This is a genomic window from Burkholderia sp. JPY481, from assembly GCF_038900515.1.
GTDB lineage: Bacteria > Pseudomonadota > Gammaproteobacteria > Burkholderiales > Burkholderiaceae > Paraburkholderia > Paraburkholderia youngii.
This window is the reverse complement of sequence record NZ_JAYMRT010000032.1, coordinates 1-46,004: the sequence shown is the minus strand read 5'-3', so window position 1 is coordinate 46,004 and position 46,004 is coordinate 1. Positions and strand designations below refer to the sequence as shown.

General features: G+C 57.7%; 32 protein-coding genes and 13 pseudogenes. 18 read left to right on the top strand and 27 right to left on the bottom strand.

Annotated features, from left to right (window positions below; all coding sequences use genetic code 11):
• A partial coding sequence (locus VSR82_RS36440) for a transposase (protein WP_498858591.1) occupies positions 1–325 on the bottom strand: 325 nt, incomplete at its 3' end.
• Between the two features lie 173 nt (positions 326–498).
• Here VSR82_RS36440 and tnpA point away from each other — a divergent pair.
• The 5 genes and pseudogenes from tnpA to VSR82_RS36415 all read left to right on the top strand — a co-directional run.
• On the top strand, positions 499–927 hold the full coding sequence (gene tnpA / locus VSR82_RS36435; RefSeq protein ID WP_227717802.1) for an IS66-like element accessory protein TnpA: 429 nt from the start codon (positions 499–501) through the stop codon (positions 925–927).
• The gene (gene tnpB, locus VSR82_RS36430) at positions 924–1,229 is read left to right on the top strand and encodes an IS66 family insertion sequence element accessory protein TnpB (protein ID WP_498858590.1); all 306 of its coding nucleotides are present in this window, start codon (positions 924–926) and stop codon (positions 1,227–1,229) included. Before tnpA ends, tnpB begins: the two co-directional genes overlap by 4 nt.
• Before the next feature lie 69 nt (positions 1,230–1,298).
• Positions 1,299–2,287: pseudogene (gene tnpC / locus VSR82_RS36425) on the top strand (IS66 family transposase); the annotation flags it as partial.
• Positions 2,288–2,454, top strand: a pseudogene (locus VSR82_RS36420) (IS110 family transposase); the annotation flags it as partial.
• A 440-nt stretch (positions 2,455–2,894) separates the two neighbouring features.
• Positions 2,895–3,125 (top strand): annotated as a pseudogene (locus VSR82_RS36415) (IS5/IS1182 family transposase); the annotation flags it as partial.
• Positions 3,126–3,606: 481 nt separating this feature from the next.
• Here the strand turns inward: VSR82_RS36415 and VSR82_RS36410 are convergent.
• Positions 3,607–4,233 (bottom strand): H-NS family nucleoid-associated regulatory protein, encoded by a 627-nt coding sequence (locus tag VSR82_RS36410; RefSeq protein WP_184228781.1) that lies wholly within the window; start codon positions 4,231–4,233, stop codon positions 3,607–3,609.
• A gap of 781 nt (positions 4,234–5,014) precedes the next feature.
• On the opposite strand from VSR82_RS36410, the gene VSR82_RS36405 reads away from it, so the two are divergent.
• The 3 genes and pseudogenes from VSR82_RS36405 (at position 5,015) to VSR82_RS36395 (ending at position 8,496) form a co-directional block, all read left to right on the top strand.
• Positions 5,015–6,031 carry a 1-aminocyclopropane-1-carboxylate deaminase gene (locus tag VSR82_RS36405; protein ID WP_410852995.1) on the top strand — a complete coding sequence of 339 codons (1,017 nt, stop codon included), beginning with the start codon at positions 5,015–5,017 and terminating at the stop codon, positions 6,029–6,031.
• A 342-nt stretch (positions 6,032–6,373) separates the two neighbouring features.
• Positions 6,374–6,499: pseudogene (locus VSR82_RS36400) on the top strand (IS110 family transposase); the annotation flags it as partial.
• A gap of 1,184 nt (positions 6,500–7,683) precedes the next feature.
• Positions 7,684–8,496: an IS5 family transposase gene (locus tag VSR82_RS36395; RefSeq protein ID WP_410852996.1), complete on the top strand. Its 813-nt coding sequence runs from the start codon at positions 7,684–7,686 to the stop codon at positions 8,494–8,496.
• 56 nt (positions 8,497–8,552) lie between these two features.
• Here the strand turns inward: VSR82_RS36395 and VSR82_RS36390 are convergent.
• Positions 8,553–8,870: pseudogene (locus tag VSR82_RS36390) on the bottom strand (porin); the annotation flags it as partial.
• 224 nt (positions 8,871–9,094) lie between these two features.
• Positions 9,095–9,665 (bottom strand): annotated as a pseudogene (locus VSR82_RS36385) (DDE-type integrase/transposase/recombinase); the annotation flags it as partial.
• 152 nt (positions 9,666–9,817) lie between these two features.
• Here VSR82_RS36385 and VSR82_RS36380 point away from each other — a divergent pair.
• Positions 9,818–10,168, top strand: a pseudogene (locus tag VSR82_RS36380) (transposase family protein); the annotation flags it as partial.
• A 24-nt stretch (positions 10,169–10,192) separates the two neighbouring features.
• Here VSR82_RS36380 and VSR82_RS36375 read toward each other — a convergent pair.
• Positions 10,193–10,307, bottom strand: a pseudogene (locus VSR82_RS36375) (IS6 family transposase); the annotation flags it as partial.
• A gap of 941 nt (positions 10,308–11,248) precedes the next feature.
• Here VSR82_RS36375 and VSR82_RS36370 point away from each other — a divergent pair.
• Together VSR82_RS36370 and VSR82_RS36365 are read left to right on the top strand one after the other, a co-directional pair.
• Complete coding sequence (locus VSR82_RS36370; protein WP_026229228.1) at positions 11,249–11,869, top strand: carbonic anhydrase; 621 nt, start codon at positions 11,249–11,251, stop codon at positions 11,867–11,869.
• Between the two features lie 102 nt (positions 11,870–11,971).
• Complete coding sequence (locus VSR82_RS36365; RefSeq protein WP_498858589.1) at positions 11,972–13,501, top strand: SulP family inorganic anion transporter; 1,530 nt, start codon at positions 11,972–11,974, stop codon at positions 13,499–13,501.
• A 191-nt stretch (positions 13,502–13,692) separates the two neighbouring features.
• Here the strand turns inward: VSR82_RS36365 and VSR82_RS36360 are convergent.
• The 4 genes and pseudogenes from VSR82_RS36360 to mdeB form a co-directional block, all read right to left on the bottom strand.
• Positions 13,693–13,914 (bottom strand): annotated as a pseudogene (locus VSR82_RS36360) (biotin/lipoyl-containing protein); the annotation flags it as partial.
• 43 nt (positions 13,915–13,957) lie between these two features.
• Positions 13,958–15,267: pseudogene (aceF, locus tag VSR82_RS36355) on the bottom strand (dihydrolipoyllysine-residue acetyltransferase); the annotation flags it as partial.
• Positions 15,268–15,404: 137 nt separating this feature from the next.
• Complete coding sequence (ilvB, locus tag VSR82_RS36350; RefSeq protein WP_498858588.1) at positions 15,405–17,183, bottom strand: biosynthetic-type acetolactate synthase large subunit; 1,779 nt, start codon at positions 17,181–17,183, stop codon at positions 15,405–15,407.
• Positions 17,184–17,210: 27 nt separating this feature from the next.
• Entirely contained in the window at positions 17,211–19,925 is a 2,715-nt protein-coding gene (gene mdeB / locus VSR82_RS36345; protein ID WP_498858587.1) for an alpha-ketoglutarate dehydrogenase, read from the bottom strand.
• Positions 19,926–20,135: 210 nt separating this feature from the next.
• On the opposite strand from mdeB, the gene VSR82_RS36340 reads away from it, so the two are divergent.
• The 3 genes from VSR82_RS36340 to VSR82_RS36330 all read left to right on the top strand — a co-directional run bounded on the left by VSR82_RS36340 (position 20,136) and on the right by VSR82_RS36330 (position 22,007).
• Positions 20,136–20,651, top strand: a complete 516-nt coding sequence (locus VSR82_RS36340) for an Lrp/AsnC family transcriptional regulator (RefSeq protein WP_498858594.1) — start codon at positions 20,136–20,138, stop codon at positions 20,649–20,651.
• An 88-nt stretch (positions 20,652–20,739) separates the two neighbouring features.
• Positions 20,740–21,846, top strand: coding sequence for an IS5 family transposase (locus tag VSR82_RS36335; protein ID WP_498858593.1), 1,107 nt, complete (start codon positions 20,740–20,742; stop codon positions 21,844–21,846).
• Entirely contained in the window at positions 21,843–22,007 is a 165-nt protein-coding gene (locus tag VSR82_RS36330) for a hypothetical protein (protein WP_410852599.1), read from the top strand. Before VSR82_RS36335 ends, VSR82_RS36330 begins: the two co-directional genes overlap by 4 nt.
• 441 nt (positions 22,008–22,448) lie before the next feature.
• Here the strand turns inward: VSR82_RS36330 and VSR82_RS36325 are convergent, their stop codons facing one another.
• From VSR82_RS36325 to VSR82_RS36260, 14 genes are all read right to left on the bottom strand, one after another.
• Positions 22,449–23,261, bottom strand: coding sequence for a maleate cis-trans isomerase family protein (locus VSR82_RS36325; protein ID WP_410852600.1), 813 nt, complete (start codon positions 23,259–23,261; stop codon positions 22,449–22,451).
• A 61-nt stretch (positions 23,262–23,322) separates the two neighbouring features.
• On the bottom strand, positions 23,323–24,207 hold the full coding sequence (gene ehuB, locus VSR82_RS36320; RefSeq protein WP_498858586.1) for an ectoine/hydroxyectoine ABC transporter substrate-binding protein EhuB: 885 nt from the start codon (positions 24,205–24,207) through the stop codon (positions 23,323–23,325).
• A gap of 82 nt (positions 24,208–24,289) precedes the next feature.
• Positions 24,290–25,297, bottom strand: coding sequence for a succinylglutamate desuccinylase/aspartoacylase family protein (locus tag VSR82_RS36315; RefSeq protein WP_498858585.1), 1,008 nt, complete (start codon positions 25,295–25,297; stop codon positions 24,290–24,292).
• A gap of 13 nt (positions 25,298–25,310) precedes the next feature.
• A complete protein-coding gene (locus tag VSR82_RS36310; RefSeq protein WP_498858584.1) occupies positions 25,311–26,519 on the bottom strand; it encodes a M24 family metallopeptidase in 1,209 nt (402 codons plus the stop codon).
• Complete coding sequence (locus tag VSR82_RS36305; RefSeq protein WP_498858583.1) at positions 26,516–27,289, bottom strand: GntR family transcriptional regulator; 774 nt, start codon at positions 27,287–27,289, stop codon at positions 26,516–26,518. The genes VSR82_RS36310 and VSR82_RS36305 overlap by 4 nt, the downstream gene beginning before the upstream one ends.
• A 61-nt stretch (positions 27,290–27,350) precedes the next feature.
• Positions 27,351–28,139 carry an amino acid ABC transporter ATP-binding protein gene (locus VSR82_RS36300; protein WP_429464203.1) on the bottom strand — a complete coding sequence of 263 codons (789 nt, stop codon included), beginning with the start codon at positions 28,137–28,139 and terminating at the stop codon, positions 27,351–27,353.
• Positions 28,140–28,158: 19 nt separating this feature from the next.
• On the bottom strand, positions 28,159–28,818 hold the full coding sequence (locus tag VSR82_RS36295; protein ID WP_498858582.1) for an amino acid ABC transporter permease: 660 nt from the start codon (positions 28,816–28,818) through the stop codon (positions 28,159–28,161).
• Positions 28,808–29,467, bottom strand: a complete 660-nt coding sequence (locus VSR82_RS36290) for an amino acid ABC transporter permease (RefSeq protein WP_498858581.1) — start codon at positions 29,465–29,467, stop codon at positions 28,808–28,810. Before VSR82_RS36290 ends, VSR82_RS36295 begins: the two co-directional genes overlap by 11 nt.
• Entirely contained in the window at positions 29,467–30,354 is an 888-nt protein-coding gene (locus VSR82_RS36285; RefSeq protein WP_498858580.1) for a transporter substrate-binding domain-containing protein, read from the bottom strand. The genes VSR82_RS36290 and VSR82_RS36285 overlap by 1 nt, the downstream gene beginning before the upstream one ends.
• Positions 30,355–30,595: 241 nt before the next feature.
• A complete protein-coding gene (locus tag VSR82_RS36280) occupies positions 30,596–31,753 on the bottom strand; it encodes a porin (protein WP_498858579.1) in 1,158 nt (385 codons plus the stop codon).
• A 385-nt stretch (positions 31,754–32,138) separates the two neighbouring features.
• Positions 32,139–33,113: a LysR substrate-binding domain-containing protein gene (locus VSR82_RS36275; protein ID WP_498858578.1), complete on the bottom strand. Its 975-nt coding sequence runs from the start codon at positions 33,111–33,113 to the stop codon at positions 32,139–32,141.
• A 270-nt stretch (positions 33,114–33,383) separates the two neighbouring features.
• Entirely contained in the window at positions 33,384–34,622 is a 1,239-nt protein-coding gene (locus VSR82_RS36270; RefSeq protein ID WP_498858577.1) for a pyridoxal-phosphate dependent enzyme, read from the bottom strand.
• A 29-nt stretch (positions 34,623–34,651) separates the two neighbouring features.
• Positions 34,652–36,061: an amidase gene (locus VSR82_RS36265; protein WP_498858576.1), complete on the bottom strand. Its 1,410-nt coding sequence runs from the start codon at positions 36,059–36,061 to the stop codon at positions 34,652–34,654.
• 239 nt (positions 36,062–36,300) lie between these two features.
• A complete protein-coding gene (locus VSR82_RS36260; RefSeq protein WP_498858592.1) occupies positions 36,301–37,644 on the bottom strand; it encodes an MmgE/PrpD family protein in 1,344 nt (447 codons plus the stop codon).
• A gap of 534 nt (positions 37,645–38,178) precedes the next feature.
• Here VSR82_RS36260 and VSR82_RS36255 point away from each other — a divergent pair.
• Positions 38,179–38,981: pseudogene (locus VSR82_RS36255) on the top strand (IS5 family transposase).
• 187 nt (positions 38,982–39,168) lie between these two features.
• Here VSR82_RS36255 and VSR82_RS36250 read toward each other — a convergent pair.
• A pseudogene (locus VSR82_RS36250) lies at positions 39,169–40,539 on the bottom strand (IS3 family transposase).
• 59 nt (positions 40,540–40,598) lie between these two features.
• On the opposite strand from VSR82_RS36250, the gene VSR82_RS36245 reads away from it, so the two are divergent.
• From VSR82_RS36245 to VSR82_RS36235, 3 genes and pseudogenes are all read left to right on the top strand, one after another.
• A complete protein-coding gene (locus VSR82_RS36245; protein ID WP_410853017.1) occupies positions 40,599–41,072 on the top strand; it encodes a transposase in 474 nt (157 codons plus the stop codon).
• Positions 40,976–41,266 (top strand): annotated as a pseudogene (locus VSR82_RS36240) (integrase core domain-containing protein); the annotation flags it as partial. The gene VSR82_RS36245 and the pseudogene VSR82_RS36240, both read left to right, overlap by 97 nt.
• A gap of 174 nt (positions 41,267–41,440) precedes the next feature.
• Positions 41,441–42,392 (top strand): IS5 family transposase gene (locus VSR82_RS36235; protein ID WP_498858575.1). Its coding sequence is split into 2 segments (ribosomal slippage): positions 41,441–41,799 and positions 41,798–42,392, totalling 954 coding nucleotides; the frame shifts between segments, so codons are not numbered across the junction.
• 410 nt (positions 42,393–42,802) lie between these two features.
• Here the strand turns inward: VSR82_RS36235 and VSR82_RS36230 are convergent.
• The 3 genes from VSR82_RS36230 to VSR82_RS36220 form a co-directional block, all read right to left on the bottom strand.
• The gene (locus VSR82_RS36230; RefSeq protein WP_227717801.1) at positions 42,803–43,279 is read right to left on the bottom strand and encodes a hypothetical protein; all 477 of its coding nucleotides are present in this window, start codon (positions 43,277–43,279) and stop codon (positions 42,803–42,805) included.
• A 1,535-nt stretch (positions 43,280–44,814) separates the two neighbouring features.
• Positions 44,815–45,366 carry a GH25 family lysozyme gene (locus VSR82_RS36225; RefSeq protein WP_410853128.1) on the bottom strand — a complete coding sequence of 184 codons (552 nt, stop codon included), beginning with the start codon at positions 45,364–45,366 and terminating at the stop codon, positions 44,815–44,817.
• Positions 45,264–45,581, bottom strand: coding sequence for a hypothetical protein (locus tag VSR82_RS36220; protein ID WP_410853133.1), 318 nt, complete (start codon positions 45,579–45,581; stop codon positions 45,264–45,266). The genes VSR82_RS36225 and VSR82_RS36220 overlap by 103 nt, the downstream gene beginning before the upstream one ends.
• Positions 45,582–46,004: the final 423 nt, after the last annotated feature.

Sequence of the window (46,004 nt, the reverse complement as noted above, 5' to 3'; positions counted from 1 at the left end):
TACGTTTTCTGATCCCAGGGCACAGTTCTTCGATCCAGGCTGCAAGCGTCTCGCGACTCGGATAGCCCAAAGCCCTCAAGGTTGCGGCAGCACAGCGGTCATGGCTCAAATAATGATCGACGGCAACTTTCTTCTGTTCAGCCGAGTACCGCGGCCTCGAACGGACATAGCCAGCCCGTAGATCATTGCACTGTTCGTATTCGCGACGCCAGGCTTTCAGAGAATTCTTTGTCGGGTAACCCAGCTGTCGGATGGTCGCCCCGAGGCGCTTTCCCAACTTTAGATAGAGCCGAACCGCTCGAAGACGCTCTTCATACGAGTACATGAACTACCTCCAGGTAGTCCAAGTTTTCGTCCGCACCCCCGGTGGGTCATTTTTACATCGGCGCTAACAGCTACCCGTCTCCAGCCGCGCTTGCAGCAACCAGCGAGAAGACGGTAAGCGGCTCGTGGCGGCCGTTATAGACGGTGGCCGAGGGCGACATCAAAGTGATGTCCATGATTTCCGATCTGATGGGCATCACTTTGTCACAGTCTGCAGAGAAGAAGCCGGGTACCCGAACGGGGCGCCCGAATTACCCCCGGGAGCTTCGTGAGCGACTGGCAGCGGCAGCTTGCGAGCCTGGCGTATCAGTCTCAAAGCTGGCCCGGGAGAATGGCATCAACGCGAACATGCTCTTCACCTGGCGGCGGCGATATCTGGACGATCAGCAAGCTCGATCTGCCGGGCTCATTCCGGTCGTATTGCTAAGCGACACGCCAACAGAGGTCATTGCATCAGCTCCGGTAGAACCGCAAGCGCTGGGCGCGAAGCCTGTACCACCCGTAGGAACGATCGAGATCCGGATCGGTCGTGCGGTGGTTAAAGTGGGCGGCCTGGTTGATGCCGATATGCTGCGGATCGTGCTAGGTAGTCTGCGCTCATGATCTCCCTACCGGCAGGCACGCGCATCTGGATCGCTGCTGGTGTCACCGATATGCGCTGCTGGTTTCAGGGGTTGGCAGCGAAGGTGCAAACAGCGCTTGAGGAGAATCCGCTAGGCGGCAACGTCTACATCTTCCGGGGCCGTCGGGGCGATCTGGTAAAGATTCTCCCTGCCACGGAGGACGGAATCTGGCTTCTCGCGAAGCGGCTTGAACGAGGCCGTTTTATATGGCCCAAGACCGACGGTGGCAAGGTCCATCTGAGCTCTGCGCGACTGTCGATGCTGCTTGAGGGCATCGACTAGCGACAGCCCCGTCGCACTGCCGCATTATGGATGGTGTAAACCGCGCGGCAGACTCGTAAACTACGGCGCATGTCGAACCGCGCCGATCTTCCTGATGATGTCGAGCTCCTGAAGGCCTTGCTGGTTGAGGCCCGTAGCCTGCTTGCCGAACGCGATGTCGAGATTGAGCAGCTCAAGGCGCAGATCGACAAGCTCAGGCGCATGCAGTTCGGTCGCAAGTCCGAGCAGCTGCAGCGGCAAATCGAGACGCTCGAGACTCAACTTGAGGATCTGGCCGCCGGGAGCGACGTTGTGGATGTGCGGCGTGCGCAGGCCCGCGGTGCAAATGCGTCCATCTCAAATGCGACGACGGACGAAGCGGCTTCCAGGCAAGCGCTTCGCGCGCATCTGCCGCGCGAGGATCATGTGCTGAAGCCTGAATCAAGTTGCCCGGATTGCGGTCAACCAATGCAGGTGCTCGGCGAGGACGAATCCGAACAACTCGCCCGGGTCGCGGCGGCGTTCAAGGTCATTCGCACGATCCAGCGCAAACTGGTTTGCCCCTGCTGCAGCACCATAACCCAGCCGCCGATGCCCGGTCTGCCGATCCAGCGGAGCATCGCCCATCCGAGCTTGCTGGCAGACAGCCTCGTCTCGAAGTATGCAGACCACCAGCCGTTGTACCGGCAGTCGGCGATCGCGGCGCGCGACGGCGTGACGCTTGACCGGGCCAGTATGGGCCGCGGGGTCGGCCAGTGCGAGGCACTGTGCGCTCCGCTAACAGAGCCGCTGCGCCGCTATACGATGGCCGCGACCAAGCTCCACACGGATGACACGCCGATCCCGGTGCTCTCACCGGGCAACAGGAAGACCCGCACCGGCCGGCTATGGGTCTACGTGCGCGACGATCATCGCTCTGGCTCGACGCAACCTGCTCAGTCTGGTTCGCGTACTCGCCGAACCGGCAAGGCATCCATCCTCAAACCCATCTCGCCAGTTTGAAAGGGATTCTGCAAGCGGACGCTTACGCGGGCTTCGACGAATTGTTCCGCGATGGCTTGATACGCGAGGCGGCATGCCAACTCAAGCGCGCCTTGTTCCTATCCGCCTTCGCAGGCCTTGCGAGACCCCCGTTTCGCGACCGTATTACGCACGCAAAGTCCAGCAGGGCAAGCGACATAACCAGGCACTCATCGCGCTGGCACGACGACGCTGTGATGTCCTGTTCGCCATGCTGCGTTGGGGAGCGCCTTGTTCTACAGGCGCTTGCCATTCCGAGCTAGTGCCACGGCGTGATGCTGGCCTTTACCGACGTCGACACCGATGAAGACATCGACGACGTCATGTTGTTGGAATTCTTGCATCGAAACTGCGACTGGCAGCGAGAATTATGCCGGGCCTGGCTGGCCAAAGCCTCAATTATCGAGGCGGGAAGATAGTAACGGGGGTGTCTGGCGCTGCGCGACAGACAGTCCTTTGCCCATCGCACCTACTGTTTCGCAGAAACAGCTACAGCTGGAGTCTTCGGGCTCCTGGGCGACGCCTCTCCTACCGAGCTAATGGTGCGGCCAGTTAGGCATCCGGCGGACTCAACGACTGCGGCGGAAAAAAGCGCTCAAGCGCGGCCTCGTCCAACGCGATCGCCCTTCAGCAGGCCACAGGACCAGACTGACAAGATGGCGCCCCGACCAAGGAGACACCGGCGCAGGATCTGCACAGACTGCACTGGAAGGATCGAGCTACAGGTCATCAAGGTTCCGGAGGCGAAACGGGCTTTGTCTTGTTGCCACGCGCGGGGTAGTCGACCGCATCTTCCGCTGGCTCAACGGCTTCCACAGGCTGGCCAGACACTACGGGCGATCGGCCGAGACCCTCGCTGACTCGCGTTTCGTTATATTCTCCGTGCCTATGCTCATCCAATTTTCATCCCTTGGCAAAAGGGCATTACGCGCTCTAAGCAACTGCCATTACGTCCTTCCCTCCCCGGCATCACTAGACCTTTGGTCAGCGGGCCCGGCACATTTCCACCCCTACCCAACGGGTGGTCAGTTCTACGACAGCATTCCCCATTGCGAGTGCGGCAAATCGCTCATCCCGGAGCAATTGCACAGGAAAGGGTCGGAGACTGGCACGACGCCCGATTGGAGGAACTGCAGCCGAGTGCAAGAACAACGCTTGGCTGCGGAGGTATATCCCGCAGCCCCGTCGGTCTCCTAGATATATCTGAGCAGGTGCACTGACGATTGCTGCCGTTTGCGGCGCAACGTCCGCAGCAGCGCTCGTCGACTTCGCCGAGCGATTCGATGCACACCTCGCCGGAGGATAGCCGACAAATCGCCACCACCAGTCTCCGAGGCACTCTTTCCGCATCGGTGCTGAGGTATTCCTCGCCGCCGCCTTATTGCTCCGCCGCCTTATTGCTCCGCCGGCTTTTTGTTGCTGCCTTCCTGCTTGCGGCTTTCTTCGCAGCAGCTGTCTTGCTGGAATGGACTGCTTTTGCCACCTTTCGAGAATGTGCGGGTGTCTCGGCCGCGGAGATCAGGAACTTCGTGCGGTCTCTGGCACCTGCGATCCACGACGGCGTACGACCACGCCCGCTCCAAGTCGCTCCTGTCCTAGGGTCCTGATAGATGTGAGGCTGCGGCTCCTTGACTTTCTTCTCAGACTTAAGCGTTTTCTGAGCAGTCGCTGTTGAATTCGTCGTAGTGTTCGTCACCAGAAACCTGGTGCGGTCTTTCACCTTAGCGATCCAAGCCGGTGCTCGGCCACGACCGGACCAGTTCGCCCCCGTCTTTGGGTCGGCGTACTTCGTTGCCGAGGCCTCCCGCTCCGCCAGTGCGGTCGCGCCGGGTCTGCGGCCGCGTCGTCTGCCCAAAGACGCCTCAATATCAGCAATAGATAGAGAGTGCTGTTCCAGCATACTGAGGATTTTCCCGATCGCTGTTGCCGAATCTCTCTTCTCTAACGCTGCTGCCCGGGCTCGGAGCTTTGCGATTTTTGCCTGGACGGCTTCCAGCGTAGCCATGCTTGTTTTCCTTTGGATAGGATGAGTAAGCCGCACTATGCCATATCGCCCAGCGAACACAAACAGCATTGCACGGCTTGCCGACTTAATACACCTTGAAAAGAATACCTTTGGCTATTCAAAAACACGGACTTCTCGGTCTGCGCCCGTGGATAAGGCGACAATTCGCATATAGCGAAACGATCAATCGTTCGAAATGGGAAACAGTGTAACTCGCGATGCGCATGTCATCCGCGCCCCATCGTCGCTTTAACACGTAAGATGCCCGTCGACGCCGGGAGCGATAGCGAGAAAAACCTGTCAAAAGGCTGTAGCACAATTTCTGGTGCCCGCCTCGTTGGACTCGAAACGTACAACACACATGATGGCGAAAATGCAGGGACTGCGGACGAAGGCAGCGAAATCAGGCCATACCCGACGCATCGCGTGCGGCAGAACATTTCGCAGGCCCGCGGTCATTTGCGGCGATCGTGACTACCTCACCGACAAATCGCCAACACTTGCATGATCGTGGCATAAAGCCAGTGATTGCACAGCGAAGAACCGACGATGGTAACGGTCTTAGCAAATTCCGCTGGTTGGCAGCACGGACTCACGCGTGGCTCTGCAACGTCCGACGTCGTCGTATCGGCATCGACCGTCGCGGCTATATTATGAAGCAAGCGTTCGTCAGTTTTTGCTTGCTCGCTCATCTACTGGAACATATTCAAAGGAGAGGAGTCACATCTTTGAACTGGCCTCTTACCATGAACTCTCGGAAATCACCCACCACGGAGCCTCGATGAACCTGCAACGATTCCCCCGCTACTCGCTCACCTTCGGGCCGACGCCGATCCAGCCGCTGAACCGTCTGAGCGTGCATCTCGGCGGCAAGGTCATGCTTTATGCCAAGCGCGAGGACTGCAATAGCGGCCTCGCGTTCGGCGGCAACAAGACCCGCAAGCTCGAATATCTGATCCCCGACGCGCTCGCGCAGGGCTGCGACACACTCGTGTCGATCGGCGGAATCCAGTCAAACCAGACGCGCCAGGTCGCGGCGGTTGCCGCGCATCTGGGCCTGAAGTGCGTGCTCGTGCAGGAGAACTGGGTCAACTACCCGGATGCGGTGTACGACCGTGTCGGCAACATCCTGATGTCGCGCATGATGGGCGCCGACGTGCGGCTCGTGCCGGACGGCTTCGACATCGGCTTTCGCAAGAGCTGGGAAGACGCGCTCGACAGCGTGCGCGCTGCCGGCGGCAAGCCGTATCCGATTCCTGCGGGCTGCTCGGATCATCCGCTGGGCGGGCTCGGCTTCGTCGGCTTCGCCGAAGAGGTTCGCCAGCAGGAAGCCGAATTGGGTTTCAAATTCGACTACATCGTCGTGTGTTCGGTGACGGGCAGCACCCAGGCGGGCATGGTGGTCGGTTTCGCCGCCGACGGCCGCGCCGAGCGGGTAATCGGCATCGACGCCTCGGCGAAACCGGCGCAGACGCGCGAGCAGATCACGCGCATCGCGAAGCGGACCGCCGAGAGCGTCGAACTGGGCCGCGACATCACCGCCAAGGACATCGTGCTCGACGAGCGCTACGGCGGCCCGGAATACGGTCTGCCCAACGACGGCACGCTCGAGGCGATCCGCTTGTGCGCGCGGCTCGAAGGCATGCTGACCGATCCGGTGTACGAGGGAAAGTCGATGCACGGCATGATCGACAAGGTCCGTAACGGCGAATTTCCGGCCGGCTCGCGCGTGCTGTATGCGCACTTGGGCGGCGTGCCGGCGTTGAGCGCGTACAGCTTCATCTTCCGCGACGGTTGACGGGTTTAGGGGCCTTAGGCGACGGGCGTCGGCGGTCCGGGGTTCAGGCCCGACTTCAATCAGATACGATTGCCGCGTTCGTTGCGACGTCGAGTTACAGCCGCGTCAGCTGCGCGGAGTCGTCGCCGACATTGCGTATCGAGACGCTGCTGGCTTCTCACGTGCGGGCACTCAAGGCATTTCGCGGCATGCCCACGGAGGCCAAGTCCGAATGAAAGGGGCTTCGTCCGCAATCAGGTGCCTGTTGCGGGCGATGGCATCAAGGCGCCACGATGTGGTTCTCGCACCTATCAACTCCCTCGAAGGGGCAGTCCACGGCGATCGTAAAGCTAGGATTTTGATCTGGCCACGAATGTCTGTGCGCTGCCGGCGACCGGCAAGCCCGAATTGGTACGCCCGGAAATTCGCCGCACTCGGTTGCTTGAAGGTGTGGCATCTTTACCTCCTTGTCTTATCGGGATGGGCAGCTGATCCGGCGCGCATCACTGGGCACGCGAGTTCGAGAGGCTAAGGCTCACGACGCGCCGCTTGCACGGTGCACGAAACACGCACCGAATTTATCGCACCGGCGTGCAGACCGTTTCGTGGCTGACGATAAGCTCGGCTTCGAACAGCAGTTCCTCGATGTCGTGCAGCCTCAACTGAAACAGGTAGTACCAGCACACCGCGCAGCTGATGACCGCAGTGGAAGACGATAACCGTGATAAAGCGATTTTCCATCCTTCATCACGCGATCTTACTCGACCAATTCAGCAACGTGACAGTGGCAAGCTTACTGATCGAGAGGGTGTAGTCGCGATCGCCGCCTTGGTTCTCTTTCTTTCAGATGCCGACACCTCGACGTTATCCTCACGGGACGACTTGGCGCCGACGCGGTGAGCCTTTTCGTTGTCGGGCTGTCCGGCGTTTGATCGGGATGGCGCTCGCCTTCACGTCGGAATTCGTAGTCGCCTTTGCCGCTCACGCTCCAGCCTACGGTGCGCGCCGCTTTCCGCCGTGCCTTTGGGACGAACATCGCTACCACTAAAGAAGAGTGAAAAGCGTGAACGTCACCAACTACATTCAATTCGACGGCGACGACCCTCGACACCGCAAAGGGCGCGGGCCTCGCCTCCACTATGGACCGCGACATGGACATCAAAGTTGTTCGCGTTGGTCCTATCTCACGTCAGCGGATTGGAAGGCCGCTATATGGTAACAACCGCGCGCGTGTGCGACCTTGTCAGATGTTCGACAATGTCGGGAATGAAACAACGCGTTGAAGATGATCTCGTTGTTGGGCAAGCATTTTTGGATTGGTACGACACTTGCGCATCTCACGCCACGCAAACAATAGGAGAAATCCATGGTTAGACTCAGCGCTCGCGCCAACGGCCACGCTCGATGCTTTCGGCAGACACAAATACGCGCTGTCTGGCACAGAACCACCGGCATATCGACCTCAGCCGTCCAACGAGCTGTCAATAGCAAGAGGCGGCACGCGAGCATAATGTTGGCTTATAACGACGTAAGGCACGCAACTGACCACCGTCGCATTCTATCTGTTGCCGGCAAACGGCATGCGAACTCATTAAAAGAATCAGACCTATGCCGAAACTGATGATGCCTAGAGCGTGTTAGGAACTTCGATTGAGACCTGTTATCCTGGCGGGATGAAAAGAACAGACCGCAAAGGGTATCCGACTGATGTGTCGGATGAGGAATGGAGTTTCGCGGCGCCGTATCTGACGCTGATGGACGTCGACGCGCCCCAGCGCAAATACGAACTGCGCGACATGTTTGATGCGTTGCGCTGGATGGCTCGTGCCGGCGCGCCGTGGAGGATGCTGCCCAATGATTTCCCGCCGTGGGAGCTGGTGTATCAGCAGACTCAACGCTGGTTGCAGGCGGGCTGCTTTGAGAGCATGGTGAGCGACCTGCGCTCGGTGATACGCGTGGCACAGGGCCGTCGGGGACAGCCCAGCGCGGTCATCCTCGATGGCCGCACGATACAGTCGACCTGCGAGAGCGGCCCGCGTGCGGGTTATGACGGTTATAAGCGCAAGCGCGGTAGCAAGGTACATATGGCAGTAGACACGTTGGGACAGTTGCTGGCGGTGCACGTAACCCCAGCCAATGAACAGGAGCGCGCACAGGTAGCTGAGCTTGCGCGGCGGGTCCAGCAGGTAACAGGACGAACGGTCAAGGTGGCATTTGCCGATCAGGGATACACGGGCAAAGAGCCAGCGCAGGCTGCATTCGACGAGGGTATTGACCTTCAGGTGATCAAACTCGAAGAAACGAAAAAGGGTTTCGTTCTGCTCCCCCGGCGGTGGGTGGTCGAGCGCAGCTTTGGCTGGCTCAACCGTTTCCGGCGTCTCGCACGTGACTATGAACGGCCCCCCGAAACTCTCGCCGGGCTTCATTTTGTCGTCTTCGCAATGCTCATGCTTGTCCACGCCGTGCCAGTACTTCAAAGTTCCTAACACGCTCTAACCCCGCGTTTACGTTGCAATCAGCATAGAGGGCGTCCAGATGTCGTTTAGAACCTCGTCTGCAAGCCGACGCGACCGATGAACTGCGACGGACCGCTCGACGCGACCATCACGTCGTTGATCTGTGCGTTCGCCCCTTGGTTTGTCCGCTGGTAGACGGCAGCCACGTAGACGCTGGTTCGCTTCGACAGGAAGTACTTCAGCGTGCCGGTGAGCTGATGTGCATGGTTGTTGTCGACTACCTGATTGCCCTTCATGTACATATACGCCCCACTCAACACCCACTCTGGCGCCATCACCCACATGCCACCCAGCTCCGCCTGCCAGACCGACGCGCCGTTCATTTCGTTACGCACCGCCGTATAGAGCGCGTTCGCACTTTCCTTGTCGTGACAGAACTCCTATTTGCACCTCAGCCCGCGTAGCTTCGTGTCGCCTGCCGACTTCATAAAACACGGGCTTGAGGCCCAGAGGACAAGGGATACGGCTGCATATCCCGGGGCTGCCGCGAATTTAGATCTTGGCAGCTTCGCAGGCGCTGTCACGTCAAGGCATTCTAGACGCAAGAGCGCAGAGGAGGTACATTTCCTCAGAAATTGGACGGATCGTGGGTGGGCCCAGTGAAGCGATGCCACCCGGTAAAGCGTGCGGCGAGTTGTTCGCGATACACTGATGCACGCAGTAAATGCCGCTTGAGCGCGAAGTGCTGACGAATCGGAGCTAAGCTCGATAAGAACGCTTGTGTGCGATCAGGATCGCGGAAACCACGCATCCGGCGCTCGCGCTCACCCGTAGGTTGATGGCTGTCTTCGGCGCAGTAGTTCACCCGAGCACTGGCTTTGACGAAGACGCGTTTGATCTTTGCCAGTTCGGGAATTTCGGCCTTCGCGGCCGGATAGCTGCGCAACTGCTCGATGACCATCCTTCGTGGCGCGTCGGGACAGGCTACCAGCACGCGGTTGAACAAGCGCTCTGCTACGCGGCCTTATCGCGACGTTTCTGCAGCAGGATGTCGAGTTCGGCGCCGTGCTGGCCGACTGCCCGCCAGGGAGCAGATAGCGCTCGCCGAGCAACGTAACGAAGACTTCGTCAAGATGCTATGTGCGGCCGGGTTTGCGACGAGCCGCTTTGACGCAATCTGCGAACCCTGCGCCGAATTTGATAACCAGTAGACCGGCTACCCGCCATCAAATTTTTTGATGGGTTATATGGGAATTTTTTAATCCTCACAGAGGAACGCTGCACTTAGTGGCGCCTCTCAACTTGCACCGGCATTGTCAGGTTGACGGTAGGCCAGCGACAGAATGAAGTGGTGAAGAAAACGAAATCGCTTCATCACGGGCACAGCTTCCCTGCCATCGTCATCAGCTGGGCGGGTCGGTGAGGTTTTCGGGTCAGCCTGAGCCTTTTGGACGTCGACGAGGTGTGGCTCGAACGGGGTGTCGCGGTCACTATGAGACGATCCGCTGATGGCGCGAGAAGTTTGGCGCTCGATTCGCCCAGCGCGCCAAAGCAGCGCTGTCCAAGCCGGGCAGAGGGCATCCGGACGGGATGTTCGTGACGCTGCGCGGCAAGCGGTATCTGTTGCGCGGAGCACGGCGCTGAACTCGACGTGCTGGTGCAAAATCGGCGCGATAAGGCCGCAGCAAAACGCCTCTTCCGGAAGGGGTCGATCGGGATCGGAATGAGCGTGCCTCGATGTCGCGCAGGCTGAGCTGAAATCGGAAGTACCACCGGACTGCGTGGCTGATGACCGCCACCGGAAAGCGGTGATCGTGGTAAAGCGACTTTGCATTCTTCATCCCACGACGTTACTCGACCATCCCGGCAACGTGACAGTGCCGACCAAGCGAGACTACTGAGAAGCAGGCCATCAAATTAATTTATGCTTCGCAGGTCCTATTGAGGTCTGTTTTGCTATATCTGATCAATATATCTAAAGCGCAGTTGGTTTCCTAAGTCATTTGACGACACAATTGCGACACAATGACTCGCCTACAATATCCAGTAGACTTTTCTGTTAAGGAAACCTTAATGACTGGACCAAATGCATCGAAATTCTCATCAAGCTCAACACCAACTGTTGGCGCACAACACTGTATGAGATCGCCATCATGGAGGAATCTTCTGCCGGAGCGAGGACAAATGGAAGTCGGCACGGCGTCCGTCGATCAAATTTTTGGCTGGCAAGGAACCTCGCGAAAACACTTTGGGCGCTAGCACAAGCTGCTGAGCCAGTCCTGTCGGCATCGGTGTTCTCAGCCCCCATCAAGGACCTCTTCAGTTGTAACACCCGGTTAGCAAGGAAACGCTGGAAATGAAACGCCTCGCGTGGGCGATCGGAGAGGACGCTCGAAATACCTTTCGGACGCTCATGCATACTGCCACGGGACGACCCCGCGCGGCCGAATGGCCGGCGCGTCGTCGTGATAGATAGATGCCAGGGGATATCAAGACCAGTCCATCGGATCACGGCAAGGCGCGGAGAACGTTTCCTGCGCAGTAGCCCGTCTCCAGCTCCAGAGCGGTCGCCCGCTGATTTTCCCTATGTGCGAGCACTCTCCTAGTGTATGCCGGCCGGGACGCGCGCACTGCTTAGGTTGATTGACGGGAGACGGCGAAGTCCGCGCTACGTATTGGCATCGTTCCGGTTTCCTTTTTTTCGAGCGACCGGCCATTTTCTTGATAGAAGGCTATTCGCAAGCCTTGATCGAAGCCAACAATCTGATTGGAGTCTCGACTCGTGAATCTTCCAAAACGCATGCTCGTCGCCAATGTCGCGTGGGCCCAAGAAATGGGACGGCGCGAACCAAACTTGTTTCGCGCGCTAGCCATGGGGCAGAAACCGCAAGTGCTCTGGATTGGCTGCTCAGATAGCCGCGTACCCGCCGAAACCATCACCCACTGCGCGCCGGGGGATCTGTTTGTTCATCGCAACATCGCTAACCTTCTTCATCTCGACGACGACAACACCATGAGTGTGCTCGAATATGCTGTGTGTGAGCTGCGGGTCGCGCACATCATTGTCTGCGGGCATTACGGATGCGGGGGCGTGCGCGCCTCGCTACTTCCACCAGCCGACACCCTGCCGCACTTCAACCGCCGCATCAGGCCGCTTTGCGCACTCGCACACACGCATCACGCGGCGCTTGCTCGCCTGCCATCGGAAGAGGCACGCATCAACCGGCTCGTCGAACTTAATGTACTCGAACAGGTACGCCTGCTGCGCGAGCATCCGCTCGTGCGTGAGCGTGCACCCTCTCCCCTTGTGCACGGCTGGATCTTTTCACTGAACGACGGCCAGTTGCGCGAACTCGAGTCGGGCTTCGAGCCTGAAACAACGAAGGCAATCGCCCCCGTCTGACCCGTCTCTCCAGATCGCTCCGCTTACCTCGTTCACCAAAAAATCGCAGTCGCACAAATTTGGCGTCGGGGTATCCACCCTTCACTATTTTTCGCTTCCATCATGACCTCGAGAGTTTTCCCGTCTGCGCTTCTACGTGACCTCGCTGCCGGCGCTGTAGTCTTTCTCGTCGCGCTGCCGTTGTGTCTCGGCATTGCAGAAGCCTCCGGCGCAGAGCCGCTAGCCGGGCTAGTGTCTGGCATCGTTGGTGGCATCGTCGTTGCCTTGCTCAGCGGATCGCCCCTCAGTGTGAGCGGCCCCGCCGCGGGCCTCGTCGTGATCGTCGTCGACGGCATCGGGCGTCTCGGTAGTTTCTCTGCATTCCTTATTGCATTGCTGCTGTCGGGTGTCATCCAGTTCGGCTTCGGGACGCTTCGGGCCGGCCAGCTCGCCTCGTATGTGCCCACACCCGTCATCAAGGGAATGCTCGCCGCCATCGGACTGCTGCTGATCGTCAAGCAGATCCCACTTGCAGTGGGTCTGACGTCGGGTCGCAACACCGAATCGTTGGCAGGCGCGCCTGCATCCATCTCGCCCATCGTCTGTACTGTCGCCGCCATCTCGCTCGCCATCCTTGCGGCCTGGGACACGCATACATTGAGACGCTTCGCGCTAGTGCGGTTCGTGCCCGCGCCGCTTGTCGTCGTAGTTGCGGGCGTAAGCGCGACGCTGGTGTGCGGCGCGCTAGGCGCCACGCTCGCGTTGCCACCTGAGCACCGCGTAGCGTTGCCGGCCATCAAATCGTTCGCGGCGCTCGGGGACGCCTTGCATTTACCTGAGTTCGGGTTGACCTTCGCGCGCCTTGTGGATCCGGAAATATGGATCGTCGCCTTGACGCTTGCCGTTGTCGCCAGTCTAGAAACGCTCCTGAGCCTCGAAGCCGTCGAGCAGATCGACCCGCAGCGTCGCGTCGCACCACCGAATCGCGAACTCAAAGCGCAAGGGGTCGGCAATATGATGGCAGGTGTCATCGGGGGATTGCCCATCACATCCGTCATCGTCCGCAGTTCGGCCAACGTCCACGCCGGCGCGCGAAGCCGGCTCTCCGCAATCGTGCACGGCGTGCTGCTCCTCGTCAGCATGTTCGCGCTCACGGATGCGATCAACCTGATTCCGCTCGCGAGTCTGGCGGCCATTCTCATTCAAACCGGCTACAAGCTCGCCAGACCGTCGCTGTTCATTACGCTCGCGAAACAGGGAGCGGCATCGTTCACTCCATTCATTGTAACGATCGCCGGGGTGCTCGCCAGCGATCTGCTCACTGGAATTGTTCTCGGTGTGCTGTGCAGCGCCGCGCTCGCGTTGTGGGCGAATCTGCATCGGCCTATTGCCCTCGCGCGACACGACGACCATTTCCTGCTTTCGTTTCGCAAGGATGTGTCGTTTCTCGGCAAGGTGGCGCTCAAGGAGATGCTAGCGCATATCCCGGATCGGGCGACCCTCATCGTCGACACAACCCGCGCCGACTTCATCGACCACGACGTGCGCGAACTGCTAGACCGTTTTATTGCCGAGGCGCCACTGCGGTCGATCGCGGTGGAGGTGCGAGACGCCGCTACGGTGCTACCTCCTGCACCGCGGTCAAGCGTCTGACCGCACGCCAACAGTGGATGCGATCCATGACGAACGGGTCTAGCAGGCCCGATCGTCATTGCGAGAAAACTGGGACTACTGCGTCCGAAAGTTGCGATGGGAAGCGAATTTTCGCCAGCACGTAGCGCTGCTCGATCAGCCAGCGAAACAATACACCGGAACTGATAGTGCATAGGCGATGGAATTCGGCGAGCGATCACTGTGCCCTGCGAAGCCTTGTCGCCGGCCTTGATCTTCACTTCCTTGACGGTGCCCGCGACGTCGCTGGGCACTTCCATCGTGGCCTTGTCCGACTCGAGCGAGAGCAGCGTCTGCTCCTTCTCGATCACATCACCGGCCTTGATGTTGACTTCGATGACCTCAATGTCCCTGAAGTCGCCGATGTCCGGCACTTTTACTTGGATAAGCATCATTTATTAGTTTCTTCCGTGCGGTTGTCCCGGGGCTTGTCGCGGGTCAAAGCGATACCCGTCGATAGTCGGTCAGAATCGTGGCGAGATACGCATTGAAGGGCCGGCTTCTACGCCATCAATGACGCGGTGATCCCATGAAAGCGACAGGGGCAGCATGAGGCGAGGCACAAACTGCTTGCCGTCCCACACCGGCTTCATCGCGCTCTTCGACAGGCCGAGGATCGCGACTTCCGGCGCATTGATGATCGGCGTGAAATGCGTGCCGCCGATGCCGCCGAGCGACGAGATCGAGAAGCAGCCGCCCTGCATCTGGTCCGGCTTGAGCTTGCCTTCGCGCGCTAGCTTCGAGAGCTCGGCCATTTCCTTGGCGATGTGGACGAGACCCTTCTTGTCCGAGTCGCGAATCACCGGAACCACGAGGCCGTTCGGCGTGTCAGCGGCAAAACCGATGTGGTAGTACTGCTTGAAGACGAGGTTATCGCCGTCGAGGCTCGCGTTAAAGGTCGGGAATTTCTTCAGGGCCGAGATCACCGCCTTGATCACGAACGCGAGCATCGTGAACTTCACGCCCGCCTTCTCGTTTTCCTTGTTGAGCTGCACGCGCAGCGCTTCGAGGTCCGTGATATCCGCTTCGTCGTTGTTCGTAACGTGCGGAATCATGACCCAATTGCGGTGCAGATTCGCGCCGGATATCTTCTTCATGCGCGAGAGCGGCTGCGTATCGATCGGGCCGAACTTCGTGAAATCGACCTTCGGCCAGGGCAGCAGGTTCAGGCCCGAGCCGCCCGCAGCCGGTGCGGCTGCCGCGCCGGCCGGTGCTGCGAGCTGGTCCGCCATCACGCCCTTCACGAACGCGGTGACGTCGTCCTGCGTGATACGGCCCTTCGGACCCGTACCCGTAACGCGGGCAACGTCCACGTCGAGATCGCGCGCCAGTTTACGCACCGACGGCGAAGCATGGCTTGATCCGCCCAGCCCAGCGTCCTTCTCCGCGATTACAGTCGCTAACCCAGGCGTGGAAGGACGGGCTGCAGGTTCAGGCAGTTCATTAACAATGTGTGGACGGTCATGGAGCCCGGAGCTCGCCCGGGAGGCCGCCTCACTGGTCACCACCTCGGCCAACGCGCCGTGCGGCTCCATGAGCAGGATGACCGAGCCTTCCGACACGGCATCTCCGACCCTGAGCTTTATTTCACGAACGACGCCGCCAAAAGGACTCGGCACATCCATGGTGGCCTTGTCCGACTCCAGCGTAACCAGCGATTGCTCTTCCCGTACTACATCACCCGGCGCAACCAGCACCTCGATGACGGGGACGCCCTTGTAGTCGCCGATGTCAGGCACCTTAATCTCTGTTACATGCACTTCTGTATTCTCCCAATCGCGTTCCAAAGCGAGAGCAACGATCGATTCGTAGTGTGTCTCATGAATGTCTCAAGGCCGGAACAGGCAGCAGGCACCGCGGTGCCAGAAATTCTGGTCATGTTGAACTAGCGGTCGACATCGCACGAATTCATCAGCATGTCCGTCAGTCCCGCGCCAGCTCGAACCATAGGCCAGACGTTCGCGGACGGATCGACGGCAAAGTCCATGAATACGGTACGGTGCTTCATGGAAAGTGCTTCGCGAAGGACCGGCTCGACATCGCACGGTCGCTCGATGCGAAAGCCGACGTGCCCGTATGCGCGGGCGAGCGCGACAAAGTCAGGCAACGCGTCCATGTACGAGTGGGAGTAACGGTCGCGATAGTTGACGTGCTGCAGCTGCCTTACCATGCCGAGGTAGCCGTTGTTAAGGGAGACAATTTTCACGCCAAGGTCGTACTGCCTGCAGGTCGACAGCTCCTGGATGCACATCTGGATCGAGCCGTCCCCGGTCACTGCGACCACATCCGCGTCAGGAAGTGCGCGTTTGACGCCCATCGCATAGGGCAGTCCGACACCCATCGTCCCGAGGCCGCCCGAGTTGATCCATCGACGAGGCTTGTCGAATCCATACAGCTGCGCAGCCCACATCTGGTGCTGTCCGACGTCGGAACAGATATAGGCATCGCCTCCAGTGACTTCCCAAAGCCGTTGAATGACGAACTGTGGCTTGATCACATCAGCGTCCGGTTCATAGGCGAGGCAGCGCCTCTCACGCCAGTTCTCTATCTCTTTCCACCAGTCGTTGCGATTCCCATCGTTGATACGCTGCGCCCGGAGCTGCTCCAGTATCCCGCGCGCCGCGGTCTTTACGTCTCCCACGATCGGAACGTCAACCTGCACCCGCTTGTCGATCGTCGCGGGGTCGATATCAACATGAATAATCGTCCTTCGATCTGACTGGAACGCTCCTGTGTTCCCGACGACCCGATCATCGAATCTCGCACCGAGCGCGATCAGTACGTCGCAATGCTGCATCGCCATGTTGGCTTCGTACGTTCCATGCAGTCCTGGCATTCCGAGGCACCGCCGGTCTGAGGCGGGAAAGGTGCCGAGCGCCATCAACGTGTTCGTCACCGGGGCATCGAGTCGCCGCACGAGTTCCGCAATCTCTTCGCTTGCAGCCGATGCGACCGCTCCGCCACCAACAAGAATGCATGGCCGGCGTGAGCGCGCGAGCGCTTCGGCGGCGCGCCGCACCTGAACGACATGAGGATCCGTGCGTGGACGGTACGATCGCAGCGTGACGGATTCAGGTATGCGCAAGGGCGTCTTCGCCTGAAGCACGTCTTTGGGAATATCCACCAGTACAGGTCCCGGGCGCCCGGTGCGAGCGATATGAAACGCGCTTTTGAGCGTCTTCGCCAACTGCGAGACATCCAGCACGAGAAAGTTATGTTTGACGATAGACCGGGTGATCCCGACAGCATCGCACTCCTGAAACGCATCGGTTCCGATGGAGTGTGTGGGTACGTTACCGGAGACCACCACCATCGGGATGGAATCGAAATACGCCGTAGCAATGCCCGTCACCGCGTTCGTCACGCCCGGGCCCGATGTCACCAGCGCTACGCCGACCTTTCCCGTTGCACGCGCGAAGCCATCCGCCGCGTGCACGGCTGCCTGTTCATGGCGAACCAGCAAATGGGTGATATGGCCGGACTCCTGGAACGCATCGTAAAGCGGCAGGACGGCGCCGCCTGGATACCCCCAGACCGTATCAACGCCCTCCCCGCGCAGAACTGACAGGACAATCTGTGCACCCGATGCATGGCCGTCCATGCCCGAACCACTCGAAGCGCCGGCCTTCACAACCTGTTGGATCTCAGAACCCGCAATCTTCATTATTAGCTCCTGGTAGTGCCCCACCCATCACTGTTGCCACGGCGCGGCCCGGTTCGCGTCACGCCTGCCATAGCGATCCACGGCACGCCTGACGACCTCGACCGCGATTGCACCGTCGTCCGCAAGCGCTTTCAGCGCGGCAATCGCAATCGAATACCGGTCGACTTCGAAGAACGCTCGCAAAGCCGCTCGGGTGTCACTGCGTCCAAAACCATCGGTGCCAAGCGTCACATAGCGTCGCGGCACATACGCACGAATCAGTTCAGGAACAGCACGCACGTAGTCCGTCGCTGCAACCACGGGCCCGTGAGTGCGAGACAACGCAGACGCCACGTACGGAGAGGGATCACAATCCTCGTCGAACAGGCGATCGGTGCGTTCGGCCGCCACGCCGTCCCGGTGCAGCTCGGTAAAGCTGGTGACGCTCCACACCGACGCTGCGATACTCCAGTCTTCCTTCAGCAGGCGCGCGGCGGCTTGAATTTCCCCAAGAATCGCCCCCGAACCGAGCAACTGGACCTGTGCGCGTTCGAGCGATGTCGTGTCGAGCGGATACATGCCCCTGAGCACACCATCACGAACGCTTTCGATAGGCGCAGCCGGAAGCGAAGGCTGGGCGTAGTTCTCGTTCGTCACCGTCAGGTAATAGAAGACATCGCGCTGACGTTCGATCATCTCGCGCATGCCTTCGTCGACGATCATGGCCACCTCGTATGCGAACGCGGGATCATAGGCGCGGCAGTTAGGTACCGTCGAAGCCGCCAGATGGCTCGTGCCGTCCTGATGCTGAAGCCCCTCGCCACCGAGCGTCGTCTTGCCCGCCGTCGCACCGATCAGGAAGCCACGTGCACGCTGGTCTGCCGCGGCCCAGATCAGATCGCCGATGCGCTGGAAACCGAACATCGAGTAGTAGATGTAGAACGGCAGCATGGGCAGGTCGTGCACGCTGTATGAAGTGGCGGCGGCGACCCACGAGGACACGGCGCCCGCCTCCGAAATGCCCTCTTCCAGTATCTGCCCGCCCGTATCCTCCCGGTAGTACAGCATTGAGCCCATGTCTTCGGGCTCGTACAGCTGCCCGAGCGGCGAATAGATCCCAACCTGCCGGAACAGGTTCGCCATACCGAACGTGCGTGCCTCGTCGGCAACCACGGGAACAATGCGACGGCCGAGCGACGCGTCTTTCAGAAGGCTCCCGAGCATCCGCACGAACGCCATCGTCGTCGACATCTCCTTACCGCCGGCTTCGAGGGCGAATTGCCCCCACGCCGACAACGCCGGGACGGGCAGCGTTTGCGACGCGGCTGTCCTTCTGCGGGGCAGATAACCACCAAGCGCTTCGCGCCGGGCATGCAGGTACCGCATTTCCGGACTGTTGTCCGCCGGCCTGTAGAACCGCAGCTGCTCGACGTCCTCGTCGGAGAGAGGCAAGCGGAAACGGTCGCGAAACGCTTTCAGTTGTTCGACGTCGAGCTTCTTCTGCTGATGCGTGGTCATCCGGCCCTGCCCGATCGACCCCATGCCGAAGCCCTTCATTGTCTTCGCGAGAATAACCGTGGGCTGACCGCCATGTTTCAGTGCCTGGTCGTACGCCGCATACAGCTTGCGCACGTCGTGCCCGCCCCGTCGCAGACGGTCGATGTCGTCGTTGCTCAGATGCGCGGCGAGCGCAGCCAGTTCCTCGTTCTGTCCGAAGAAGCGTTCGCGGTTGTAGGCGCCGTCATTGGCCGAGAAGGTCTGAAACTGTCCATCGACGGTATGAGCAAACGCGCGCAACAACGCGCCGGTGCGATCGCGCGCGAAAAGACCATCCCAATCAGAACCCCACACGACCTTGATGACGTTCCAGCCCGCTCCCGTGAATTGCGCCTCGAGCTCGTCAATAATGCGGCCGTTGCTTCGCACGGGGCCGTCAAGTCGCTGCAGATTGCAGTTAATCACGAAAACGAGATTGTCGAGTCCCTCACGGGCCGCAAGCGCCAACGCCCCAATCGATTCGGGCTCGTCCATCTCGCCGTCGCCAAAAAAACCCCAGACCTTCCGACCTTCCGTTTTGAGCAATCCACGGTTCTGCAGGTAACGCATGAAGCGCGCCTGGTAGATCGAGTTGATAGGGCCGATGCCCATCGATCCCGTTGGAAACTGCCAGAAGTCAGGCATCAGCCACGGATGCGGATATGAACACAGACCCGGACCCGCGATCTCGCGACGGTAGTGCTCCAGATGCTGCTCGCTCAGGAAACCTTCAAGGAATGCGCGCGCGTATACCCCCGGCGACGAATGGGGCTGAAAATAGACGAGGTCACCACCATGCGCATCGTTCGCGCCGCGAAAGAAGTGGTTGAACCCTACCTCGAAAAGATCCGCCGCCGATGCGTAGCTCGCAATATGTCCCCCGAGTTCGCCATAAGCCCGGTTCGCCCGCACCACCATCGCGAGCGCATTCCAGCGCAACGCGGCGGCAAGTCGCTCTTCCGTATCGATGTCACCTGGATACGGCGGCTGCTGGTCGACCGGGATGGTGTTCGTATAGGGCGTGACATTCGCGCGCGCCGTTGCAATGCCGCTCGACAACGCATGCGCGGCCAGGCGGTCGAAAACATACTGGGCGCGCTCGAGTCCAACATGCTCCACCACGCCATCCAGCGCGGCGAGCCACTCGGCAGTCTCCTGCGGGTCGCCGTCGATACGGGTCTGAGTGAGGGCAAGAACGGGTTTGGCACCGCTCGATAAATCGGTCATGGCGACTCCAGGCTGAACAGTGAGATTCTTGAGCTTCGAGACTCGTGCAGGTCGAACTGCGCGGTCCGATGGGATAAGAAGAGCTTAACTAGCGCCTCACAAAATGTGCGTCTCTTTTGCTGGTAGTTTTTGCTGCAGATAGGGTATAAATTCTGGGAACGCATTCTCCCGTGAGATTTCCATACTATGACGTCTGAAACAAAGCTCCCAATCCGCCGGCTGGATCGCACCGACATCGCGATCCTGCGGCAGTTGCAGGACAATGCGCGTATCACAAACGCTGAGCTCGCACGCGCTGTTAACCTCTCCCCCACTCCCTGTTTCAATCGCGTACGCACACTTGAAAATCTCGGCTTGTTCCGGCAACACGTCACCCTCCTCGACGCCGGCGCGCTCGGATTGCGTATCAACGTCTTTATTCAGGTCAGCCTCGAACAACAGGTCGAAGACGCGCTACGTGTTTTTGAGAAGGAGATCGCGGATCGGCCAGAAGTGATGGAGTGCTATCTAATGACAGGCGATGCTGATTATCTGCTGAGGGTTGTCGTGCCGGACATGCAAAGCCTTGAGCACTTCATCGTTCAATGGCTCACGAAAATACCTGGCGTGTCGAACATCCGCTCCAGCTTTGCGCTCAAGCAAGTGCGCTATAAGACCGCGCTGCCGCTTCCGACTGCAGGCCTCATGCTCCCGAGCGGCGACGAGGTCCGTCAGGAATGGACCTAGCAGGCTGTTGAATTTGGGTCGCGTGTAAACGGGGTTCGAAGGACAGCCGTTATGGATATCGTGTTCATGAGATTGGGCGATGAGTGCGATGCGCGGGATTGATGAGATGCAGGAGCGGCTGTTTACGAGGGTCAAGCTGGACGACTTCGTCCCTGTTGATCACCCATTGCGACCGATCCGGCAGCTGGTGAATGAAGCATTGAAGCGGCTCAACGGGTTGTTCAGCGTGATCTATGCGGACAGCGGCCGGGCTTCGATTGCACCCGAGAAACTGCTGCGTGCCCTGCTGTTGCAAGTGTTCTACTCGGTGCGCAGCGAGCGCATGCTGATGGAGCAGATGCGCTACAACCTGCTGTTCCGCTGGTTCGTCGGGCTGGCGATCGAGGACGCCGTGTGGGACCACTCGGTGTTCTCGAAGAACCGCGACCGGCTGCTGGAGCATGAAGTGGTAGAAGCGTTTTTTACCGAAGTCATGAGTCTGGCCGACAAACGTGGCCTGCTTTCCAGGGATCATTTTTCGGTGGACGGCACGCTGATTCAGGCGTGGGCCAGTCACAAGAGCTTCCGTGCAAAGGACGGTTCGGACGATGGACCGCCAGCAGGCGGCGGGCGCAATGCCGACACGGACTGGAAAGGCAAGCGGCGCAGCAACGATACGCATGAGTCGAGCACGGATGCGGACGCACGTCTGTTCAAGAAGAGTAAAAAGAGTCCAGCCATCCTGTGCTACCACGGCCACATCCTGATGGAGAACCGCTCCGGGCTGGTGGTCGGCGCTGTGGTCAGTCATGCGGATGGTTTCGCCGAACGGGCCAGCGCCTTGCGGCTGCTCGACTGCGTACCGGGGACGCATGCGAAGACAGTGGGTGCGGACAAGGCCTATGACACGCGCGACTTCGTGAGCGATTGCCGGGCTCGCAACGTGACGCCGCACGTCGCGCGCAACGATGAGCGCGCTGGCGGTAGCGCAATCGACGGTCGCACTTCGCGGCATGCGGGCTACCGGGTCAGCCAGATCATCCGCAAGCGTATCGTGGAGCATTTCGGCTGGGGTAAAACGGTCGGACGGATCCGCCATACGGTCTATCGCGGCCTCAGGCGCGTCGACCAGCACTTCAAGCTGACGATGGTGGCGAGCAATCTGACCCGCATGGCGCGAATGCCAGCTGTGGTGCTGCAGGGAGCGACGCGATGAGCCCCGACGGCGTGGCGATGATGCTGCGCCCGCGCAGCAACCGGGTGCGTTGCCCGCAAAAATCAGCCGGCGAACCCGCAATTCAGCAGCAAATCGCATGCGGAAACCTCGTGAACACAGCTTCGATCTTCATGACGGGGCGCTTTTCAACAGCCTGCTAGAGAGGTTGCATCGAATGTCCATTCGTCTACTTCGATCCTTGGATGCCGGCAGTGTGTTACGGCAAAGCGGTCTCCGGATCAAGTGAGCCTCACGACAATCGAAAGACTTAGCTCTGCGCAATCGCAAACGAAAACAGGACTTCTCCCGCGTTCTCGCTTACAGGATGCGCGGGGCCCGCAGTCTCGGGAAAAGACGTGGCATTGCGGGGCATCAGTCTCGCGCCTCGAAAGAAAAGAGTCCTTATTGAATCTCAAAGAAACCACGCCTTGGGTGGCCCCGCAAGCTCGGCTGGCCCAACGCGACTCATACGTCGACTGCAAGCGTAAGAGCCGAGTCGAACGGCGCGGATTTTCGGCTCCTGCGCTGGATATTCGCAAACGACACTGAAGCAACTAGCCAGACATCTGTCACAGCTCAGAGCTCTGTCTTTCGATCAGCGCTTAATCTCCTATCCCCAGGCGAAAGAGTTGGCCCCAGCCGGGGACATCATCGTCGCATTCAGCAAGTCTCAGGGCATGCCAGCACAACGCCTGATTAGAGGAAATGATTCGCTTTCCCGTTTCTCGTTCGAGCGCGTCGATGACGTGTGCAGCCCGCATCTGGGTACACGCAACAACAATAGTGTCCGCATCTGCAGTACGGACTGCCGTTCGAATAGCGTCAGCAACGCTTTCCGGCGAAATGAAAGGTGCTTCATCACCGATAAAACCGGTCGGATTGGAAAACGTACAAACTGAGGTGACGTCCATTCCCATGTTTTCCAATGCGTGCACCATATCTGATGCAACGTCATGTGGATATGGAGAGACGTATCCAATCCTCCTGGATTTTAGTGCCTTCAGTGCAGCCTTAATTCCACGGAAAGGGTCTGTTACGAGTGCGCCTGGGTGAACCTCGCGCACCAGACGTTCGAGTTCCGACTGCCCGATCACCATTGCAGCCGATGTGCAGCCCAACGCAATGACGTCAGATGGGCGCATGGAATTTATCAGCTTGATCGCCGTCCCGATTTTATCCGCCTGCTGCCTCAGCGTGTCCTTTGAGACGGCTTGGCCACTGCCCCGGGCGGTCGGAACGCGGCTTTCATACAATGCGATACCGGGAAGGGACAGCATTGCTCTCGCTTCGTAAGAGAGTGTCTGATCATTAGAAATCACCACCATCCCTATGTGCGCGCGACTGCCGATTCCGGTGGTGATCTCATAGGGTACGGATACCCACTGCCGCGCCTGAGATTCAGATTGATTCGTCATTCAATACCACGCGTGCTTAGAAGTTGAGGCAGGGTCATGCTTCAGCTCACTCACTCGTTCGTCACTCTGACGCTTCGCAAAGAGCCGTAGCCTTGACATTAATTGACGGAATGTCATCCTTGCTGAATCCATACTTTTCCATAATCTTTGCGATAGTTCCGTCAGCCTTCCGCTTCGCGAGACTTTCGTTGAAAAGCTTCACAAAATTCGCGTCAGTTGGCCTGAACGCGATCGCTCCATAGTTCTTTTTTTCCTGACCATTCGGTTCGACGTACCCAGTGAAAGGCATCGCGCGTTCGACGCCAGTGGTATTCCGATCGCGAAGCAGGCCGATCGCGGTCGCCTGCCCCATCATTAGCGCATCAGAGCGCCCCGCAAGAAGTGCAGCTAAACCCGATTCGATGTCCGGGTAGAGCTGGATACGATCGTGCTTAATGCCTGCAGCAACGGCGTTCTCAGTGGTAGAAGCCCCCCTGATGTCAGTAATACGAATGGCCGGGTTCTTCGCGATGTCGGCGTAGCTGTGGATCTTGAGCGGATTTCCCTTCTTCACTAGTAACGCGTCACCATTAGCCTGAAAAGGGTCTGAGAAGGCGACCTGCTTGCAGCGTGCAGGCGTGATAGCCATACCGGAGGCGACCGCATCGATCCGCCTGGACAGCAGACTCGGGATGAGCGCGCCAAAATCCATCACGATGAAGTCCACTTTTTTGACGCCCATGCCGTCTGTCACAGCCTTAAATACATCAGGATAAAGCCCAGTGACTTCCCCCGAATCCGTCTCGTATCCCCACGGCCAACGATTGTGAACCCCGATTGTAACGGTTCCATCGTTTTTTACCTTGTCACCAAGCGTCTGAGCTCCGGCCGAGCTAATGGTCGCGCTCAACGCAAGAGCAAACACTGCAACAAGGAACGCACAGCGCCATTTGGAATCATTTTTCATCTCATCCCTCTCTGCGATTTGGCTCCATGGGCGCGTCCAGTGCGTTATCCCATGGAATTCAACTTTTAGTAATCCTATGGATTCAATACAAATCTTTCATTAGACCGAAAAGACAATCCCCCCGCCTCGTCAGCGTGGGAAAGCGCCGACATGCCACCATGCCGTCTACAGGAAAACACAGCTCTACCGGAGCGGACGTAGGACGATGGATGGAGTGGAGATACCCTGCCAGCTGCCCCGCGACCACGTCAGCTCCAACCGCAACGGCGGGTTCGAATAGCCCGTCGTCATCTGCATAAACAAAGTAGTCACGCGTCGGCACCTCCGTGAATCTCGTAGGCGCTGGTACATGAAGCGAGTCTTCTCTGTAGATGCCCATATGATGCAAGAGGCGACGAACCCCGTTGCTGGCAATCTGCTTCCCGACATATTGGAGCGTCGCACCGCCGCCTAGTTCAGCGGTAATGACAGGAACTCCCTGCGCTTCACCGGAAGCGGGAAGTGTCGTATTTCCTCCGCCACCTTTACCGTCAGTAAGATAGCTAACTGGCGCGCCAAATACACTGACGAGCTGCATCAATCGCGCGTGCCGCTCGGCGTCAGCCGATGGGCGGATCAGCGCACATGGAACGTATTCCAGCGACCTTCCACCGGAGTGAAGGTCGACAACCAGGTCCGCCATCGGCAGCAGAACCGACGTCACATAATGCGCGATCATCTCTGTCGGCGTGCCGTGAGCCTTGCCCGGATAGACACGGTTGAGATTGCCTTCGTCCATGGGGGACACACGCCGTCCCGCCTCAACCGCCGGAAAATTGAGCGAGGGAAGGATAACGATTCTGCCATTGACATCGTCTGGAGAGATTTCCCGGGCAAGTTCAAGCAGCGCTATCTGACCCTCGTACTCGTCTCCGTGAGTTCCAGCGAACAAGACAGCGGTAGGTCCTTTCCCATTTTTCACGCAGACTACCGGAATCGGGATCCAGCCATACGCTGAGAGATCACTGGAAATCGGCAGGCGCAACGAGCCTGCCTGTTTGCCCTCCTTTTCAAAGCTGATAGGCGACCAGATACGGGTGGGAGTCGACATATTATTGACTTGATTAGCTGATGACAGGAATGGCCGCGGGTGACAGATCGCTGAGAAACTCGATCCCGCTTTCGCGGACATAAACTACCTCTTCGAACTGGAAAACAGCTCCGTCGCGCTCCAGCTTCGGTTCGATGTGGAAAATCATTCCCGGCTCGATCACCGTTGTATCTGTCGCTGACAGCGAAGGAGGTTCGGTCACGTCGAAGCCGCCGCCATGGCCAATCCGGGTTACAGCCGTGTACACCTGTCCCACATCCAGTTCCTTCCACATACGGGCAAAGTTAGCGTAGACGTCTGAGCACGTCATACCAGCCTTTACAGAGCGGCACAGTGTATGGGTCAGTTCGCGGACAGCCGAGTACGTCTTTATCTCCCAGTCCGACGGCTGACCGCCGCGAGCGGTGCGGTTTCTGTCAGCCGGGTAACCTCCGTAGGTCGCTCGAAAGTCTGTCCAAATATAGTGACCTTCTTCTAATCTCCGCTCGCTCGGCGGCCGGCTATAGACGAAATCGCCCTTCGCGAAAAGCATGGCTATCGGGTCGGCCCTTTCGGCACCGTTCAGAAACATCTGCGCCTGCATCCGACGATATAGCTCAATTTCCGTCATGCCAAGATAAGCGTCGGCAATTGTTCGATCGAAAGCGTCATTCACAATGGCGAAGGCCGTCTTCTTCAGATTCGCTTCGAAGTCCGATTTGATCAGCCGCACCTTCCACAACTCGGGCGTTGCATCGGTTACTTTCCCTCCCGCGCTCAAACCGCTCAACGTGGCGATCATTTCAAGCGAGCCAAGGCCGGTCATGTCCTGACCGTAGTCAATTCCAAGGCGAACCGTCCGTCCGCTGAAATGCGCCTGAATGGTTTCCGACAGAGCAGCTACACCCTCACTCAGATATCCATGGTAGTAGACGGCTTTGAACGTACGGGGCTTGTAGCTGACGTTCTTCTGTTCTGTCTTGCTGCCTATCACGATTAGATCGTCCGCTGTCAGCAATGCGAACACCGGCCTTGCCTTGTACATCCACGAGAGCGTGAAGAAGTCCGTAACATACTGGACGTTTTTGATGTCTGTTAGCACGATCGCGTCTAACTGACTGCGCTCCATCTCGCGACGGACACGGCTGAGCCGCCCTTCCAGTTCGGCTAACGGCACATCGGGGGCAGGCCGCAACGCCATGCCAACTTTAGTGGCAGTATCATGGGTAGCTTCCGTCATCATTTTTTCTCCATTCGAGAAATCGCTTCCTTGGACAGGTTGATCGAACATGCAAGCCGATCAAAGGGTGACTCGACAACTCCGAATACATCGATTCCTGGCGTCTCCGTACTTATGTGATACAGGCGACGCAACATAGGATATGTGTTCGGGATAGCGAAGATCTTTTGTGCGCCCGACGATGCAGGAGCAGCATCGATGACCAAGGACATGTCTTTTACCGCTACGTCATGCCTGTTCAGGGCGGTGACAATGAAGTGTTCTCCGAACTCGTCGACGATTTCATCTGGCACCGACGTTGGAACGTATGCGGCGTCGTACATGATGGGTTGCCCGTCGGCATAGATGATCTTCCTCACGCACAGATAGACGTTGTCGGGAGGTCCAAAGAGTGCAAGGGTGGGATCTGCGATCCTCTCCTTCGTGATCGAGACAAGCTCCATGCGTGGTTCAAAGCCAAGTCGGCGCGCGTTGTCCATCGAGGACATCCAGACGTCCAGCTCCCGGATGAAACGTCTCTTCTCCTTGACAAACGTGCCTTTTCCCGGCACAGATTCGAGCACGCCTGCCGACTGAAGATCGCGTACAGCGCGCTTGACCGTGATCGCACTAACGCCGAACTCCTCGCTCATCTGAGCAGTGGACGCAATGGCGTCGCCAGGCTTATAAAAGCCGTTTTCGATCCGTTTGCTGATCTCAGCTCTGACGCTCTCGTGAAGCGAGGAGCTTGACGAAGTCATGCCCTTTGGGCTCGCTGTTTTCTCTGTGGCCATAGCCATCGCAATTAACCCTATATCCTTAATGCCTGCATAACCTCTGGGCGACAGCTCCCGCTCAGTGGAGGATCTGCGAGAGGAACCGTCGGCTACGCTCGTTGTCTGGGTTGTCGAAGAATTTTTGTGGCGTTGCGTCTTCGACAATCTCGCCCTTGTCCATGAAGATCACCCGGTCCGCCACTCTCCGGGCGAACCCCATCTCATGTGTTACACATAGCATCGTCATACCGTCGCGGGCAAGCGTTGTCATTACCTCAAGCACTTCATTTACCATCTCAGGATCGAGAGCGGAAGTCGGCTCGTCGAACAACATGATCTTGGGCTCCATGCACAGCGCTCGAGCGATCGCTACTCGCTGCTGCTGTCCACCTGACAATTGCGACGGATACTTGTTCGCCTGGTCTGCAATACGGACTTTGTCCAGATGGCGAAGCGCAACTTCCCTCGCTTGATGCTTGGAGTACTTCTTTGTGCGCACTGGTGCAAGCATGCAGTTGCCAAGTACGGTAAGGTGGGGAAACAGATTGAACTGTTGAAACACCATGCCGATATCTTGCCGGATTGCCGTCAGGCTTCTGCCCTTGGCTCCGATCTCCGCTCCGTCGACAATCAACTGACCGACCTGGTGATTCTCAAGCTGGTTGATGCAGCGGATCAGTGTTGACTTACCCGAACCGGACGGCCCACAAATGACGATGCGCTCGCCCGTGGTCACGGTCAGATTTACATCTCTCAAAACTTGGAATTTCCCGTACCACTTACTCAGGCCAGAAATCTGGATTGCAGGTCGACCTGTGGCTTCGTTAGTCGGAGCCGTTTCGAATTCAATCTTCCTAAGTGTTTGCATCATGTCCCCTAGATGGTTGTTAGCGCCGGCTCGAAAGGAACAGCCGCTTCTCAAGCCTGTGCACTAGCGCAGTCACAAGCAACGCCAGCCCAAGGAACGCGATTCCTGCCACCAGCATCGGCTCGGCATAGCGGTATGTCTCTGATGCGACATCGAATGCGCTACCCAACATTTCCGGAACTGCCAGAACGGCCAGCGTCGGCGTTGTTTTCAGAATTGATACGAAGTAGCTGCCCATCGGCGCAGCGATGTTGCGCAGCATTTGTGGTGCAACAACGAAGGCTATCGTGTCGATGCGGCTCAACTGAAGAGACTTCGCCGCTTCGACCTGTCCTTTAGGGATGGCATCGATCCCGGACTTGAAGACTTCAGAGAGATAACCGGAGAAGTAGAGGCTCAGTCCCAGAACGCCGACGACCATCGCAGGCAGTTCAATCCCGTAATAGGGGAGGACAAAGAACATGAAATACAACTGGACGAGAACCGGCGTGCACCGAACGAGATCGATAGCAATCGACGTAACGTGGCGCATGACCTTGGAAGACCGTCGAAGCATCTCCCACAAGAAGCCAAGCACGGACGCCCCAACACAGCTGATGATTGCCGTAAGAAGGGTATTGCCAATGCCATCGAGAACTCGAGGGATGATATGAATCGCAAATGCGAGATCAAAGTTCATTGATTGCCTGCCTCTTTTTTCCGAGAGTCCGCTCAAGCCGCCGACCAAGTATAGTCACGGGATAACACACGATGCAGTACGCCAGCACCAGCGCGGTGTAGACCATGACGGGGTTGTACTGAATCTGCGATATCTCCTTCGCGCGATAGGTCATGTCGGTCAACGTGATGAGCGAGACGAGTGCTGTTCCCTTAATAAGTTGTATCGTTAGATTTATAAAATTGGGAATAGTCGAAGTAATCGCCTGAGGGAATTCAACAAACCACAGGACACTCAATCGATTCATGCCGAGCGCCATACCCGCCTCTGCCTGACCCCGCTCGAGGGACTGCAACGCAGCCCTAACCGATTGACTTCCGTAGCCCCCAATGTTCAGCCCCAGCACCATCCCTCCAACCGTGATGGCCGAGAGGTTGATACCAAACGCCGGAAGCGAATAATAAAATGCGTATAAAAGTATGATTGCTGGCGAACTCCGCCAGAATTCGATAACTGCAGTGACGGCCCTGTGCCACGCACCACGCGAGAAAGTCTGCAGAACACCAAATAGCAGAGCAAATGGGATTGCGTACATTAAGCCGACAAAGGTGACGATAGCTGTAATTTCGAAACCTTTGACAATTCCGAGAAAGACCATCAAAAAACTCATTACCGCCTCTCCCCAGCGTTTCCGGAGCAGATATCATCCACTGTTAAACTCGACGGAGGCATTTCCGCTGCGGAAAAGCCATACCTGCTGCCGATTTTTGTAACCGTGCCATCCAGCTGTCGCTTTCTCCAACCCGCTTCATAAAAATCACGTAAGTCGTGATCTTCGAGTCGAAAAGCCACAGCTGCGTAGCTCACAACGGCGCGGCCGGCCTCCATATATCCAGTGAACGGAAGCGCGCGCTCTATTCCTTTGTCATTGGAACCAGCCAACACTGCAATCGCAGTCGCAGTCGCAGTCGCAGTCGATACGGTGAACGCATCTATGCGGCCAGACTTCAAAGCCTCGATGCCGGTCTCGACATCGAATAGCTGCATCCTGCCCTTTGGAACGCCTGCTTTAAACGCATTCTCCGTATTTGAACTTCCGCGTCCTCCACCCATTCTGATCGCCTGGTTTGCTGCAATATCTGCGTAGCTATGGATGCGCAGCAGATTGCCCGCTTGTACCAATACCCCGTCACCGATCGTGACATCCGGGCTGCTGAACGCGACCTGCTTGCAGCGCTGCGGGGTTATTGCCGTACCGGAGGCCACAATATCCACCCTATGAGCGAGACTTGGGATTAGCGCGGGCCAGTCCACCACCTTGAAATGGACTTTCTTCATCAGTTCGGGGCCGAAAACGGCCCGAATCAGATCCGGATAAAACCCGACGACTGCGCCACCCTTGTCAACATATCCCCATGGGGCCTGGTTATGAATCGCGACCACGATTCCGTCTTCCGATAGACGCCGCGGCGGTGCCGACTGCGCTTTGGTCGATGCCGACGGAAAAAGGAATGCCAGAACCAGACCAATAACCGCGAAGGTGGAAAGGGGACGCATGCCAAATCTCACTGAGACGCAGAGTCCAACAGCGGTGCGGTGACGCTGCGATTGTTTAAATCATACTAGGTATATCAGGTTGGAGGCACTAGGGAAAGACCTGAGCTCAGATCTCGTCCGTCGTGTCTCCCCGGCTTGTACAGCGCCAACTAGTAGGAGCGCCGTTCGCCCGGGGAAGTCCTCCGCCGGTCGCTTGCCGCTGGGCTGTGTACCTCTTGCGAGCATTGACCGCCGGCTTTTCCTAGAATTTGTGGCGGATTCCGACGACCACAGCCGTCTGGTTCGAAGTCGAAGATGCCGACAGAGACGTGATGTTTGCCACGGCTTTCCCGCCAGTCGAATCAGTCCCACTCGCATGCTGGTAAATGGCGGAGGCGTAGAGGTCGGTGCGTTTCGAGAGGAAATAGTCTATGCCGAGCATGGCCTGCTGATACGTGGCATCGTTCACGCCGTATCCCTTTGTATAGTCATAGGCGACGCCAACAAGGAGAGAAGGCGTAAACTGGTATTTGTAGTTCGCTTCGACGTTGTGGAATTTTGCCGAACCGCCATTGAATTGAGTCCCGCCCAGATTTGACAGTGCACCAAGATCCTTGAATTGCGTGTTGCTATACGTAAGTCCGAACGTCGAGGCTCCAAGGACGTACGACGCGCCTGCAGCAAACACCTGCTGGGTTTTCGCCGATGCGTAGCCGGAGTAGATACGGTTTCCGGTCATGTTGGATGCCGACGTATTCGAAGTCGCCATATTGCCAAAGAACGAATAGTTCGGACTGTCCACGTTGAGGTACGCGACGCCGAAATCAAACGGTCCCCGGTGATAGCTACCCCCAAGCGACCAGATCTGGTTCCGGTGAAACTGACCCGCATTTCCTCCCAGGCTGTAGAGCGCCTCGCCGGAAAGACCACCGTAATCAACAGTCTTGTACTTGATCGCGTTATTGACACGGTTACCCCCGATCATGTTATCGAGGTCACCGGGATGCGCACCAAAGTAGGGAAACCACTGGCATGCGACAGCGAAGCGGCATGTCTGATCCAGCACTGACTCATACTGACGGCCGAGCGTTAGCGTCCCGTACTGATTTGAAGACAGCCCGACATACACTTGCCGGCCAAAGAGATCACCTCCCTGCGCCAGGCGCCCATTGGTGACGCTGAAACCACCTTCCGTGACGAAGATAGCCTGCAGGCCCCCACCAAGATCTTCCGCGCCTTTCAGCCCCCAACGGCTGCCCTGCAAGTTACCGCTTGTCATGAGATATTGCCGAGCACCCGTTGCGTTGTTCACGAAGGTGATGCCCACATCAAGAATGCCATACAGCGTTACGGAGCTTTGAGCGTGGGCTGCGCCCGCAAAGAGTGCTGCCGCGGCGCCAAACATCATGGTCTTTTTCATCATCGAGTCTCCAAACCTTCCTTTTTTGTGATTGAGCATCGTCAATCCACACGTATGCTCGTCTGGCCGCCCTTAACTTCGTCCAATTGATGCGTTCCGGCGAAGAGCTATGGACACGCACAGACCGAAGATTCGAGTAGCCAAAAACTATGGTCCAATATAAAAACCTAGCAACTTCATAACATCAGTGCATGATCTCGCCGCACCATCGTGTAGTAGTCCTTTCCATACAACGTTCGCCGCCCACAGAACACACTTTTCGACCATGCTCGATGGGCGCGAACAAGGCGCGTCTGAGCTCCCTATCTGGCCCCGACGTCGAGCGCGGAGAAGCTGGCGTCCGGCGAAACCCTGGACACATAGCGCACGCTAAGGCAGAAGTCGACTAAGCTCCGTTTGGCAGGAGCGTGGCCTCGCTCCGGATCTCTTTCGCGCCTTCAACCTGTGTCAACTCGGCTTTCACGCAGTCCAGGAAGGTCAAGCTCGAAAGAGACGGTTGGAAATTGCGTCGGTGTACCAGAGAAAATCCGAATCGAATCGTTGGTACAAACGGCTTGACGACGATCGAACTCTGTCGATCAAGGACGGCCAGTGGGCTGACTACTGATACGCCCAACCCTTGCGCTACCATCGCGACAATGGCAACTGCGTATGGGACTTCCAGGGTCGTCCGGCGCCTGACATTTAGTGTCTCGAACATGCGATCGAGGGCCACACGATTGGCGTCAGTTGAATCCAGCGAAACGAATTCCTCTCCGTCCAGATCTCTGGGACGGATGATGTCTTTCGTCGCGAGGCGGTGGTCCGCCGGCATGATGCAAACGCCGGGCATCGACGCATATTGAACGACGTGCAGATCGGGCTGGTCAGGGCTTGTAGTCGCGAACCCCAGGTCGCACTTTCCCGCCGCAATCCAGTCCAGCACTGTCGCGGAGCTTCGTGTCTGCAGAGTGATAGCCACGTCCGGGTGCGATGCGCGAAATCGTGCGATAGCTCGCGGCAACAGTGTTAGTCCAACGACGGGGATGCTTGCAATGCGCAGTTCACCGGTGGCGGAGTGCTTTATGTTCCACGCGGCCCGTTGGAGCTTTTCCAGACCTATGTACGCGCGTTGTACTTCTCTGAAATACTCGGCTGCTTCTGCCGTGGGTTGAAGTCTCTGCTTGCTCCGCGTGAAAAGTTTCAACCCTGTTCGATACTCAAGCAGGGACAAGAGGCGACTGACAGCTGGTTGCGAGGTACACAACCTCTCTGCCGCCGCTGTCACTGTACCGGTAATCATCACCATCCTGAACGCCTCTATCTGCCGGATGTTCGGCGATACGGGCGTTTCAGTAGCGATGCCGTCATAGTTGTCCATGGTTCTCTCCCCTGCAGTGAAAGATCAGACGGAAGCCATCGAACTGCGGCACCATGTCCTGTCCTCTACCGAGGATGTCTATCTCGGCGAGCCTTATGGCACCTCGACCGTTGGCATCCCAACCTTGTAACCGCCGAGGCGTTACGTGAGACTTCCGGCAATCCAGTTCCGGTGCCCGCGCGATCGCATGTATCAGTGCAGGCGCCTTCGATGGCTGCCTGCCGCTCCGCAAAAAATCTTACAAGCGCGCTGACATGCCTGCTCCGACTACTATCGCGCGAACGGTTGCCGTCCTTCGTCGCGGGAATGAACTTGCAGCCGAGGAAGCGTCGCGGCTGGCTCGCGTGGAGAAGCTGCGGTGCCAAGAACAGCAAGCGTTGATTCCTCATCCAATAACCCCTTTTCGCGGAGCGTCGTTACCGCCGATAACGTTGCCGCGGATCCGAGCTCCAGGTCGACGCCGTGGCGAGCGGCCAACTTCTGGGCATCTATAGCAGCCGGGTCGCTTACGCAGACGGCGATTCCCCGACCGTTTCTGAGTGCCCTGACTGCCTGATCGGTCACAGTGTCACCACCGAGGGAAAACTGGCGCGTAGTCCCAGCGAATTCGGAAGTAACGCTGGCCTTGCCAGTCAGAACGAGCGAGAGCCGGGGAAAAGGCTCTACCGCATACAGCACTGGACTTCGCGTAACGAGACCACTGCGCTGCAGGTCGCTGTACCCCTCAGCAATTCCCCAGAGAAGATCACCTCGACTGCAAGGCACGACAATGGCATCCAGCGGTCCGGCCTGTTGCCAGAGTTCATATGCAACAGTTTTGTATCCCTGAACACCCCACGGATTACTTCCAACTGCCGGAATCGCATAGTTAGTCACCGGAAACCAGCCATCGGCCACCATCTTGGCCATCAGGTCCCATCGTTCCCGCGGGCTGGAAACAGCGATGATTTCGGCGCCAGCCCTGTCCAGAAAATACCGGTAAGCGTCGGTGATCGATGGGGTCGTTATAACCACGCACGGCACCCCGGCCGCCGCCGAATACGCGGCGAGCGAAACAGCGGCATTACCGGAACTTGCGCATATCAATCCCCGTGCGCCAACGTCGATCGCCCGCGCGACGACGAGCGGTGTCATCCTGTCTTTATGGCTTCCCGTCGGGTTGGCAGCTTCCCGCTTTAGCAAAACGGATCCGACATCAAGCACTTTCGCCAGGTTTGACAGCGAGACGAGCGGCGTTCCTCCTTCTCCTAGACTGGGAAAACTTTTGTATGGCAGCCAATCGCCGTACGTTAACATCGGCCCCACTATCGCAGGAAGCGATGCCGGAAGCTGGTTGTATGTTGCCGCAAGAGAAGTTGGGCACCCTTCCCGCCTTGAGGCCGGGTCGCCCTCAAACCAGTCTCCGATTGCATAAGATGACTTTCCGTCGAGGCTTCTAAAGCCCTGTAGATGAGGATTACGAATAATGTACAGCCTTGCGTCCATGATCGGATTGGTTTGTGGGTTCATTGCAGGATGGTGCCCGAGGGAGGAAATAATCAGCTTTCGACGGCTTCACGTTTGTTAGCGACGCTAGGACGGATGTCACGAAAGGTCGTAGCCTTTTCGAAGGCAGAAGCTAATTGGATGAGCTTGCCTTCCATAAACGGCTTCGCCGCTATCTGAACTGACACTGGCATGTTTCCTATCCCAAATCCAGAACATATAACGATGCTTGGCCAACCCGTAACGTTGAACGGGTCGTAGAACCCGGGCTTTGCCAGACCGCCCCAACGGGACACATCGGCCATGAACGGAGCTTCATTGGAAGCGCCGGCAGTAACAATCACGTCCACGCCGGCTGCCGCAGCGGCAGTCGCAATACATAACCGTCGCCGTTCGCGGACCGCGTTCACGTAATCGGCCGCGGTGAGGGTGGCTCCAAGCAACAGTCGCAGTCTTAGTTGCTCTCCAAATTCTGCTGGACTAGAGCGCAACGTCTTCTGGTGGATGGAGTGAGCCTCTGCGGTCATGATCACAAAGCTCGTTGCCTGATAGTCTTCAAGACGCGGCATTTTCAGTTGATCGGCGTGTGCGCCCAGCGCCGTCCACACCGAAATTGCTCGATCCAAACCCTCTTTGACAGACGGCGTCACCGGATTTTCAGCTTCGTGCCAGTCCGACGCGACACCGATACGAATCCCTCGCACGTTGTCTTCAGCGCGTGACATGAGATCGGGAGGGGCCAGCTCTACACTCCCCGGATCGGCACGGTCATGCCTGACCATTTCCTGAAGAAGCAACCCGCAATCTTCGGCGTTCCAGGCGATGGTGCCGACATGATCCAAAGAGGGCGCCAGCGGCAAGATTCCTCGTTTGCTACATAGGCCATACGTCGGCTTCAACCCCACCACTCCGCATAGTGCGGCAGGCGCCCTGATGGATCCCGCCGTATCAGTGCCTGTACCTCCCAAAATCAGTCCTGCCGCGACAGCGGCCGCCGTGCCGCTCGATGAGCCAGACGTGAATCGCCGCGTATCCCACGGGTTCCGGGCAGGTGGCCAAGGGAGATCAAATGACGGGCCTCCCAATGCAAACTCGTGCGTCGCGAGTTTTCCCAACGAGATCGCTCCTGCGTCCGCAAGCGAGCGCACGACGCACGCGTCCACTTCGGGTATCCAACCCTTAAGCAATTTTGAGTGTGCGCTCGTTTGGACGCCTTTGGTTAGGACGATATCTTTGTGGGCGATAGGAATCCCGTCCAACTTCCCACGCAACTCACCTTTCATCATCCGGCGCTCGGCGGCTGTCGCTTCCTCGCGCGCTCGTTCTGCCGTTACCGTAATGAATGCGTCCAGGCACGGGTCGACAGACTCAATCCTCGACAGACATCGGTCGACTAGTTCAACCGGCGATAGCTTGCGCCTGCGAATCAGATCCGACGCTTCAGAAATAGTTGGAATTTGCATTGAGAGACCTATCCGCAGTCAGATTGACGCCTAGCACCGAGAAAAGATGTGAGTACTCAACTGTTTCCTGTTGCCCAAATGCGCTAAGGCGCTCACAAAGACGCCAGGCGTGCGGTAGCCCTTCCCACAATGCCTCAAGTTCGCTATCTTCAACCGCTATGCCTTGCTTCTCCAACAGGTCTCTCAACTCGCTTAATGTGTCGCAACGCAACATCGTCTCCCCTATCCTCTTTTCTCGACTATCCCAATTCCACGATGAGATGCCTTGCAGGCAAATCAAAATCTGCGGCGATATCTGAGCATGCCGCGATGATCCTGTCGCTTCGCCGTTGTATCTCGGCAGGCTGGCCTCGGACCAGATCCCAAAATTTGTCTTCCGTTTGCACCCATGTCATCGGGTTCTCTACGTCGCCGACCGGCAACCGGACCTCGCGCGTGTACAAAACGCCGTGCACTTTTACGCCGACTCGCGAGGGTGTAAGTTCCGGGAAAGCGCGCTCGAACTCGGCTGCGACCCGCAACTTTACTTTCTTCGCAACGCTCAATACTTCTTCGTCATCGAGCAAAGACCGCTCAAGTGGGCGCAATGCCGCGGCCCCGCGCGAGGCGGCTACTGCGACGTTGAACGAAATGCTAAACTGAGCGCCCTCCCGCGTTGGCGGTGCTACCTCATTTGTGATGGAGAGCGCCTCTGGGAACACATCGACTATGATCTCTTCCGCGTTCGCTACTGCAATCGGGATGTCGTTGGCGAGTGCGAGCATTGCGTCAGTCGCAGCGTGCGCGTAGCGGCACGACGCATACGGCTTGAGATAGATATGCTCCACCTCCCATCGCCCCCCCAAATTTTCGATAATGGCCGCGGAAGAAAAAACGTCCGGTCGATCGAGGCAGTCCAAGGGGCCATCCGCTCCAGCCTTCGCTCTCGCCACCGCGACAAGCGCGGTCACAACTGACCACGGGCTACTTCCTTTCACACTGCTCATACGTCGATAACTACCCGCAGGAAGGTTCTCAGGTGACTCAGCTCCCGCGATCGCTATCGCGTTCGCGATCTGCACCGGGGAAAGGCTCTCGAGCCAACCGAGTGCTGCTGCTACGCCGTATCCCACCCATCGTCCTGACGAATATGTTTTGACGGAACCGCGGGGCCTCGCTGCCGCTATCCGGCATGCAATGTCGTAGCCGATCACGCACGCGCCCAGAAGCTTGTGCGCGGTTGCCGACTGTCCGCTCGCGCTGCAAGCCGCGATTACAGCGGGCACTATTGCCGCGCCAGGGTGACCACTCGCTCGCCGGTGACCGTCGTCAATGTCGAGAGCACTTGCTGCCGCACAGTTGGAAAGGAGTGCAGCAGCTCTGTGTACCGTTGTGTTCGCAAACCACACATTGTCAACACCACGGCCGAAGGCTGCGAACGCTGCCTCCCGCATCTCGGAGGCATTCTTTGTCGGGAAGCCTCCGGCGGCAGAAGCCAACGTATCCAGGATTGAGTGCGCCGCGCGCCGCAGAGCGCTCTCGCATATGTCCGCCGAAGTCAGCCCAGCGACGAATTCCCCAAGAAGTAACGCCGTATCACTCATTAAACGCTCGCATAAACGTTTTGTGGTCATCGGCCGCAAACGGAGTATTACGATTCGATGTACCTAGTATACCCGGTATGCGAGCATGACAAAATTCGTCTGTCAAGCGGCATCGGTTCCCGGCTTTACGTGTGTGCGCGAGGACGGCGGGACGGGAAGCCGGGTGGGACTGACCGGACAAGCTGGTATATGAGGAGGTCGATCTGGTTTGAACCCGCCCGGCGTGCTCCGGTCAATCCCCATAGGCGGCTACGCGCCATCATGGCGTAGGGCATAGCCGCCAAAGTAGCGTTGCATTCGGGCGACAAAGCGACGTGTTTTATATAGGCAGCAGCAAACGAGTACGTCAATGAGTACATTAATGGCGGCGAATCAGAAAATATTCTCTTAAATCAGCCAGCTAAGCATAAAATCAGAGTCCTCTCCTGGTTCTTTGCAAAAGAAACCTGTTCCGAAGCAAAGAAACCTGTGCTGTCGTTTTAAAGCGGCTAACACAACCTGGACGTCAAGCCATGGGTTTCGTATCCTGGGCGCATGTCCAGAAGAAAAATCAGCAATGAACTGTGGGCGGCGCTGGAACTGTTGATTCCGGCATTTACGCCGTCACCCAAAGGCGGCCGTCGGCGCACAGTTGACGACCGCGCAGCACTGAGCGGCATCCTGTATGTCCTGCAAACAGGCATCCCATGGGAAGACCTGCCGCAGGAACTGGGTTTCGGCAGCGGCATGACATGCTGGCGACGGCTACGAGACTGGCAGGCCGCAGGCGTGTGGGAGCAACTGCTTCTGGCAATGCTTCGCCGGTTGCGTGAACACGACCAGATTGATTGGGAACGGGCGAGCCTCGATGCTGCCAGTGTTGCCAGCCCCCGGGGGGCCAGGAAACCGGCCCCAACCCGACAGACCGGGGAAAGCTCGGGTCGAAACGGCACATCGTGGCAGACGCGCTCGGCATTCCACTGGCCATCAGGTCACGGGCGCCAACCGACACGACTCGATGGCATTCGAGCCCACGCTCGATGCCATTCCGGCAGTCTCGGGTCTGAATGGCCAGCCCCGCAAACGCCGGGGCAAGTTGCATGCGGACAAGGGCTATGACTTTGCCCGCTCTCGGCGTTACCTGAAGCAGCGCGGAATCACGGCCCGTATTGCCCGTCGCGGCGTGGAAAGCAAGGAGCGGCCCGGGCGGCATCGCTGGGTGGTCGAGCACGCATGCCGAGTTTGCCGGTTTCGGCAAACTGCGCATTCGTTTCGAACGGCGTCTCGACATTCATAGTGCTTTGCTTTCCTTGGCTGCTGCCGTTACCTGCTCGCGCTTCGTTGATGACGTGTGTTAGCGGCTCTTAGAGGAAAGAAATCTGTTTTAGGCGGGCTGTGACCTCGTAGGCACCGGCAAAGAAAACTGATCTGACGCTGCTAAACCCTTGTATTGCAAGCACCCGGCGATGTCACCTTGATCATGCGGGCGACGAAAGCGACGATCGTGTCCACCTATTTTTGGACTGCCCCCCAGAAGTTGGACGGTTAGATGGCTACGCCTGGACCGAATTGAGTCCGATATTTTACGGGGCTCATGCCCTGCAGTTTTAGCTTGATACGGTCATGGTTGTAGTACCGGATATAGTCCTTTATGCCGACCTCCAGCTCGTCAAGATTATCAAATTTGTTGAGATAAAAGAACTCCGCTTTGAGGGTGCCGAAGAAGCTCTCCATGGCGGCATTGTCATAGCAGTTGCCCTTGCGTGACATGCTTTGTGTGATCGAACGGTTCTCAAGAAGGCGACGGTACACCGCCATCTGATATTGCCAGCCCTGGTCGGAATGTAAGATTGGCTTGTCGCTCTGCTTGAGCCGACCAAATGCCTTTTTTAGCATAGTGCCTACCACGTCAAGCAAAGGACGCCGGGCCATCTGGTACGCAACGATCTCACCATTGTAAAGGTCAAGCACTGGGGAGAGATAGAGCTTCTCCCCACGAACGTTGAATTCGGTCACGTCTGTGCCCACTTCTGGTTCGGCGATTCTGCGTCGAACTTGCGTTCGAGAACATTTGGCGCAATTTTTCCCACTTCGCCCTTATAGGCGCGATATTTCTTGATCCGCACGCAGGACTTCAGTCGCAGATCACCCATGAGACGCTGGATCGTCTTGTGGTTGACGGCGAGGCCCTCTTGCCGAATCGTAGCGGTGATGCGGCGGTAGCCATATCGCCCTTTATGCCTGTCGAAGATTGTCTTGATCCGGGCCTTGAGGTCAGCATACTTGTCGGCCGCCTGCAGCGCCTTCTGTTGATAATAGAAAGTGCTGCGCGCCAAGCCTGCTAGCTTGAGCAGACCGGCAAGAGGGTATTGGTGCCTTAGCTCGATCACGATTTGTGCTTTTTGCGCTGCGCTTGCTCCGCGGTCGTTTGAACCAAGGCATTGAGCTTTTTTAGATAGGCGTTCTCCATGCGGAGGTTGTCCAGTTCCTTTATCAATTCGTCGCGAGTGCGCCTAGCGTCACCCTTTGATGATCTCGGAGATTCTGTGGTCTGATGCTTTGTCATCTTCTTGCGGCGTGAGGAAGCGTGTGGTGACAAGGCCTCCAGTCCGCCCTGATCGTAGTTGCGCTCCCACGTAGCGATAATATTGAAGTTGCGAATAGCGCGGCGGCCTGCCGATAGGAAAGGCCCTCGTCACGCATGCGTCGCAACACAGACAGCTTGAATTTTAAGCTATAGGTGGCCCGCGCCTTTTCCCTGACGCCTGCAGCACCATGCGAACGATAGCCTGCCACCCATTTGCGTAGCGACGTAACATCCACATCATGGCGGCGAGCAACGACTTTGAGCCCGGCCGTTCCCGAACAATAATTCTTGACGACCGCGAGCTTCGTCTCTTCCGAATACTTGCCCACAAGACTCCCTGCAGAAGTGTCCAACTTCTGGGGGTCAGTCCATTTCGAGGTGGACACCTATGGCTGACAAAGACTCAGAGTTAAGAGTCGTACGGCAGAGCCGTGATGTCCAGCGCACGGTGGTCGAGGCCGCGCTGCAACCCGGCGTTTCCGTCGCGCGCATGGCTCAGGAACACGGGATCAATGCCAATCTGCTACGTAAATCGATCACAAAATACCTGCTGGAGCGGGAGAAAGGCATCTCGCCTGCACCACAGGAGCCTGTTGCTGAGCATCACGAGACGGCGCCTGCGGCAGAAGTGATCGATGGCGTGGCCATCGACCTTCTGGGTCCGTGCAAGGCCGCATCACCCACGAGAACGTCATCTGCATTCGTCCCCGTCGTTTCGGTGCCGCCGGCGTTGCTCCCCGAAGGAAGCGCCTTGGCGAGAGCGCCTATCCGCGCAAGGCGTTCGCGAGCCTCGACGAGGCACGTGCCTGGACGCAGCAGTTTGTGCGTTGGTACAACCACGGGCACAAACACAGCGGCCTGAAATTCGTCACGCCGGCGCAGCGTCATAGCGGCGTTGCCGCCACAGTGTTGGCACAGCGGGAAGCCGTCTACGCGCAGGCCAAGGCCCGCAACCCGCAGCGTTGGTCTGGCTCGCCCCGCAATTGGGAATTGAAGGACGAAGTCTGGCTCAATCCAGAGCGCATGCCCCCGGCCGAGTTAAAGCAGTGCGCGTAAAGTGACATGACAACTACGTTGACAAACACCGAGATCGTCGGCCAGTATGGGTCTGGCCATTGCCTTTTCGCCGTCGAAACAACGATCAGGTTAAGGAAGGTCTGCAAAAGTCCTGGCATTGACGCCCCGTTCAGCTATCCTGGAAGCATCGCGAATTAGTTGAGGAGAAGAGTAATGTCGCAGTTGGGTCTTCACCTGGATCTGTCAACCAAGCGCACGCGCAAGCGGGAATTTCTCGATGAGATGCGGCGTGTCGTGCCTTGGTCGAAGCTGATTGCGCTGATCGAGCCGCACTATCCGGCAGGCAAAACCGGACGGCCGCCTTTCCCGATCGCGACGATGCTGCAAATTCATTTTATGCAGCAGTGGTTCGGTCTGTCGGACCCTGCAATGGAAGAGGCGCTGTACGACGTGCCGCTGTATCGCGAGTTCGCGGGTCTCGACGGCGGCATGGTGCGTTTGCCGGATGAAAGCACGATTCTCCGGTTCCGCCATCTGCTTGAAACACATGGGCTGGCCGCGCAAATGCTCACTGGTCAATGAGATCCTGACGGAGAAGGGCTTGATGCTAAAGGCTGGATCCGCAGTCGACGCTACCCTGATTGCCGCGCCCAGTTCGACAAAGAACGGTTCCGGCACCCGGGATCCGGAAATGCACTCGACGCAGAAAGGCGGCAACTGGTATTTCGGAATGAAATCGCACATCGGCGTCGACGCAGACTCCGGACTGGTTCATACAGTCATTGGAACGGCGGCCAATGTGCACGACACCACCGTTGCCCAGGCGTTGCTGCACGGCAAGGAGACGGATGTCTACGCTGACGCCGGGTATCAGGGAAGCGAAAAGCATTGTAAGGCCGACGCAGCTCGTTGGCATGTTGCGATGAGACCGGGCAAGCGCAGACTACTGGACCAGAGTAATCCTCTGGACGCGATATACGATCAGATCGAGCGGCTCAAGGCCGGTATCCGTGCCAAGGTTGAGCACCCGTTTCGCGTCATCAAGCGGCAGTTCGGCTATGCGAAGACCCGCTATCGCGGTTTGATGAAAAACACTGCCCAGATCACCACGTTGTTCGCTTTGAGCAATTTGTGGATGGCGCGCAGAGCTTTGCGAAACGCTTAAGATGGAGCCGGTGCGGGCATATGTTTCACCGGTACAGCCTCCGACTGGTGACTGTACCGGGCGATCTCCGCACAAGGAATGTCGTCGCCGTTCAGACTGCGATGCGTGTGGAAAATCGCCGCTACGAAAACGACTTCTGCAGAGCTTCCTTAACAACCGATGCACGTTTCCATGATTTATCGACCGAGCGAGGTTCTTGAAACAGTGACTTCAAGGTAGCTTGGGTGTGTATTTTGCTGAAAGCAGCCTAACGGGCCATGTCTGTAAGAACCTTATTAACGGTTGACGATTTCTAGATATTTGTGCGCTCCCGCTCATCGCCAGCGGTGAAGTCTGGCTATCGCCAGTGTCATCCGCGTGGATATTCGACTAATTCCGCGACTCATCATTTGCGGTAGACGTGCGATTGATTACCGTACGGCCTGACGGTCACCCCCGCGGAGTGGGCGTAGATCACTGTCCGAGCAAAGCTTGTCCAGGTAGTTACTCGCGCGCACTATGATCTCCATGCGGGTGACGCAGATCTGGCGATCGTACTCGTTGATCACCGCAGTGAGGTCATCGATTAACTCTCGGGGAACGCTCCACCTTCCGCTGTTGTCAGCCTCGACGATGATATCTTCGAGGCCACGCTTAACGTTTTCAAGGAATTCGATGTCAAGCTTCCCATGTCCTGCCCGAGTGATAAAGCTCGTGATAATTGTGACCTGCAAGGCTACGTTGATCAGAGGACGGTCCCGCTCGCCATTGCGTAGACGCTCAAGTGCGATGCGTGCTCGCAGCACCAGATCAGACGCCTGTTTTCGTGGCATAGGGAGTAAGAGTGCTTTGCAATGCGCTGCAGCCGATGGTGTCAGCAATGACTGGTGATTTTTGTTGTTGGGCATGTTTGGAAAATCCACAGATTCAGTTCGAGACGGATGTTGGGATGAATCGCCGGTGATCAAGAGTGATTGTCGGACTTGCCCCTGCGTCATTGTATTGCCTCGTGAAGTCCGCGCGCCCTGCAGCGTTAGCTCGCAGCAACATTCATGTGTGAGAGAGACGGGCCGTTTTGATACCAGTGCGAACCGCGGAATGGATCAGGACTCGTACGGTGCTTACCTCTAACCGGAAATAGAGTCGCTCGATAATCGCGAGCCATCCTCTTTCCCTTCCTTGACAATGTCGCCGGAATCGGGGTAGGCTTGGACGTTCTCTCGTGCGGTCGCCTAGGAGTTCATATTTTCGCAGATCGGCGCAACGGGCCGGGCCTGACGATCTGGTGGTGGCCTGTCGGCGGACGCGGTTAGACACGTGCTCGTCAGCAACATCACAAAATCCCTCGTTTCGGGTGCAGCTGAGATTGACATCTCGCGCACGGTGCCGACGGCGCCTGCCAAATGCGCGTTTCTGCCTAAACGCGTGATCCGGCCTCATCGAAGCACATCGACTGAAGACGATTTGCGACAGATGGTGATTCGGCCAAATTCTTCCGGTTTGAGCGACAACGACAACGGTTTTTATGGTCCCCCCAATCGAGCTTATATTTGTTTATGTCGGCGAGTTCTCAATGGATCAAACTTGGCTAAAAGGCAATAATTTTCGTCCCATCTCGGGGACCATTTATTTGCGAAATGTCAAACTGACGAAGGCTCCTCATCTTGACGTCCACGTCAATTTGACCTTCGAGAACTATAATTTCAACGCTGTGACGTGCACCGAACCATTCGGATCCTTGAGGATGCCGATCGGCTTTGGGAATTGCCCGATCCTGAGGCAGTAGGTCGGGCGATCTGGGTCTATTCCGACATGAATTGGTGCAGTACATCCAGTCTTAAACGCTGGCTCGCAAATGGCGGAATGACTTTTCAAGCCTGAAATCTGCATGCCGCGAACTGGCTGGGATCATAGAGGAGTGGGAATACGAGGTTGGTCAGGCAGGTTGCGAGGTGTTGGAAGTCTCGAAGGCGACTACACACAAGATCGATTTGATTGGCGTCGGCAATCTCGATGAGCCTCCACAAACCTGACGGCCGTCCCTGTCTGCGACAACCCTTCGGGTGCCGGCAGATGCGGCTAGCAATGCGACCGATGTGGCAAAACGTTGTGGTAGATTGTCTCGATCAGAGTGCGTTTGCTGCGAATCGAATGCAAGACGCTCTGATCGATTCGAGCGCTTCGTTCAGTCGCAGTCCGATTTGTCACATGCGTGATTGGTTGGAAAGACGTCATCTAGCCGGAACATTGTGAACATCGATCGATATAGCCGTCTACCTGACGTATTTATGTCCAAGCTTGTCAGACTATTGTTCCAACGTTGACTCCGCCGTTATGACGAGGCTGGGAGGAGGCATTTCCAACAGCCTCCTAGATGTTGCTCGGATTTGCTCGGCACTTCGACCCGACGGCATGCAACTGTCAGTGGCAGCTTGCGTTGGACTCAGTATCTCGGGCGCCCGGGCTTCCTCACACCGTATGGAAGTAAGCTAGATGCCGGCTGCGGGATGGGCAAGCGGACCAGTCGCTGCAATTCCGCGATGGAGCCGTTAAAAATATCGAAGTCAGCCGGCACGGGACTGTTGTGGAAGTGATCTGATCGCTGCCAGAATGTGAAATCCGACCATGCCGGGGGCAACTTCGGCGAGCTTGCGTTGGTCCAGTCGGCAATCCATAAGGGAAACCGGCCGAATTCGGGGGCGCTAAGATACTCGTGGCCAGTCTCCCAGTCGGTGTAGATGATGGGAATGCATTTCATGGTTTCTTGTACCCGCTGGAGTGCCACCGCAAAAATGCGATCGGCCGTCGCAATGTCCGGAACGGAGGCGTGCAGCGGAAAACCCGCGCGTTCGATATCTATCGTAAGGCAGAGGTCGCGCATCGCCGGTGCCCCTATAGTGCCGACCGCGACATCAACTTGTTCGATAGGGTCTTGGTCTGGACGGAAAAAAGATATGCGCCTCGGTAGACGCCCTGCTTCTTCATGATTTTCCAATTCTCGAGGAACTCCGGATCGGGCCACTTGCCGTAGGCGACACGTGCAAATGCGAAATCGATACGAGGAGCGACTGCGAACACCGCCTCCGCTCCTGACTTGCCTCTGCCCGACCACTTTGAGACATCGAGCCCCAGTGGACGCTGGGGCAAATCGACAATGGCAGCCTCCTTCTCATTGCCCTCAGGAATGAATGCACCGATCGTCTCCGCCATCCGTGGTGCCTCGCTGGGCCCGGTGTTTGCAACATGGCATTAAATGGTCCTGCGCGCCAGAGGTCTCTGGATAGAGCACTCTCGGTCAGCGGGCTTGCCGCGCTGTTGTTGACGGCGACCGTCGATTTCAATTTGCCGTAGCTCTCGACAGCAGGCGCTGGCGCTTGTAATGTGGGTTCGCTCGTTTTCGGCGCTTCGCCCTCACTCTTATGCGCCGCGTGATTGCAGTTGCGATTTGCAACCGTGAATTCAGCCGCTAGGACGCAAAGAAGAGCGAGTATGGACAATATGACTAACTGAAGCGCCCCGGGTTTTCCGGAGACTCCACTTCTTGAGAAAATGGAGCTATGGAAAACACGAAGAAGAAGTCCCCGAGGTACTCGCCGGAAGTTCGTGAGCGGGCTGTGCGAATGGTACTGGAAC

Bases quoted from the DNA above. Each gene is read 5' to 3' on its own strand.
- tnpA (WP_227717802.1), top strand. From the start codon at position 499: ATGATTTCCGATCTGATGGGCATCACTTTGTCACAGTCTGCAGAGAAG.
- tnpB (WP_498858590.1), top strand. From the start codon at position 924: ATGATCTCCCTACCGGCAGGCACGCGCATCTGGATCGCTGCTGGTGTC.
- VSR82_RS36410 (WP_184228781.1), bottom strand. From the start codon at position 4,233: ATGGCTACGCTGGAAGCCGTCCAGGCAAAAATCGCAAAGCTCCGAGCC.
- VSR82_RS36405 (WP_410852995.1), top strand. From the start codon at position 5,015: ATGAACCTGCAACGATTCCCCCGCTACTCGCTCACCTTCGGGCCGACG.
- VSR82_RS36395 (WP_410852996.1), top strand. From the start codon at position 7,684: ATGAAAAGAACAGACCGCAAAGGGTATCCGACTGATGTGTCGGATGAG.
- VSR82_RS36365 (WP_498858589.1), top strand. From the start codon at position 11,972: ATGACCTCGAGAGTTTTCCCGTCTGCGCTTCTACGTGACCTCGCTGCC.
- ilvB (WP_498858588.1), bottom strand. From the start codon at position 17,183: ATGAAGATTGCGGGTTCTGAGATCCAACAGGTTGTGAAGGCCGGCGCT.
- mdeB (WP_498858587.1), bottom strand. From the start codon at position 19,925: ATGACCGATTTATCGAGCGGTGCCAAACCCGTTCTTGCCCTCACTCAG.
- VSR82_RS36335 (WP_498858593.1), top strand. From the start codon at position 20,740: ATGCGCGGGATTGATGAGATGCAGGAGCGGCTGTTTACGAGGGTCAAG.
- VSR82_RS36330 (WP_410852599.1), top strand. From the start codon at position 21,843: ATGAGCCCCGACGGCGTGGCGATGATGCTGCGCCCGCGCAGCAACCGG.
- VSR82_RS36325 (WP_410852600.1), bottom strand. From the start codon at position 23,261: ATGACGAATCAATCTGAATCTCAGGCGCGGCAGTGGGTATCCGTACCC.
- ehuB (WP_498858586.1), bottom strand. From the start codon at position 24,207: ATGAAAAATGATTCCAAATGGCGCTGTGCGTTCCTTGTTGCAGTGTTT.
- VSR82_RS36315 (WP_498858585.1), bottom strand. From the start codon at position 25,297: ATGTCGACTCCCACCCGTATCTGGTCGCCTATCAGCTTTGAAAAGGAG.
- VSR82_RS36310 (WP_498858584.1), bottom strand. From the start codon at position 26,519: ATGATGACGGAAGCTACCCATGATACTGCCACTAAAGTTGGCATGGCG.
- VSR82_RS36305 (WP_498858583.1), bottom strand. From the start codon at position 27,289: ATGGCCACAGAGAAAACAGCGAGCCCAAAGGGCATGACTTCGTCAAGC.
- VSR82_RS36300 (WP_429464203.1), bottom strand. From the start codon at position 28,139: ATGCAAACACTTAGGAAGATTGAATTCGAAACGGCTCCGACTAACGAA.
- VSR82_RS36295 (WP_498858582.1), bottom strand. From the start codon at position 28,818: ATGAACTTTGATCTCGCATTTGCGATTCATATCATCCCTCGAGTTCTC.
- VSR82_RS36290 (WP_498858581.1), bottom strand. From the start codon at position 29,467: ATGAGTTTTTTGATGGTCTTTCTCGGAATTGTCAAAGGTTTCGAAATT.
- VSR82_RS36285 (WP_498858580.1), bottom strand. From the start codon at position 30,354: ATGCGTCCCCTTTCCACCTTCGCGGTTATTGGTCTGGTTCTGGCATTC.
- VSR82_RS36280 (WP_498858579.1), bottom strand. From the start codon at position 31,753: ATGAAAAAGACCATGATGTTTGGCGCCGCGGCAGCACTCTTTGCGGGC.
- VSR82_RS36275 (WP_498858578.1), bottom strand. From the start codon at position 33,113: ATGGACAACTATGACGGCATCGCTACTGAAACGCCCGTATCGCCGAAC.
- VSR82_RS36270 (WP_498858577.1), bottom strand. From the start codon at position 34,622: ATGAACCCACAAACCAATCCGATCATGGACGCAAGGCTGTACATTATT.
- VSR82_RS36265 (WP_498858576.1), bottom strand. From the start codon at position 36,061: ATGCAAATTCCAACTATTTCTGAAGCGTCGGATCTGATTCGCAGGCGC.
- VSR82_RS36260 (WP_498858592.1), bottom strand. From the start codon at position 37,644: ATGAGTGATACGGCGTTACTTCTTGGGGAATTCGTCGCTGGGCTGACT.
- VSR82_RS36245 (WP_410853017.1), top strand. From the start codon at position 40,599: ATGGCTGACAAAGACTCAGAGTTAAGAGTCGTACGGCAGAGCCGTGAT.
- VSR82_RS36230 (WP_227717801.1), bottom strand. From the start codon at position 43,279: ATGCCCAACAACAAAAATCACCAGTCATTGCTGACACCATCGGCTGCA.
- VSR82_RS36220 (WP_410853133.1), bottom strand. From the start codon at position 45,581: ATGGCGGAGACGATCGGTGCATTCATTCCTGAGGGCAATGAGAAGGAG.